Annotated in this window: 58 protein-coding genes (2 of these 58 only partly in view); 29 read left to right on the forward strand and 29 right to left on the reverse strand. The window is 61.8% G+C overall.

The annotated features are described in order from the left end of the window. Nucleotides 1-77, forward strand: partial view of a glutamine synthetase family protein gene (locus GTP23_RS01030; RefSeq protein WP_161033495.1) — the end only. Its footprint begins 1,258 nt before the window's first position; the window shows 77 of its 1,335 coding nt (coding positions 1,259-1,335); its start codon lies beyond the left edge, outside the window; its stop codon occupies nt 75-77. A 10-nt stretch (nt 78-87) separates the two neighbouring features. Beyond that, nucleotides 88-1,449, forward strand: coding sequence for an aspartate aminotransferase family protein (locus GTP23_RS01035; RefSeq protein WP_161033496.1), 1,362 nt, complete (start codon nt 88-90; stop codon nt 1,447-1,449). Nucleotides 1,450-1,531: 82 nt separating this feature from the next. Here the strand turns inward: GTP23_RS01035 and panB are convergent, their stop codons facing one another. The 6 genes from panB to GTP23_RS01065 form a co-directional block, all read right to left on the reverse strand. After that, nucleotides 1,532-2,383: a 3-methyl-2-oxobutanoate hydroxymethyltransferase gene (gene panB, locus GTP23_RS01040; protein WP_161033497.1), complete on the reverse strand. Its 852-nt coding sequence runs from the start codon at nt 2,381-2,383 to the stop codon at nt 1,532-1,534. A 100-nt stretch (nt 2,384-2,483) separates the two neighbouring features. Further along, the gene (folK, locus tag GTP23_RS01045) at nt 2,484-2,999 is read right to left on the reverse strand and encodes a 2-amino-4-hydroxy-6-hydroxymethyldihydropteridine diphosphokinase (RefSeq protein WP_161033498.1); all 516 of its coding nucleotides are present in this window, start codon (nt 2,997-2,999) and stop codon (nt 2,484-2,486) included. 14 nt (nt 3,000-3,013) lie between these two features. Further along, nucleotides 3,014-4,423, reverse strand: coding sequence for a polynucleotide adenylyltransferase PcnB (gene pcnB / locus GTP23_RS01050; RefSeq protein ID WP_161033499.1), 1,410 nt, complete (start codon nt 4,421-4,423; stop codon nt 3,014-3,016). After that, complete coding sequence (locus GTP23_RS01055; RefSeq protein WP_161034570.1) at nt 4,416-5,087, reverse strand: histidinol-phosphatase; 672 nt, start codon at nt 5,085-5,087, stop codon at nt 4,416-4,418. The genes pcnB and GTP23_RS01055 overlap by 8 nt, the downstream gene beginning before the upstream one ends. Beyond that, the gene (hda, locus tag GTP23_RS01060) at nt 5,087-5,773 is read right to left on the reverse strand and encodes a DnaA regulatory inactivator Hda (RefSeq protein ID WP_161033500.1); all 687 of its coding nucleotides are present in this window, start codon (nt 5,771-5,773) and stop codon (nt 5,087-5,089) included. Before hda ends, GTP23_RS01055 begins: the two co-directional genes overlap by 1 nt. 48 nt (nt 5,774-5,821) lie before the next feature. Further along, nucleotides 5,822-6,904 (reverse strand): AI-2E family transporter, encoded by a 1,083-nt coding sequence (locus tag GTP23_RS01065; RefSeq protein ID WP_161033501.1) that lies wholly within the window; start codon nt 6,902-6,904, stop codon nt 5,822-5,824. Between the two features lie 162 nt (nt 6,905-7,066). On the opposite strand from GTP23_RS01065, the gene purM reads away from it, so the two are divergent. Further along, on the forward strand, nt 7,067-8,110 hold the full coding sequence (gene purM, locus GTP23_RS01070) for a phosphoribosylformylglycinamidine cyclo-ligase (protein WP_161033502.1): 1,044 nt from the start codon (nt 7,067-7,069) through the stop codon (nt 8,108-8,110). A gap of 65 nt (nt 8,111-8,175) precedes the next feature. Here the strand turns inward: purM and GTP23_RS01075 are convergent, their stop codons facing one another. The 6 genes from GTP23_RS01075 to GTP23_RS01100 form a co-directional block, all read right to left on the reverse strand. After that, nucleotides 8,176-9,390 carry a 6-phosphofructokinase gene (locus GTP23_RS01075; protein WP_161033503.1) on the reverse strand — a complete coding sequence of 405 codons (1,215 nt, stop codon included), beginning with the start codon at nt 9,388-9,390 and terminating at the stop codon, nt 8,176-8,178. Nucleotides 9,391-9,443: 53 nt separating this feature from the next. Continuing rightward, on the reverse strand, nt 9,444-11,447 hold the full coding sequence (locus tag GTP23_RS01080) for an alpha/beta hydrolase family protein (RefSeq protein ID WP_161033504.1): 2,004 nt from the start codon (nt 11,445-11,447) through the stop codon (nt 9,444-9,446). 96 nt (nt 11,448-11,543) lie between these two features. After that, nucleotides 11,544-13,598, reverse strand: coding sequence for a sodium:solute symporter family protein (locus GTP23_RS01085; RefSeq protein ID WP_161033505.1), 2,055 nt, complete (start codon nt 13,596-13,598; stop codon nt 11,544-11,546). Further along, entirely contained in the window at nt 13,595-13,936 is a 342-nt protein-coding gene (locus GTP23_RS01090) for a DUF4212 domain-containing protein (protein ID WP_161033506.1), read from the reverse strand. Before GTP23_RS01090 ends, GTP23_RS01085 begins: the two co-directional genes overlap by 4 nt. Beyond that, the gene (locus GTP23_RS01095) at nt 13,929-15,455 is read right to left on the reverse strand and encodes a sensor histidine kinase (RefSeq protein ID WP_161033507.1); all 1,527 of its coding nucleotides are present in this window, start codon (nt 15,453-15,455) and stop codon (nt 13,929-13,931) included. The genes GTP23_RS01090 and GTP23_RS01095 overlap by 8 nt, the downstream gene beginning before the upstream one ends. After that, nucleotides 15,452-16,132 (reverse strand): response regulator, encoded by a 681-nt coding sequence (locus GTP23_RS01100; RefSeq protein WP_161033508.1) that lies wholly within the window; start codon nt 16,130-16,132, stop codon nt 15,452-15,454. Before GTP23_RS01100 ends, GTP23_RS01095 begins: the two co-directional genes overlap by 4 nt. A gap of 162 nt (nt 16,133-16,294) precedes the next feature. On the opposite strand from GTP23_RS01100, the gene recA reads away from it, so the two are divergent. The 6 genes from recA (at nt 16,295) to GTP23_RS01130 (ending at nt 21,598) form a co-directional block, all read left to right on the forward strand. Beyond that, on the forward strand, nt 16,295-17,389 hold the full coding sequence (gene recA, locus GTP23_RS01105; protein ID WP_155432744.1) for a recombinase RecA: 1,095 nt from the start codon (nt 16,295-16,297) through the stop codon (nt 17,387-17,389). A gap of 29 nt (nt 17,390-17,418) precedes the next feature. Continuing rightward, nucleotides 17,419-17,874 (forward strand): recombination regulator RecX, encoded by a 456-nt coding sequence (gene recX, locus GTP23_RS01110; RefSeq protein ID WP_161033509.1) that lies wholly within the window; start codon nt 17,419-17,421, stop codon nt 17,872-17,874. A gap of 254 nt (nt 17,875-18,128) precedes the next feature. Then, nucleotides 18,129-18,713 carry a DUF2889 domain-containing protein gene (locus GTP23_RS01115; RefSeq protein WP_155432746.1) on the forward strand — a complete coding sequence of 195 codons (585 nt, stop codon included), beginning with the start codon at nt 18,129-18,131 and terminating at the stop codon, nt 18,711-18,713. Nucleotides 18,714-18,801: 88 nt separating this feature from the next. Continuing rightward, a complete protein-coding gene (gene sucC, locus GTP23_RS01120) occupies nt 18,802-19,971 on the forward strand; it encodes an ADP-forming succinate--CoA ligase subunit beta (protein WP_155432747.1) in 1,170 nt (389 codons plus the stop codon). Between the two features lie 13 nt (nt 19,972-19,984). Next, nucleotides 19,985-20,866: a succinate--CoA ligase subunit alpha gene (sucD, locus tag GTP23_RS01125; RefSeq protein WP_155432748.1), complete on the forward strand. Its 882-nt coding sequence runs from the start codon at nt 19,985-19,987 to the stop codon at nt 20,864-20,866. A gap of 264 nt (nt 20,867-21,130) precedes the next feature. Then, on the forward strand, nt 21,131-21,598 hold the full coding sequence (locus GTP23_RS01130) for a pilin (RefSeq protein ID WP_161033510.1): 468 nt from the start codon (nt 21,131-21,133) through the stop codon (nt 21,596-21,598). A gap of 60 nt (nt 21,599-21,658) precedes the next feature. Here GTP23_RS01130 and GTP23_RS01135 read toward each other — a convergent pair whose 3' ends face one another. Together GTP23_RS01135 and moaC are read right to left on the reverse strand one after the other, a co-directional pair. Next, complete coding sequence (locus GTP23_RS01135; RefSeq protein WP_161033511.1) at nt 21,659-22,369, reverse strand: flagellar brake protein; 711 nt, start codon at nt 22,367-22,369, stop codon at nt 21,659-21,661. 136 nt (nt 22,370-22,505) lie between these two features. After that, on the reverse strand, nt 22,506-23,036 hold the full coding sequence (moaC, locus tag GTP23_RS01140) for a cyclic pyranopterin monophosphate synthase MoaC (protein WP_161033512.1): 531 nt from the start codon (nt 23,034-23,036) through the stop codon (nt 22,506-22,508). 96 nt (nt 23,037-23,132) lie between these two features. Here moaC and GTP23_RS01145 point away from each other — a divergent pair, with 96 nt between their 5' ends. Continuing rightward, nucleotides 23,133-24,710: a M48 family metalloprotease gene (locus GTP23_RS01145; RefSeq protein ID WP_161034571.1), complete on the forward strand. Its 1,578-nt coding sequence runs from the start codon at nt 23,133-23,135 to the stop codon at nt 24,708-24,710. Here the strand turns inward: GTP23_RS01145 and GTP23_RS01150 are convergent. Genes GTP23_RS01150 through GTP23_RS01165 form a run of 4 tightly spaced genes read right to left on the reverse strand, consistent with a single transcriptional unit; the run spans nt 24,676 to nt 26,966 of the window. Further along, nucleotides 24,676-25,269 (reverse strand): DUF2946 family protein, encoded by a 594-nt coding sequence (locus GTP23_RS01150; protein WP_161033513.1) that lies wholly within the window; start codon nt 25,267-25,269, stop codon nt 24,676-24,678. The genes GTP23_RS01145 and GTP23_RS01150 overlap by 35 nt on opposite strands. Continuing rightward, the gene (locus GTP23_RS01155; RefSeq protein ID WP_161033514.1) at nt 25,262-26,302 is read right to left on the reverse strand and encodes a YheT family hydrolase; all 1,041 of its coding nucleotides are present in this window, start codon (nt 26,300-26,302) and stop codon (nt 25,262-25,264) included. Before GTP23_RS01155 ends, GTP23_RS01150 begins: the two co-directional genes overlap by 8 nt. Before the next feature lie 12 nt (nt 26,303-26,314). Next, nucleotides 26,315-26,743, reverse strand: a complete 429-nt coding sequence (locus GTP23_RS01160; RefSeq protein WP_161033515.1) for a YybH family protein — start codon at nt 26,741-26,743, stop codon at nt 26,315-26,317. A gap of 28 nt (nt 26,744-26,771) precedes the next feature. Then, nucleotides 26,772-26,966 carry a zinc-finger domain-containing protein gene (locus GTP23_RS01165; RefSeq protein ID WP_155432753.1) on the reverse strand — a complete coding sequence of 65 codons (195 nt, stop codon included), beginning with the start codon at nt 26,964-26,966 and terminating at the stop codon, nt 26,772-26,774. 134 nt (nt 26,967-27,100) lie between these two features. Here GTP23_RS01165 and GTP23_RS01170 point away from each other — a divergent pair, with 134 nt between their 5' ends. The 12 genes from GTP23_RS01170 (at nt 27,101) to GTP23_RS01225 (ending at nt 40,216) form a co-directional block, all read left to right on the forward strand. Next, nucleotides 27,101-27,868, forward strand: coding sequence for an AzlC family ABC transporter permease (locus tag GTP23_RS01170; RefSeq protein ID WP_161033516.1), 768 nt, complete (start codon nt 27,101-27,103; stop codon nt 27,866-27,868). Further along, a complete protein-coding gene (locus tag GTP23_RS01175; protein WP_161033517.1) occupies nt 27,865-28,194 on the forward strand; it encodes an AzlD domain-containing protein in 330 nt (109 codons plus the stop codon). Before GTP23_RS01170 ends, GTP23_RS01175 begins: the two co-directional genes overlap by 4 nt. Nucleotides 28,195-28,262: 68 nt before the next feature. After that, the gene (locus GTP23_RS01180; protein ID WP_155432756.1) at nt 28,263-29,480 is read left to right on the forward strand and encodes a phosphoglycerate kinase; all 1,218 of its coding nucleotides are present in this window, start codon (nt 28,263-28,265) and stop codon (nt 29,478-29,480) included. Nucleotides 29,481-29,684: 204 nt separating this feature from the next. Then, nucleotides 29,685-31,133, forward strand: a complete 1,449-nt coding sequence (gene pyk / locus GTP23_RS01185; RefSeq protein WP_161033518.1) for a pyruvate kinase — start codon at nt 29,685-29,687, stop codon at nt 31,131-31,133. An 82-nt stretch (nt 31,134-31,215) separates the two neighbouring features. Beyond that, nucleotides 31,216-32,280 (forward strand): class II fructose-bisphosphate aldolase, encoded by a 1,065-nt coding sequence (gene fba / locus GTP23_RS01190; RefSeq protein ID WP_161033519.1) that lies wholly within the window; start codon nt 31,216-31,218, stop codon nt 32,278-32,280. Between the two features lie 117 nt (nt 32,281-32,397). Further along, nucleotides 32,398-33,294, forward strand: coding sequence for a phosphoribosylaminoimidazolesuccinocarboxamide synthase (locus tag GTP23_RS01195; RefSeq protein ID WP_161033520.1), 897 nt, complete (start codon nt 32,398-32,400; stop codon nt 33,292-33,294). A gap of 1 nt (nt 33,295) precedes the next feature. Beyond that, on the forward strand, nt 33,296-33,805 hold the full coding sequence (purE, locus tag GTP23_RS01200) for a 5-(carboxyamino)imidazole ribonucleotide mutase (RefSeq protein WP_161033521.1): 510 nt from the start codon (nt 33,296-33,298) through the stop codon (nt 33,803-33,805). Nucleotides 33,806-33,851: 46 nt separating this feature from the next. Continuing rightward, complete coding sequence (locus GTP23_RS01205) at nt 33,852-35,066, forward strand: 5-(carboxyamino)imidazole ribonucleotide synthase (RefSeq protein ID WP_161033522.1); 1,215 nt, start codon at nt 33,852-33,854, stop codon at nt 35,064-35,066. Then, a complete protein-coding gene (locus GTP23_RS01210; protein ID WP_371866777.1) occupies nt 35,063-36,163 on the forward strand; it encodes an L-threonylcarbamoyladenylate synthase in 1,101 nt (366 codons plus the stop codon). The genes GTP23_RS01205 and GTP23_RS01210 overlap by 4 nt, the downstream gene beginning before the upstream one ends. A 143-nt stretch (nt 36,164-36,306) precedes the next feature. Then, a complete protein-coding gene (locus tag GTP23_RS01215) occupies nt 36,307-37,902 on the forward strand; it encodes an alpha/beta hydrolase (RefSeq protein WP_161033523.1) in 1,596 nt (531 codons plus the stop codon). 184 nt (nt 37,903-38,086) lie between these two features. Next, complete coding sequence (locus tag GTP23_RS01220) at nt 38,087-39,463, forward strand: SGNH/GDSL hydrolase family protein (protein ID WP_161033524.1); 1,377 nt, start codon at nt 38,087-38,089, stop codon at nt 39,461-39,463. A gap of 72 nt (nt 39,464-39,535) precedes the next feature. Further along, complete coding sequence (locus GTP23_RS01225) at nt 39,536-40,216, forward strand: OmpW/AlkL family protein (protein WP_161033525.1); 681 nt, start codon at nt 39,536-39,538, stop codon at nt 40,214-40,216. A gap of 63 nt (nt 40,217-40,279) precedes the next feature. On the opposite strand, the gene GTP23_RS01230 is transcribed toward GTP23_RS01225, so the two are convergent. Together GTP23_RS01230 and GTP23_RS01235 are read right to left on the reverse strand one after the other, a co-directional pair. Continuing rightward, a complete protein-coding gene (locus GTP23_RS01230) occupies nt 40,280-41,464 on the reverse strand; it encodes an acyl-CoA dehydrogenase (RefSeq protein WP_161033526.1) in 1,185 nt (394 codons plus the stop codon). Nucleotides 41,465-41,553: 89 nt separating this feature from the next. After that, nucleotides 41,554-42,057: a flavin reductase family protein gene (locus tag GTP23_RS01235; protein WP_155432766.1), complete on the reverse strand. Its 504-nt coding sequence runs from the start codon at nt 42,055-42,057 to the stop codon at nt 41,554-41,556. Between the two features lie 153 nt (nt 42,058-42,210). On the opposite strand from GTP23_RS01235, the gene GTP23_RS01240 reads away from it, so the two are divergent. The 3 genes from GTP23_RS01240 (at nt 42,211) to msrA (ending at nt 43,634) form a co-directional block, all read left to right on the forward strand. Next, entirely contained in the window at nt 42,211-42,639 is a 429-nt protein-coding gene (locus GTP23_RS01240) for a MerR family transcriptional regulator (protein ID WP_161033527.1), read from the forward strand. Next, on the forward strand, nt 42,575-43,000 hold the full coding sequence (locus GTP23_RS01245; RefSeq protein WP_161033528.1) for a carboxymuconolactone decarboxylase family protein: 426 nt from the start codon (nt 42,575-42,577) through the stop codon (nt 42,998-43,000). The genes GTP23_RS01240 and GTP23_RS01245 overlap by 65 nt, the downstream gene beginning before the upstream one ends. 112 nt (nt 43,001-43,112) lie before the next feature. After that, entirely contained in the window at nt 43,113-43,634 is a 522-nt protein-coding gene (gene msrA, locus GTP23_RS01250) for a peptide-methionine (S)-S-oxide reductase MsrA (protein WP_161033529.1), read from the forward strand. A gap of 9 nt (nt 43,635-43,643) precedes the next feature. On the opposite strand, the gene GTP23_RS01255 is transcribed toward msrA, so the two are convergent. Both GTP23_RS01255 and pdxH read right to left on the reverse strand, forming a co-directional pair. Next, nucleotides 43,644-44,915 (reverse strand): class I SAM-dependent methyltransferase, encoded by a 1,272-nt coding sequence (locus GTP23_RS01255; RefSeq protein WP_161033530.1) that lies wholly within the window; start codon nt 44,913-44,915, stop codon nt 43,644-43,646. 65 nt (nt 44,916-44,980) lie between these two features. After that, nucleotides 44,981-46,216 (reverse strand): pyridoxamine 5'-phosphate oxidase, encoded by a 1,236-nt coding sequence (pdxH, locus tag GTP23_RS01260; protein ID WP_161033531.1) that lies wholly within the window; start codon nt 46,214-46,216, stop codon nt 44,981-44,983. A 73-nt stretch (nt 46,217-46,289) separates the two neighbouring features. Here pdxH and GTP23_RS01265 point away from each other — a divergent pair, with 73 nt between their 5' ends. From GTP23_RS01265 to cysK, 3 genes are all read left to right on the forward strand, one after another. Next, nucleotides 46,290-47,138, forward strand: coding sequence for a tRNA threonylcarbamoyladenosine dehydratase (locus GTP23_RS01265; RefSeq protein ID WP_161033532.1), 849 nt, complete (start codon nt 46,290-46,292; stop codon nt 47,136-47,138). An 89-nt stretch (nt 47,139-47,227) separates the two neighbouring features. Continuing rightward, on the forward strand, nt 47,228-47,722 hold the full coding sequence (locus tag GTP23_RS01270; RefSeq protein WP_202411865.1) for an FKBP-type peptidyl-prolyl cis-trans isomerase: 495 nt from the start codon (nt 47,228-47,230) through the stop codon (nt 47,720-47,722). A gap of 68 nt (nt 47,723-47,790) precedes the next feature. Continuing rightward, entirely contained in the window at nt 47,791-48,723 is a 933-nt protein-coding gene (gene cysK, locus GTP23_RS01275; protein ID WP_161033533.1) for a cysteine synthase A, read from the forward strand. Here the strand turns inward: cysK and GTP23_RS01280 are convergent. The 7 genes from GTP23_RS01280 to GTP23_RS01310 form a co-directional block, all read right to left on the reverse strand. Next, nucleotides 48,720-49,778 carry a cation diffusion facilitator family transporter gene (locus GTP23_RS01280; protein WP_161033534.1) on the reverse strand — a complete coding sequence of 353 codons (1,059 nt, stop codon included), beginning with the start codon at nt 49,776-49,778 and terminating at the stop codon, nt 48,720-48,722. The genes cysK and GTP23_RS01280 overlap by 4 nt on opposite strands. Beyond that, on the reverse strand, nt 49,775-50,101 hold the full coding sequence (locus tag GTP23_RS01285) for an ArsR/SmtB family transcription factor (RefSeq protein WP_161033535.1): 327 nt from the start codon (nt 50,099-50,101) through the stop codon (nt 49,775-49,777). Before GTP23_RS01285 ends, GTP23_RS01280 begins: the two co-directional genes overlap by 4 nt. Before the next feature lie 69 nt (nt 50,102-50,170). Next, entirely contained in the window at nt 50,171-50,578 is a 408-nt protein-coding gene (locus GTP23_RS01290; protein ID WP_161033536.1) for a hypothetical protein, read from the reverse strand. Between the two features lie 21 nt (nt 50,579-50,599). Beyond that, entirely contained in the window at nt 50,600-51,760 is a 1,161-nt protein-coding gene (locus GTP23_RS01295) for a porin family protein (RefSeq protein WP_161033537.1), read from the reverse strand. A gap of 265 nt (nt 51,761-52,025) precedes the next feature. Further along, nucleotides 52,026-52,646, reverse strand: coding sequence for a hypothetical protein (locus GTP23_RS01300; RefSeq protein WP_161033538.1), 621 nt, complete (start codon nt 52,644-52,646; stop codon nt 52,026-52,028). A 6-nt stretch (nt 52,647-52,652) separates the two neighbouring features. Then, entirely contained in the window at nt 52,653-53,381 is a 729-nt protein-coding gene (locus tag GTP23_RS01305) for a P-loop NTPase family protein (protein ID WP_155432780.1), read from the reverse strand. Between the two features lie 120 nt (nt 53,382-53,501). Continuing rightward, a complete protein-coding gene (locus GTP23_RS01310) occupies nt 53,502-53,996 on the reverse strand; it encodes a CinA family protein (protein ID WP_161033539.1) in 495 nt (164 codons plus the stop codon). Nucleotides 53,997-54,199: 203 nt separating this feature from the next. Between GTP23_RS01310 and GTP23_RS01315 the strand changes: the two genes are divergently transcribed. Then, nucleotides 54,200-55,334: the 5' portion of a putative bifunctional diguanylate cyclase/phosphodiesterase gene (locus GTP23_RS01315; RefSeq protein ID WP_161033540.1), read on the forward strand. Its footprint extends 1,055 nt past the window's final position; the window shows 1,135 of its 2,190 coding nt (coding positions 1-1,135); the start codon lies at nt 54,200-54,202; its stop codon lies off the right edge, out of view.

Raw genomic sequence — 55,334 nt, forward strand, 5'->3', positions numbered from 1 at the left:
TGAAAGAACTGGAGTTTGCCACCTACAGCCGCGTGATCAGTTCGTGGGAACGCGAACATCTGATGCTGCTGGTGTGAGGAGAGCACCATGCACACACCCCGCACAGGTCTGAACTGGCAGCGCGCACAGGCGCTCGCCGCTAGTGAACGTGCCAGCTATATGGCACGCAATCCCGTCTCGGCAGGGCTGGCACAGCAGGCCGGCGAGCACATGCTGTTCGGTGTGCCCATGCACTGGATGAATGACTGGTCCACACCGTTTGCGCTGACTGTGGCCGAAGCTAACGGCGCACGCTTCCGCGATGCGGACGGCCATGAATACACGGATTTCTGCCTCGGCGATACGGGCGCCATGTTTGGCCATGCGCCGCCTGCCGTAGCGCAGGCGACTGCGCGCCAGTCGGCCCGCGGCTATACGGCCATGCTGCCATCGGAAGATGCCGCACCCGTGGCGGCCGAACTGGCACGCCGCTTCGGCCTGCCGTACTGGCAGTTTGCCCTGTCCGCATCGGATGCCAACCGCTTCGTGCTGCGCTGGTTGCGTGCGGCTACGGGGCGTAGCAAGATACTGGTGTTTAACGGCTGCTACCACGGCACGGTGGATGACGTGTTTGTCGATCTGGTGGATGGTGTGGCGACCCAGCGTGACAGTCTGCTGGGGCAGGTCTACTCGCTGACCGAGCAGACGGTGGTGGTGGAGTTTAACGATCTGGCTGCGCTGGAAGCTGCGCTGGCTAAGGGCGATGTGGCCTGCGTGCTGGCGGAACCCGTGATGACGAATATCGGCATGGTGCTGCCGCAGCCCGGTTACTGGGAGGCGGCACAGGAAATCATCCGCCGCCATGGCAGCCTGCTGGTGATTGATGAAACCCATACCATCAGCAGCGGGCCCGGTGGTTATGCACGGGCACATGGCATTGCAGCCGATGCGCTGGTGGTGGGCAAGCCGGTCGGCGGTGGCATACCGTGCGCCGTGTATGGCATGACGGCGGCGCTGGCAGTACGGGTGGAGCAGGCCAAACGTACTGCACCGGCAGGGCATTCCGGCGTGGGCACGACGCTGAGCGCGAATATGTTTGCCATGGCCGCCATGCGCGCCAATCTGGAACAGGTGATGACGCCTGCGGCCTATGACTATATGTTTGCGCTGGCTGCACAGTTGGCCGATGGTCTGCGCGGCGTGATTGCGCGCCATGGTCTGCCGTGGTGCGTGACACAGGTGGGGGCGCGTACGGAGTTCCAGTTCTGTCCTGTGCCGCCAGTGAATGGTACGCAGGCGCAGGCCATACTCGATAGTGAACTGGAACACATCATTCACCTGTATCTGCTGAACCGCGGGCTGCTGATTACGCCGTTCCACAATATGCTGCTGGTGTGTCCGTCGACGACGGGCGACGATGTGCAGCGGCTGGTGGCGGCGTTCGGGGAGTGTGTGCAGGCGTTGCTGTAGCTCGCACTGCGCTTTGAAAAGTGAGTGACCAGCTAGAGCGGATTAGATGCCTCTAGCTGGCTTTAGAGTGCTTTAGAGCGACTTAGAAACAGTGTTCCAGCGCTGGGAAGCTACCGTCCTTGACGGCGCTGACATAGGCGCTGATGGCTGCATCGATGCTGGTCTGGCCGTCCATGAAGTTTTTCACGAAGCGCGCTTTGCGGCCCGGGAACACGCCCAGCAGATCGTGCATGACCAGCACCTGACCGGAACAATCCGGACCGGCACCGATGCCGATGGTAGGAATGGCCAGCAGGTCGGTGGTTTCCTTGCCCAGCGTGGAAGGAATAGCTTCCAGTACCAGCAGCGTGGCGCCAGCCGCCTGCAGCGCCAGCGCGTCGGCTTTCAGCAGATCGGCGCTTTCCAGCGTTTTGCCCTGTACCTTGTAGCCACCTAGCTGGTGCACCGATTGCGGCGTCAGGCCGAGGTGGGCGCAGACAGGAACGGAACGCTCGGTGAGGAAGCGCACCGTTTCGGCCAGCCATGCGCCGCCTTCCAGTTTGACCATGTGGGCGCCCGCGCGCATCAGTTTCACGGCATTGTCGAACGCTGCCTGCGGGGTGGCGTAGCTGCCGAAGGGCATATCGGCCAGCACCAGTGCGGACTTGCTGCCGCGTGCAACGGCGGCCGTGTGGTAGGCCACTTCTTCGACCGTGACCGGCAGGGTGGAGCTGTGGCCATTGCAGACCATGCCCAGCGAATCGCCGATCAGCAGCACTTCCACGCCGCAGCGATCCATCAGGGCAGCGAAGCTGGCGTCGTAGCAGGTCAGCATGGTGATCTTTTCGCCATTGGCACGCAGTTGGGCTAGCGTCGGACCGGTGATAGCTTTGACGGCCGCCGTTTTGGCCGGTGCAGGCGTCGCGCTGGCGGCAGGCTTCTGGCTCGCAGCCATTTCGTTTCCTTGCAGGTAAGCAGACATGGTAATCCTTTAAAGATGTGCTGACCGCGATAGTGTAGTCCTAACTGCTATCGCGCGCTGTAAAGTCAAGAGATCAGGTGATCTGGTCTATGCGCTGATCGGCCACGGCGGCAGCGTAATCCTGTGCTGCACCGAGGCCGGGAATATGGATGGCTGGCGCCAGTTCCAGCAGGGGCACCAGTACAAAGGCCCGCTCGGTAATGCGCGGGTGCGGCACGGTCAGCGTGGGTGTATCGATACGGGCATTGGCGTACAGCAGCAGATCGAGGTCCAGCGTGCGCGGCGCGTTGCGGTAGGGGCGCTCGCGGCCATGGGCCTGTTCGATGCCGTGCAGAGCTGCCAGCAGCTCGGCCGCGCCCAGCGTGGTGCTGATGCGGGCCACGGCGTTGATGTAGTCGTCGCCACCGGCGTCTATCGGTGCCGTGCGGTACAGCGAGGATGCCGCCATCAGCGTGCAGCCGGGCAGCGCTTGCAGGCGGCGCAAGGCGTCTTCCACCTGCGCACGCGCGTCGCCCAGATTGGCGCCTATGCCGATGTAGGCAATGGCGAAGGGCAGGCCGCCCTGTTCAGCCATGTTATGGATACTCATGATGCGGCAGCAGCTTAATCGTGCTCGCCGTGGCTGCCGTCGCCAACAGCATTGCTGCCGCCTTCAGCGCCTTCGCCGCCTTTGCCAGAACGGTTACGGCCGCCGCGACGGGGACCGCGCTTGCGTTTGGCGCCGCCGCTGCTAGCCGGCTGGCTGGCCGCCGTGATCAGCTGTTCGCGCTCGGCTTCGTCGCCCTCGTAGAAGGCGGTCCACCACTCGCCGATCTCGGCGTCGATTTCACCCGAAGCGCAGCGCAGCAGCAGGAAGTCGTAGCCGGCGCGGAAGCGCAGGTGTTCCAGCAGCTTGTATGGGGCTTTGCCGACGCGACGCTCGAAGCGTGGCTGCATGGCCCAGATGTCGCGCATGTCGGAACCGATCTTGCGCTGTAGTGCCAGTTTTTCCGTCTGCGATTCCAGCACATCGTCGGCCGCCAGATGCAGCGCAGGAATGGTCTGCTCGCCCGAGGCGCGGTAGGCTTCCCATTTTTCCAGTACCTGATGCCACAGCAGTGACGCAAACAGGAAGCCCGGCGATGCCGTCTTGCCGGCGTGGATGCGGGCATCGGTGGAATCCAGTGCCAGCGTGACGAACTTGGCGCCCAGCGGCTGCTCCAGCACTACGTCCAGCAGCGGCAGCAGGCCATGGTGCAGGCCCTGGGTGCGCAGTTGCTGCAGGCAGGCCAGTGCATGGCCGCTCATCAGCAGCTTGAGCATTTCGTCGAAGATGCGCGCGGCCGGCACGTTGTTGATCAGCGGTGCCATCACCTTGATCGGTGCGCCCGTATGCGGCTCGATGTCGAATTTCAGTTTGGCGGCAAAGCGCACCACGCGCAGCATGCGCACAGGGTCTTCGCGGTAGCGGGTTTCCGGCTGGCCGATGATGCGCAGCATTTTGGCGCGGATGTCGGCGATACCGCCGTGGTAATCGAGTACCTGCTGGTTGGCAGGGTTGTAGTACATGGCGTTGATAGTGAAATCGCGCCGTGCCGCATCTTCGGCCTGACTGCCGAAGGTGTTATCGCGCAGCACGCGGCCATGTTCGTCTTTCGGTGCGTTGTCCGAACTGGTGCCGCGGAAGGTAGTCACTTCCAGCAGATCCTGACCGAACATCACGTGCACGATCTGGAAGCGCTTGCCGATGATGAAGGCGCGGCGGAATAGCTTGCGCACCTGCTCCGGCGTGGCATTGGTGGCGATGTCGAAGTCTTTCGGCTTCACGCCCAGCAGCAGGTCGCGCACGGCGCCGCCCACTACGAAGGCTTCGAAGCCGGCTTCCTGCAGCGTGCTGGTGACGCGTACGGCGTTGTTCGACAGCAGACGCGGATCGATACCATGGGCGTCCGGCCCCAGCACCACAGGGGCGCTGGTATCGCGTTCGGCTTTGCTCTTGGTGCCGAGGATTTTGCGGATCAGTTTCTTAATCATTGAATAGGTCGATATGTGGCCAGCCATGTTCGGCGGCATGCTGTTTGAGTTTGGCGTTCGGATTGGTGGCGACCGGATGGCTGACGATGGACATCAGTGGCAGATCGTTATGCGAATCGCTGTAGAAGTGCACCGTGCCGAAGTCCTCCAGCTGCTTGCCCATCTTGGCCAGCCATGCTTTGGTGTGGGTGACTTTGCCCGCGCCCTGGGTGGGTGTGCCGAGCAGTTTGCCGGTCAGATTGCCTTCGGCATCGGTTTCCGGCACGGCGGCAATCAGGTGCTCCACGCCCAGCGCCTTGGCGATAGGGGTGGTGACAAACTGGTTGGTGGCCGTGACGATGGCCAGCAGATCGCCCGCTTCGCGGTGCTTCTGCAGCAGGGCCAGCGCGCTTGGGCGGATCGCCGGCAGGATCACTTCGTTCATGTACTGCTCCTGCATCGCTGCCAGCCGCTCGCGCGGGAAGCTGGCCAGCGTGCCGAGCGAGAATTCCAGATATTCGACAGGATCGAGCGTGCCGGCCTGATACTGGGCGAAGAAGGCGTCGTTACGGCGGGCGAATTCGGCCGCATCGACAGCGCCTATGCGCACGAGGAACTGGCCCCACTCGTAGTCGGAGTCGATGGGCAGCAGGGTATGGTCGAGGTCAAATAAAGCGAGATTCATCATGCTTGGGCTTCCGCCTGCAACCACTCGCGCAGCAAGGGCAGAGTGATCGGGCGTTGGGTTTGTAGGGAATACTGGTCCAGCGAATCGAGCATGGTCGAAAGTGACCGCATGTCGCGCTGGAAGTGCGACAGCAAGTAGGGTATCACGCCCGGCGACAGGGTCAAGCCACGGGCGCTGGCAGCGGCACTCAGGGCGGCGGCCTTTTCGTCGTCGGTCAGTCCGTGTACCTGATAGATCAGGCCCCAGCCCATGCGGGTGCGCAGGTCTTCACGTACGGGCAGCACGGCCGGTGCTACCGCGCCGCTGCACACCATGTAGGCCGAGTTGGCGCGGATTTCGTTGAACAGGGCGAAGGCGTCGATCTGCGCCAGCGGCGAGAGCTTTTCGCAGTCGTCCAGCAGATACAGGTCGACTTCGGGCGAGTAGACGAATTCCGATTCGATCGAGAATGGCGAGATATAGCGCGCGCGCAGCTGGTCCGCCTCGCTGCCGGCGCTGGCCAGCGCCTTGAGCAGGTGGCTTTTGCCCACGCCCTCGTTGCCCCACAGGTAGGCGAAATGCTCGCGCGCGCTGCGGTCGGCGAACTGCCCCAGCAGCGCCACGGCTTCGGCGTTCTGTCCTACCTCGAAGGAGCTGAGGCTGTGCGCCGGGTCTGCGCCTAAATCGAGCACCAGCTGCTTCATGGCACCCGCCTGAATGTGATCATTTGCATAACGTTTTTCTGTTCCACGTCACGCATTATAGAAGCTGCTGCGCAGGTAGTGGCTGCGCAGGTGTTTAAAGGCCACCATCAGGATGGCGGAAGCGGGCAATGCCAGCAGCACGCCGACGAAGCCGAACAGCTGGCCGAAGGCCATCAGGGCGAAGATCACGGCCAGCGGATTGAGGCCGATACGCTCGCCGACGAGGCGTGGCGTGAGGAAGAAACCTTCGATCACCTGACCTGCACCGTAGATGATGGCCACGGCCACCATGCCACTCAGGTCGTTAAACTGCAGCACGGCCGAAATCAGCGCCAGTATCAGCCCCAGACCAAAGCCCAGATAGGGAATGAACACCAGCAGGCCCGTAATGATCCCCACCGGCAGCGCGACTTCGAAACCGGCGATGCCCAGCGCGGCCGAGTAGTACACGGCCAGTACCAGCATCACCAGCAGCTGGCCGCGCAGATACTGCGCCAGCAGGGCGTCGACTTCTTCGGCCATGGCCACGGTCGCGCCTATCCAGCGGCGCGGCACGCAGGCGGCGATACGGGCCAGCATGGCGTGCCAGTCCAGCAGCAGGTAGAACAGCACCACCGGAATCAGCACCAGCGTGGCCAGCCAGCCCAGTACGGCCGTGCCGCCGGTGCGGGCGGAATTGAGTATGGTGGTCCAGATTTCGTCGCCGCTGGTGGCCATCTGCTGCGACACCAGCTTCTTGATGCCTATGCTGTCGAGGCGGATTTTCACGCCCATTTCCTGCAGGCGAGGACCCAGCAAGTCGTTGATCTTGGCCAGAAACGCGGGGATCTGCGCCTGCATCAGGGGGATTTCCTTTTGCAGCACGGGCACCACGATCAGCACCAGCGTGGTGATGGCGGAGAAAAACAGCAGCATCACCAGCACCACGGCCAGTGCGCGCGGCGCCTGCCAGCGGTGCAGACGGACGCGGTGCAGCGCATCGACGCCGGGATTGAGCGCATAGGCGAAAATCGCGGCGGCGAGGAAGGGCGTGAGGATGGGGCCCAGTGTCACCAGCAGGAAGAAAAATGCCGCCCAGACCGCGAGCCAGAATGCTGTTTGCTTTTGCTCTAGCGTGAGGGGAAATGGCATGGAGTGTGATTTAGATAGTTAAAAACGGCTGTGGCGCTAGGCATTTTGCTAAAATAGCGGTCTTACCGGCTTGTCGCGCTGCTTTTTTGCGCATTTTCGTGCCATTTTGCTACGAAACAGGTCGCCGCCTTCTATTTTACCGCCTCCGCTGCGAAATACACCATGAGCCAAACTTCTAATGTTTCCCTGTCTTACCGTGATGCCGGCGTCGATATCGATGCAGGTGACGCTTTAGTCGAAGCGATCAAGCCATTTGCCAAGCGCACCCTGCGCGAAGGCGTGATGGGCGGCTTGGGTGGTTTCGGCGCCATGTTCGAAATTAGCAAGAAGTTCAAGGAGCCAGTGCTGGTTTCCGGTACCGACGGCGTGGGCACCAAGCTGAAACTGGCATTCGAACTGAATCGCCACGACACCGTGGGCATCGATCTGGTGGCCATGAGCGTCAACGACATTCTGGTACAGGGCGCCGAGCCACTGTTCTTCCTCGACTATTTCGCCTGCGGCAAACTGGATGTGGCCACCGCCACCGATGTGATCAAGGGCATCGCCCAGGGTTGCGAACAGGCTGGCTGCGCGCTGATCGGCGGCGAAACGGCTGAAATGCCGTCGATGTACCCGGCCGGTGAATACGACCTGGCCGGCTTCGCCGTGGGCGCGGTAGAAAAATCGCAGATCATCGACGGCACCAAGATCGTACCGGGCGACGTGGTACTGGGCCTGGCCTCGTCGGGCGTGCACTCGAACGGTTATTCGCTGGTGCGCAAGATCATCGAAGTGGCCAAGCCTGATCTGGAAGGCGACTTCCACGGCCGCAAACTGGCTGACGTGCTGATGCAGCCTACCCGCATCTACGTGAAGCCGCTGCTGGCGCTGATGGCTTCGATGGAAGTCAAAGGCATGGTGCATATCACCGGCGGTGGTCTGGTAGAAAACATCCCGCGCGTACTGCAGGACGGTCTGGTGGCCGAACTGGATGCGAAATCGTGGACCATGCCTCCGCTGTTCACCTGGCTGCAGCAGCATGGCGGCGTAGCCGACGCAGAAATGCACCGCGTATTCAACTGCGGCATCGGCATGACCGTGATCGTTTCGCAGGAAAACGCTGCCGCTGCCAAAGCCCAGCTGGAAGCGGCTGGCGAAACCGTCTACACCATCGGCCGCATCCGCGCCCGCGTGGGCGACGAGCACCAGACCATCGTGGTGTAAGTCTTTAGCATTGAATTAAAAAGCGCAGCCCCGTTTTGGGGCTGCGCTTTTTTTACGGGCGGCGCCTATTTGTGCAGAATCTTGGCGACGGGAGCGGGGCGCAGGCGGAACGCGTCCGGCATGCCGGAACCCAGTAGCGGGCGCAGGTACAGGCGGAAGGCATCCGTCACGTCGGTGCCGCTGGCGCTGATAAACTCATCTTCCATGGTGCGCGTCTTGCCCGCTACCGCATCGAGCGGCAGCAGTTCATAATCGACCGAATAGAAGCCCGTGCGCTTGATGGCGACCGAGCCATTGCGCTGGCCCCACATGGCAAACTGCACAGCCTTTTCGCCCACTTCGCGTGCTTCGCGCTGGTCCACGTCGGATACGCAGCCGATGAAGGAGCGCTGCAGATAGCCGAAGGTGTCGCCCCGTACCCGCTTGATGCCCAGCTTGGCCTTGATCTCGTCGCACAGCAGATCGGCCAGCGCACCCGTGCCCGATAGCTGGACATTGCCATGGGCATCGTGTTCGATATCTTTTGCCAGCAGGCTGGCGATGGGCGTACCGGAGGCGTCGTGTATGCCTTCCGATACGGCGATTACGCAGCGGCCATAGCGCGCATAGCAGGCTTTGACGTCCTTCAGGAACTGCTCGAGCGAGAACACGCGCTCGGGCAGATAGATCAGGTGCGGGCCATCGTCGGCAAACTTCTTGCCCAGCGCCGAAGCGGCGGTCAGAAAACCTGCGTGGCGGCCCATCACCACGCCCACATACACACCGGGCAGCGAAGCGTTATCGAGATTGGCACCGGCGAATGCCTGCGCCACAAAGCGCGCGGCAGAAGGGAAGCCGGGCGTGTGGTCACTGCCGACCAGATCGTTGTCGATGGTTTTGGGGATGTGGATGCAGCGCAGCGGGTAGCCCGCTGCCTGCGCCTGTTCGCTGACGATGCGCACCGTGTCGGAGGAGTCATTGCCGCCGATGTAGTAGAACTGTTCGATCTGGTGCGCCTGCAGTACCTTGAAGATTTCGGCGCAGTAGGGCACGTCGGGCTTGTCGCGGGTGGAGCCCAGCGCTGACGAGGGCGTGGCCGCCACCAGTTCCAGATTGTGGCTGGTTTCGCGCGTCAGATCGACCAGATCTTCGTTGATGATGCCGCGCACGCCATGCAGCGCGCCATACACCAGACTGACATCGCGGAAGCGGCGCGCTTCCAGCACCACGCCGGCCAGTGACTGATTGATCACGGCGGTAGGCCCGCCTCCCTGTGCGACCAGAATTTTGCCTGAAGACATGCCTGCTCCTCCGTATCCGTTGAACCAGCTGTCCTCAGACTATAGCGCGAACTTCAGTGCTTGCCGATATGTTTATCGAGGAATTTTTCGACCCGGCTCCAGAAATCGTAGCGCGTGGCCGGCAGTGCCCAGCCGTGGCCTTCGTCCGGATACTCCACCCATTCGACGTCGGGATTGGTCTGCTTGACGGCATCGTAGAAGCGCGTGCCATGCACCAGCGGTACGCGCAGATCGGAGCCGCCGTGGGCCAGCAGCAGCGGGCGCGTGATGCGCGCTGCCTGCAGCAGAGGCGAAGTGGCTTTGAGCTGCTCGGCATCCTTTTCCGGGTCTCCCACCAGCTGCGGAATGCCATACTGTTTCCAGCTCTCTGACATGTCCGAAACATAGGCCCAGTGACCGGTGCGCAGCAGGTTGATGTCGGTGACGCCAGCCCATTCGATACCGCAGCGGTAGAGATCGGGATCTCTGACCAGCCCCATCAGGGTGGCGTAACCGCCATAGCTGGCACCTGCAATGCAGATGCGCTGGGCATCGGCGGTGCCGCGCGCGATGGCCCAGCGCGTACCGTCGGCGATATCGTCCTGCATCTTCAGGCCCCATTGCTTCCAGCCAGCCTGGAAGTGCTGCTTGCCGAAGCCGGTGCTGCCACGGAATTCCGGCTGCAGCACGGCATAACCGCGCGAGGCGAGGAACTGTACCTGCGGATCCCAGTGCCAGCTATTGCCACGCGTGAATGGGCCGCCATGTACCAGCACCACCATGGGCAGGTTCTTGCCTTCACCCTGAGGTACGGTAAGCCATGCGGGAATGTCGAGACCATCGCGGGCCTTGTAGTGCACCAGCATGGTTCTGGCCATCTGCTCCGGATGTATCGTGGGGTAGGCTTCGCCGAGGCTGGAGAGCTTCTGCGTTTCGCGGTTGTACAGCATGGTACGGTTAGGCCAGACATCGGCGTAGGCGTTCACCAGTATCCACGGGCTCTCGTTACGGCGCGCTACCGTCAGCAGATTGATGGTGTTAGGCAGCATGCTATCGACCTTGGCCTGCATGGCCTTGAGATCGTCATCCAGCCATTCCGTGGCATAGGCATCGCTCAGGAAGCGCACGCCCAGCAGTTTTTGCTGGTTGAGTATCAGGTGGCCGCTGAAATCATAGCCATCGAGCCGCACCACTGGCTTGTCGGACAAGGTCAGCTGGTTGAGGTCGAAGGTGTAGACGGCGGAGGTATTCTGGCCATTGCTGGCGATGACGTAGAGCGTGCCATCCGGACCAAACGAGAGCGGGGTGAAACTCCCCTTGCTATTGCCGTAGGCGTGGAACTCGGCCAGTTTGCGCCAGCTTTGCGTGGCGGGGTCGCGATACAGGATGGTGCTGACACCTTTATCCAGCGTCTGTACCAGCCGCGGCTCGCCCTGGAAATCGAGCAGCCAGTGCATGGCATGGTCGGGCGTTTCAATGCGCTCGGCGGCCAACCGGCCGGTGACGGTATTCACTTTTAGCAGGCTGACGTAGTCGATCTGGGCGCGGCCACTGTAGTGGCGCTCCTGCACATACAGGTAGTCGCTATTCTGCGCCCCTGCCTGACCCAGCAGGAAAGTGTGGTTGGACAGCAGGTCGCGGCTCAAGCGGGTGGCCGAAGCATCCGTGACGAAGGGGATGCTGGAGCGCATAGCCAGCTGGCGGAAACCGCTGCCATCGCGGTTGACCGCATACAGGCCGGGCCAGTAGCGCTGATTTCCCTGTGCTGCTTCGCGGTCGGCCGCCGTGAAAGCCAGGCGCTGGTCATTCACCCATTGAAAATCGCCCACGTCAGCATCGCTGAAATTACCTACAACAGTGATCTTCTGGGTTTCCAGTTCGAGCACGGCCAGCCGTTCGCGCTTGCCGCTGGCGCCGATCTTGACGGCCAGGTATTTGCCGTTGGGGGAGAGTACGGTGGCGCTCAGTTGCGGATTCGCGAAGAAGTCGCTGAGTGTGGGCTGCTCTGCAGCCTGCACCGGAGCACACAGCGATTGCACCAGCAACAGCGCAGACAGGAAGTAAGGGCGTAGGAACATAGAATGCTTTCTTGAATCGGATTTGGGCCATGGGCAACTGGCCGTTCCGGTCACGATAGCATCTAGTTGTTAAAAACGCCATATTGCGTTTGTATATTATTGTTCCGGCGCCCGGATGTAGTCGATCAGCGCCAGGGTGGCGGCGGCAGGCCGGGGGGTGCACAGGCTGACCACGATCATGCTCAGTATGCCGGCCGGAACACCGAAGATGCCGGCCGAGATAGGTGCAATGTGGAACCACTGGGCGGCGCTGCTGCCACCCAGAACAGGATTGGTGTGCAGCATGTAGTAGGCGCACACGCCGAAGCCCGTCAGCATGCCGGCCACGGCGCCTTGCGTGGTGCAGCGTTTCCAGAACACGCCCAGTACCAGCGCCGGGAACAGGGTGGAAGCGGCCAGCGAGAAGGCGGCACCCACCAGCGACAGGATGTCGCCCGGTTTCTGCGAAGCCGTGTAGGCCGCCACGAACGCCACGCCCAGCAGCAGCAGCTTGGAAATGGTCACGCGCTTCTGGGTCGAGGCGCTGCGGTCTACCGTTTTGTAGTACACGTCGTGCGACAGGGCGTTGGAGATGGCCAGCAGCAGGCCGTCGGCCGTGGACAGGGCAGCAGCCAGACCGCCGGCTGCTACCAGCCCGGAAATCACATAGGGCAGGCCGGCGATTTCCGGCGTAGCCAGTACCAGCACGTCGGCATCGATGGTGATTTCGGCCAGCTGGACGATGCCGTCGTGGTTGATATCGCTGATGCTGAACAGGGGATTGAGCTTGTCCACATTGGCCCAGTAGGACACCCAGTTGGGCAGGTGGTGGTAATCGATGCCCACCAGCGCGCTGTAGATATCGTATTTGACCAGTACCGCCAGCGCGGGGATGGTCAGGTAGATCAGCAGGATGAAGAACAGGGTCCAGAATACCGAGGTGCGCGCTTCGTGCACGTTCGGCGTGGTGTAGGAGCGCATCAGGATGTGCGGCAGGGCGGCCGTGCCCAGCATCAGGCAGAACACCAGCGCCAGGAAGTTGTTGCGCTTGATGTCGGAGCTGGCCGGATCGCCCGGATAGGGCGTGGCATGCGGGGTAATCGGCTCGGAGCGCGCCAGTGCCTGGGTGCGTGCTTCGCTCCAGACACGCTCGGCCTCTTCGGCCGATTTCGGATAGGCGATCAGGGCCCGCTCGGCGCTGCGGATTTCCAGCAGCGAGGCGTTGCGGTGTTTGACCTTGTCCAGCTTGTGCTGGACTTCCAGGCGTCCCGCTTCCCATGAGGCTGGCAGACCGCGCAGGCGCTGCTCGTAGTCGTCGGCGCGCTGGCGGAAGATGGCGCGCACTTCCGCTTCGCGCGGGTCGGCCTGCAGCACGGCTTCGCGTGCGCTCAGTTTGGGCAGCAGCTTGCCGTAAGCCAGTTGCGGGATGGGATTGTCGCTATGCTTGGCCGACAGCCAGACGGCCGGAATCAGGAAGGCCACCACGATGATGATGTACTGCGCCACCTGGGTCCAGGTAATGCCGCGCATGCCACCGAGGAAGGAGCACACCAGAATACTGGCCAGACCGAGGAAGATCCCGACCGAGAAATCCACTCCTGTGAAGCGCGAGGCGATCAGGCCCACGGCATAGATCTGCGCGACCACATAGGTGAAGGAAACGATGATGGTAGCTGCCACGGCCAGCAGCCGTACGACATTGCCACCACCTTCAGGGTTGGCGGCGCCGCCATAGCGTTCGGCCAGAAAATCGGGAATGGTGTACTGGCTGAACTTGCGCAGATAGGGCGCGATCAGCAGCGCCACCAGACAGTAGCCGCCGGTCCAGCCCATGATGTAGGCCAGCCCGTCGAAGCCGCGCAGATACAGGCCGCCGGCCAGACTGATAAAGCTGGCCGCCGAGATCCAGTCGGCCGCCGTGGCCATGCCGTTGAAGACGGCAGGCACGCGCCGCCCGGCCACGTAGTATTCCAGCACGTTGGAGGTGCGGCTGATCACGCCGATGGTGGCGTACAGCACGATGGTGGAAAACATGAACAGATAGCCTATCCAGATGCGCGACATGCCTTCCTGTTCCAGCACGGCCAGCGAGACCAGAAAACCGGCAAAGCCGGCCGTGAACATCAGATAGTAGCTGCGCAGGCGCTGGCGGAATGTGCGGGCGGCCTTCATGGGCGTGGCTCCGGCGTGCTGCCGGGCGTAGCGGCAGGGCTGGCAGGATAGGCCGTAGCGCTAGCAGCAGAGGCGGCAGAGCGGGGCGCGCGGGCCGCCTTGTCGAGACGCCGCATGCGCCAGGCGTAATAGGCCAGTATGCCCAGATACACCAGCGACGAGCCTTGCGCGGCCAGATAGAACGACAGTGGCCAGCCGAACAGATTGAGGGTGGCCAGTTCGCGTGCGAAGAAGGCGGCACCGAAGCCCGTCACCATCCACAGCAGCAGTAGCTGCATGGACAGGCGGCGCGTGCGCTGCCAGTGCTCGGCACGGGTGATGGGCGTGGGCTTATCCATAATACGGTGCTTCGCTTTCTTCTATGGGCGGCTCGGGCGGCAGCGGGAAGGCCAGCCGGAACAGGGCGCCCGGCAGCTTGGGCTGGGTGGCGCGGGGATTGTTATAGATTTCCACTTCGACGCCGTGCTGGTGGGCGATCTCGCGCACGATGGCCAGCCCCAGACCGCTGCCTTCAGCCTTGTTACCGAGGATGCGGTAGAAGCGCTCGAACACGCGCTGGCGCTCGGCCGGTGCGATGCCGGGTCCGGTGTCTTCCACTTCGAGGATGGCGTGCTGCTCGTCGCTGCGCACCCGTACGGTAACGCTGGCGCCAGCCGGGATATAGCGCAGCGCATTGTCGATCAGATTCGACAGCATTTCGCGCAGCATGGTGGGGTTGCCTTCGATTTCCAGCGGCTCGTCCGGGCCTTCGTAGCCGAGGTCTATGCGCGCCGCAAACGAGGCCGAAACCCAGTCCTGCACGGTGCTGCGCGCCAGATCGGACAGGCTGAGTAACTGCATGCTGGTGCCGGCCTGCGGCTGGTTTTCGGCGCGCGCCAGTGCCAGCAGCTGGTTGACCAGGCGGGTGGCCGCTTCCGAACTTTTGGCCAGCTGTTCCAGCGAACGGTGGATTTCCGCGCTATCGGTCTGGCGCAGCGCCAGCTCGGACTGCATGCGCATGCCGGCCAGCGGGGTTTTCATCTGGTGCGCCGCATCGGCGATGAAGCGCTTCTGCATTTCGATGGAAGAGGAGAGCCGCGCCAGCATGTCGTTGAGCGAATTGACCAGCGGCGAAATCTCTTCCGGCACCTGATTCGGCGCGATCGGACTGAGGTCGTCGGAGCCGCGTGCGCGTATGCGCTCCTGCAGCTGGGCCAGCGGTGACAGGCCGCGGGCCAGCGCAAACCACACCAGTGCCAGCACGATGGGCAGGATGATGAACTGGGGCAGTATCACGCCCTTGATGATTTCATTGGCCAGCTGGGCGCGTTTTTCCAGCGTCTCGGCCACCTGCACGAGGGCTAGTGGTGCTTCGGCGCCGGGCTTGTGTTCCAGCCGCACGTAGGCGTAGGCGATGCGCACCGGCGTACCGTGCATGCTGTCGTTGCGGAAGTGGACGTTGGCGCTGGTGGGCAGCTCTTCCTCGTCCAGCACCGGTGGCGGCAAATCGCGGTCGCCGTCGATATGCTCGCCGTGCGGTCCCTGAATCTGGAAATAGACATTATCGATATCGTCGGCACGCAGGATGTCGCGCGCCGAACCGGGCAAACCCTTGATCACTTTGCCATCGACGGCACGCACTTGCTGGGCCAGCACGGTGACGCTGTCTTCCAGCGCATGGTCGAAGGGCTGGTTGGCGATGGATTTGGCCACCAGATAGGTGATGGCGATACTCATGGGCCAGAGCAGCAGCAGGGGCGCCAGCATCCAGTCCAGAATTTCGCCGAACAGCGAATGCTGTATGCCTTCATCCGCCTCCGCCGCGGGCGGCTGGTAGTCCAGCGCAGCGTCCTGCTGCACGGCGGAGTTCTTTGTCACTTGGCCGGTTCCGCGAATTTCTCGAGGCAGTAGCCGAGACCGCGCACGGTGGCGATGCGGATGCCGCCCGTTTCGATTTTCTTGCGCAGCCGGTGCACATACACTTCGATGGCGTTATTGCTGACTTCCTCGCCCCATTCGCACAGGTGGTCGACCAGCTGTTCCTTGGAGACGAGGCGGCCGCTGCGCGCCAGCAGGATTTCCAGCAGCCCCAGTTCGCGCGCCGACAGGTCCAGCATCTGCTCGTTGATGTAGGCGCTGCGGCCCACCTGATCGTAGCTGAGCGGGCCATGCTTGACGATGGTGCCGCCACCGCCGGCGCCACGCCGCGTCAGCGCCCGCACCCGGGCTTCCAGTTCGGACAGGGCAAACGGCTTGGCCATGTAGTCGTCGGCGCCCAGATCAAGGCCGTTGACGCGCTGTTCGATCGAATCGGCCGCCGTCAGGATCAGCACGGGCAGGCGCGATTCGCGCGCACGCAGGCGGCGCAGCACTTCCAGACCGGATAGTTTGGGCAGGCCCAGATCCAGTATCAGCAGATCGAATTCCTGGGTGGCGAGGGCGGTGTCGGCTTCCTGGCCATTGCCTACGCAATCGATGGCATAGCCCGACTGGCGCAGTGAGCGGGTCAGGCCGTCGGCCAGAACGCTGTCGTCCTCGGCAAGTAAAATACGCATAAAACACTCCGGCTGTACGAGCCCGTATTGTGTTGCATTTCGCGGCAAGTAGCGAGTTTTTGTGATTACTCAAAAATTGTTTAAAAATCCTGCTTGCATTAAGCACTGTTTTTTTATACAGTACCGACTGTACCAACTACCCACCCCCGCTGAGAGAACATTATGGACGACAAAAAAGCTGTAGTACCTGCCTCTGAGAAGGCGAAGGCGCTGGCCGCCGCGCTGGCTCAGATCGAAAAGCAATTCGGCAAGGGCTCCGTCATGCGTATGGACTCCAGCATGCCGATCGAAGAAGTGCAGGTTGTCTCCACCGGTTCGCTGGGGCTGGACATTGCGCTGGGTGTGGGCGGTTTGCCACGCGGCCGTGTGGTGGAGATCTACGGTCCTGAATCCTCGGGTAAAACCACGCTGACCCTGCAAACCATTGCAGAAATGCAGAAACTGGGCGGTACCTGCGCGTTTATCGATGCGGAACACGCGCTGGACGTGGTGTACGCCCAGAAACTCGGTGTGAACCTCAGCGAACTGCTGATTTCGCAGCCGGATACGGGCGAACAGGCACTGGAAATCTGCGATGCGCTGGTACGTTCCGGCTCCGTCGACATGGTGGTGGTGGACTCCGTGGCCGCACTGACGCCACGCGCCGAGATCGAAGGCGATATGGGCGATGCCCTGCCGGGTCTGCAGGCCCGTTTGATGTCGCAGGCACTGCGCAAGCTGACCGGTTCGATCAACCGCACCAACACGCTGGTGATCTTCATCAACCAGATCCGTATGAAGATCGGTGTGATGTTCGGCAGCCCTGAAACTACCACGGGCGGTAATGCGCTGAAGTTCTACGCGTCCGTGCGTCTGGATATCCGCCGTACCGGCTCGATCAAATCGGGCGACGAAGTGATTGGTAACGAAACCAAGGTTAAAGTGGTCAAGAACAAGATTGCGCCACCGTTCAAGGAAGCTCACTTCGACATTCTGTACGGCGCCGGTACTTCGCGCGAAGGCGAAATTCTTGATCTGGGTGTGGAAGCCAAGATCGTCGAGAAATCGGGTTCCTGGTATAGCTACAACGGCGAGCGCGTCGGGCAGGGCAAGGACAATGCCCGTATCTTCCTGCAGGAACGTCCGGAACTGGCATGGGAAATCGAGAACAAGGTGCGCGAATCGCTGGGCGTGCGGGTACTGCCACCACTGGCCAGCGACAAGGGCGACACCGTGGTCAAGCTGAAATCCGTCGATAAAGGCGCTGACGCTGCCTAATCCGTCGCGTCTACGGTAGCGAGCCCGTCATGGCAACGGTCGAACTCAGTCTCAAAGCCCGCGCGCTGCGGCTGCTGTCGCAGCGCGAGCACAGCCGGCTGGAGCTGGGGCGCAAGCTGGCCCGCTATGCACAGGAAGGCGACGATGTGGAAGCCCTGCTCGACTTGCTCGAGCAGAACCGCTGGCTGTCGCAGGAGCGCTTTTCCGAAGCGCTGATCCACCGCCGTTCGGCCCGTTACGGCAATGGGCGGATTGTTGCAGAATTGCAAAGCCACGGCATCCGTGGCGAAGAACTGGACCGGCTCAAGCAGGGGCTGGCCAGCGATGAAACGGCGCGCTGCGTGGAAGTATGGCAGCGCAAGTTCGGTAGCGTGGCCGAAGATGCCCAGCAGCGCAACAAACAGATGCGCTTTCTGCTGCAGCGGGGCTTTTCCCAGCGGGCCGTGCAGACGGCACTCAAGGGCAGCGAACAGTTCGACGAGTAAAGCTTTGCCGCATTGCGTCATGCAATGTTTCTATGGCAGAAATACATTTTGTGAATCTCTTGTCAAAATAGCCTCAGATAGCAGATTTTGCGCGGAAAAACTTATGTTTGCGCGCAACAAACCGCCTCTATGTGCTACACTTTTAGGGTTTTTGCAGCGCCGCAGGTGCGGTAAGTGTCCGTAGAAGCTGCGGATACGTGCTTAACAGCACATGGCTGCTTACTAAATTTCTGTCGCGAAAGCGGCATCGGTCTATGTCCCTGTCAACCCCAGTTAACCGACGTGCGCTACGGCACACGCGCGCAATTGTCGTCCAAGCGTATGCACGCGAGGATGGTCTATGGGATCTTGACGCGCACATCTCCGATATCAAACAAATCGACACCGTGCTGGCCTCGGGCCCACGCGCTGCCGGTACTCCCCTGCATGACCTCCATTTACGCCTGACCGTAGACCGCCAGCTCAACATCGTCGATGCCGAAGCCGCGTCCGATGCTGTGCCATATCCCGGTCATTGCGATACCATCGCGCCCGCCTACAAGGAACAACTGGTGGGGCTGAATCTGATGCAGGGCTTCCGGCACGAACTGAAACAGCGTCTGGCCGGCGTCTCCGGCTGCACTCACCTGACGGAACTGGCGCAGATACTGCCGACCGCGGCCGTGCAGGCCTTTGCCAACGACGTCTGGGCGACCAATGATGCGGCCACGGAAGACCATGGCACGCCTCGTCAGCAACCGTTTCAACTAGATAAATGCCACGCGCTGCGCACCGACGGTGCGGCGGTGGCGCAGTTTTACCCGCGCTGGGTGGCCAAAGCAGCACCGAGCAGCGCGTAGCAATCTCTGCTTATAGAAATACCTTATTTCGCAGTATTTTCGTAATATCAACCGATTTTTACACATCAGCATCAGAAGGGAAGCCAGCATGAAAATCCATGAGTATCAAGGCAAAGAAATCCTCCGAAAATTCGGAGTGACGGTTCCACGTGGTATCCCGTGCATGACCGTTGAAGAAGCAGTCAAAGCTGCTGAAACCTTGGGCGGCCCAGTCTGGGTTGTGAAGGCACAGATCCACGCCGGTGGCCGTGGTAAAGGCGGCGGCGTTAAAGTTGCCAAGTCGCTGGAACAGGTTAAAGAATACGCTGACCAGATCATGGGCATGCAGCTGGTAACTCACCAGACCGGCCCGGAGGGCCAGAAAGTACGTCGTCTGCTGATCGAAGAAGGCGCCGACATCAAGAAAGAACTGTACGTTTCGATGGTAACCGACCGCGTTTCGCAACGCGTAGTGCTGATGGCTTCGTCCGAAGGCGGTATGGACATCGAAGAAGTGGCCGAGAGCCACCCAGAACTGATCCACTCGATCGCTATCGACCCATCGGTAGGGCTGACCGACGCAGAAGCTGCCAGCATCGCCGCTAAAATCGGCGTGCCAGAAGGCTCGATCGCTGATGCCGTGACCAACCTGCAAGGCCTGTACAAAGCCTACTGGGAAACCGACGCATCGCTGGCCGAAATCAATCCGCTGATCCTGACCGGTTCGGGCAAAGTCATCGCGCTGGACGCCAAGTTCAACTTCGACGCCAACTCGCTGTTCCGTCAGCCAGAAATCCTGGCTTACCGCGATCTGGACGAAGAAGATCCAGCGGAAGTAGAAGCTTCGAAATTCGATCTGGCTTACATCTCGCTCGACGGTAACATCGGCTGCCTGGTGAACGGCGCCGGTCTGGCCATGGCAACCATGGACACCATCAAGCTGTTCGGCGGCGAACCAGCCAACTTCCTGGACGTAGGCGGTGGCGCTACGGCTGAGAAAGTAACCGAAGCCTTCAAGATCATGCTGAAAAACCCAGGCCTGAAAGCTATTCTGGTGAATATCTTCGGCGGCATTATGCGTTGCGACGTGATCGCCGAAGGCGTGATCACCGCTTCCAAAGCAGTTTCGCTGCAAGTACCGCTGGTGGTGCGCATGAAGGGCACCAACGAAGATCTGGGCAAGAAGATGCTGGCCGATTCCGGTCTGCCTATCATCGCAGCCGACACCATGGAAGATGCAGCTAAGAGCGTTGTCGCCGCCGCTGCCGGTCAAGCTTAATTAAGGAATCAACATGTCCATTCTGATCAATAAAGACACCAAAGTTGTTACCCAAGGGATCACCGGTAAAACCGGCCAATTCCACACCCGCGGCTGCCGCGACTACGCGAACGGCAAAAACTGCTTCGTCGCAGGCGTGAACCCTAAGAAAGCCGGCGAAGACTTCGAAGGCATTCCAATTTTTGCTAACGTCACCGAAGCGAAAAAAGAAACCGGCGCCAACGTGTCGGTCATCTACGTACCACCAGCAGGCGCCGCTGCCGCTATCTGGGAAGCCGTAGAAGCTGAAATGGATCTGGCCATCTGCATTACCGAAGGCATTCCAGTCCGTGACATGATGGCTCTGAAAGACCGCATGGTCAAAGCCGGTTCGAAAACCCTGCTGCTGGGCCCTAACTGCCCAGGTCTGATCACTCCAGACGAAATCAAGATCGGCATTATGCCTGGCCATATCCACAAGAAAGGTCGTATCGGCGTGGTTTCGCGCTCGGGTACCCTGACTTATGAAGCAGTGGGTCAGCTGACCGCACTGGGTCTGGGCCAGTCGTCGGCAGTTGGTATCGGCGGTGACCCGATCAACGGCCTGAAGCACATCGACGTGATGAAGATGTTCAACGACGATCCAGATACCGACGCCGTGATCATGATTGGTGAAATCGGTGGTCCAGACGAAGCCAATGCGGCTCACTGGATCAAAGACAACATGAAAAAACCAGTGGTCGGCTTCATCGCTGGCGTTACCGCTCCTCCGGGCAAGCGCATGGGCCACGCCGGCGCGCTGATCTCGGGCGGCGCTGACACCGCACAAGCTAAACTGGAAATCATGGAAGCTTGCGGCATCAAAGTCACCAAGAACCCATCGGAAATGGCCCGTCTGCTGAAAGCCATGCTGTAATCACAGCTTTCCGTTAATGGAATGAAGGGGAGGGAGCGTAAGTTCCTTCCCTTTTTTTATTTCCGAATGACAAAATTTGTCAGTGCCAAAAAATGGCGCTCACTTTTTATGCTGGACTGACAAAAATGGGCAGTCGCGGAGCGAAAAAGTGACAGAATTCGTCAGAATATGGCCAAAATACATGGCAAAACAGGCTGGCACGGTGCTTGCTCAATGGAAAGTGTAGACAACAAATTTTGTTCAACACACCCCCAGGAGTCAAAAATGAAAACCATGCACATGATGAAAAAACAAGCACAAGCCGGCTTCACCCTGATCGAACTGATGATCGTGGTTGCCATTATCGGTATCCTGGCAGCAGTCGCAATTCCTGCTTACAGCGACTACACCATCAAAGCCAAGATGGCGAATGCACAAGGCGCGATCGATTCGATCAAATCGGCTGTGGCACTGTGCGCTCAAGAAGCGGGCGGCGACCTGAAAGGATGCGATGCTGGTCAGAAAGGCGTGCCAACCTTCACCGAAACCAAAGAAGTGAAATCCGTTACTGTGAAAGATGGCGTGATCGAAGAAACCTTCTCGACCGGCGTGGGTAAAGACATCGACGGCCTGACCGCCACCTTCGCCCCAACCATTGCTGCTGGCGCTGCTAACGTTACCTGGAATGTGACCACCACCGTCACCAACGAAACAGCCAAAGCCGCACTGACCAAAAACAACGTGACGCCTTAATCTCACGATGGCATAAAAAAACCGGCTACGGCCGGTTTTTTTTCGTCTGCAGCAAAGCGCTTAAACGATTTTCTGGCGGTCGGCGATCAGGGCTTCGTAGGTCAGGTTCTGCAGCATGGTGTGGTGCATAGGGTCGAGGTCGACGAATTGCACGCCATAGGTGAACACTTCTTCCTGCTCGGCATTGGACGGCTTGACCACATTGATATTGCGGATGGTGGCGTTAGGATTGATGCGTACCTGACGGTTGCCGGGCTGGGCGATCAGGTAGAACGACAGCCCGACTTCGCCGCCATCGTCGGTCAGTGGTTTCGGCGACTCGATCAGTGCGCCGGAAACGCTGAGGTTGACGAGGAATACCGAGGTGGTGCCGGCCGAGGACGTCACCTGGGCCGGAATGTCGACTTTGACGCGCATGGCCGTGCGCAGACTGGTGCCCTGTATCGACACGGGGAAGGACAGGTGTACATAGAACATCGGGCGCGGGAACACGCGCAGCACGACGCAGGAAAACGAGCACACATTGACGCCGGAAAACACGCGTATCGTCAGCTTGTCGCCATCGTTGACGGCAATCGGCGCACCGCTCTCGAAGGGGACTTTGACGATCATATATTCGTCTTTGACCCAGCCGATGAGGGTGGAAAAGTGCTGGACGGGTTTGATCGTACGATGCGTAATGAACTGGATGCGGCTGCCTACCTGCAAGTTCATCTGCTCGAACTCATACTCCTGGGTTTTGCTTTCGTTCGATGGAGGGTTGCTGCTCATGCAAATTCTTTCACGTATGCGCCTGACGGCAGCGGCCAGCCTGCGGAAAAATTACCTCTGTGGAATGGATTATATACGTGTGTTTGAAAGGTAACAATCAGACAATATATCAATCTGCAACTGATTGATCGCGAATTTAGCTGGTGGCGCTCCAGTCGCCCGATTTGCCGCCGTGCTTCTCCATCACGCGAATTTCGCTCATCACCATGCCGCGGTCGACCGCCTTGCACATATCGTAGATGGTCAGCAGGCCGATCTGCACGGCCGTCAGCGCTTCCATTTCCACCCCCGTCTGGCCGTGGGTTTCGACCTGGGCCGTGCAATGCACGCTGGCATTGGCTTCGTCGGTGACGAAATCGACGGCGACCCGGGTCAGGGCTAGCGGGTGGCACAGGGGGATCAGGTCGCTGGTGCGCTTGGAGGCCATGATGGCGGCGATGCGGGCAATGCCCAGCACATCGCCTTTCTTGGCCGTGCCGCTGGTGACGATGGCTAGGGTTTCCGGCTTCATGCGGATGCTGCCGCGCGCGACGGCGATGCGGTGAGTGGTGGTCTTGGCGCCTACGTCCACCATATGGGCCTGGCCGCTGGCGTCGAAGTGGGTCAGGTGCTCGCCGGTGGCGGCGGTTTCAGTAGGGTTCACGTTGTTGCTCACGTTGTTGCTCATTCTAGTACTCGGCAGATTTCGTCATGGGTGGGGCAGCGGGCCCGCCCCGGTTGCGGGTATCATATCACCGTGAATGCAAAACCCCGTTCTATGCGCATGCGCCTGACCGCTGCCCTGCTGTTGCTGACCATGCCTCTGGCTATGGCACAGGACGTGCTGGCGCCTGCCAAAATCCCCAACCTGCCCGCGCTCGGCGACACCGAGCGGCAGGATCTGTCGCCCTTGATGGAGCGCCGGCTGGGGGAGGAAATCATGCGCGATATTCGCCGCAATAACGATTTTCTCGATGATGCGCCCATCCTCGAATACCTGAACAACTTCGGCAATGCGCTGGTGGCGGCCCGCCCCGGTGCCCGTGGCGAGGCGAATTTCGATTACTACTTCTTCGCCGTGCGCGATCCCCAGCTGAATGCCTTTGCACTGCCCGGCGGCTTTATTGCCGTGCATTCGGCGCTGCTGCTGGCGGCGCAGACAGAATCGGAGCTGGCTTCCGTGCTGGGCCACGAAATCGGCCACGTGGCCCAGCGCCACATCGCCCGTTCGATCGGCCAGCAGAAGCAGGATGCGCTGATCCCGCTGGCGGCCATGATACTGGCGGTGCTGGCATCCAAGGCGGGCGGCGATGCGGCGATAGGGGTGTTTTCGGCCGGACAGGGGCTAGCCATCCAGCGTCAGCTCAATTTCGGCCGCGATGCCGAGCGCGAGGCGGACCGCATCGGTTTTCAGATCATGGGCGCGGCAGGCTACGATACCTCGGGCATGGTGGCCTTCTTCCAGCGCATGCAGATTGCGACGCGCAATTATAGCGACCGTGTGCCGGCCTATCTGCAAAGCCATCCGCTGACCACGGAGCGGATTGCCGACATTCAGGCGCGTATCCGCGAGCAGCCCTACAAACAACGGTTGGACAGTCTGGATTTCCATCTGGTCCGGGCCAGAGCGCGGGTGCTGCAGGATCTCAGTTCGCAAGGGCTGGCCGAAACCCAGACTTTCTTCGAGCTGCAGCTGCAGCAGCCGGGGCGCCAGCAAGTGGCCGCTGCCCAGTACGGGCTGGCTATGGTGGCGCTCAAGCGCGAGAACTATGCGCTGGCCCAGCAATGGCTGGATAAATCGCACGCCACCATGCGCAAGCTGCCACCTCCGGGTACGCTGGGCGTGGCGCCGGCACCGGAAGGCGAAATCATTTATGTGAGCACGGCGCTGGAAATCAAACTGGCCCAGCCGGACAAAGCGGCCCTGCAGCAGCAGGCGCTGGCCGATGCCGAGGCGGCGCATCTGACTTATCCGCTGTCGCGTGGCATCGCCCACCAGTATGGCGAAGCGATGATCGCTGCCGGCCAGCTGGAGCGGGGAGCCGCCTATCTGCGCGATCAGGTGCAGCTCTACCGCGATGATCCGAATGCCTACGACCTGCTGGCGCAAGCCTATGCCAAGCAGGGCAAGCAGGCCTTGCAGCATATCGCGCTGGCCGAATCATATGTGCTGCAGGGCGGCGTGCTGTCGGCGCTGGACCAGCTCTCGTATGCGCGCAAGGCGCCCGATGCCACTTTCTACGATCAGGCCGTGATCGATGCGCGCGAGCGCGAACTGCAGGCGCGCCGGCGCGAAGAAATGGGCGACAAGTTCAAGAAGGATCTGTTCAAGCCGGAGTCGGCGCCGGCGCTGGTACGCTGACATAGCCAAAGCGGGCGGGCAGCGTCGCCGCTTCTACCCGCTGCACGGCATGGCCCTGCAGCGTCAGGCTGGCGTTGCTGGTGCCTTCCAGCCATGCCATCAAAGTGTCGTCCGCGACGGGGCTGCCGCCACTTTGCAGTTCGGCCAGCACGCTGGCCACATCGCGGTCATCAAGCTGGGCCAGCACGTCGGCACTGCGCAGCAGCAGCGCGCCTTGCTCGGTCAGCAGCACTTCATCAATGGCGCCCAGCGCCACGCCCGTGTGCAGCAGCCAGCCCTGTACGGGGTCGGTGCGCACGATGTAGGGCGTAGCCTGCAGCTGCACATACACGCGCTGCGGACCGTTCTGGAAATACCAGCAGCCGCGCGCATCGGCCGCATAGTTGCGGGCGATGAAGCTGCACAGGGCCGCGTGCTGCAGCCTGTCGCCGGGCAGGTTCAGGTGCTGGGCCCGTTCGTCGCGCATGCGCCAGTGGCCGCGCGCATCGAGTAACAGCCAGCCGTAGCAGTGCGGCACATTGGGCCATTTGGCCAGTGCCTGTTTGACGATGTCATCCATGATGGGAAATTCCGTTAAAAGGTGCGGCGCCCTGCGTCATGAAGTGCAGCAGGCGTTGCGGTAGCCAGTGCAGGCTGCCGGGCAGGCCGCCCGTGGCGAAGCCGACATGGCCGCCATGGGCCGGGTAATCGAGCTGCACGCAGGCTGCCGCCTGCTGCGGCAGGTGCCGGCCGGGCAGGAAGGGATCGTTGCGGGCGTTCAGCACCAGCGTCGGCACGCGGATCTCGCCCAGCACATGCTTGGCGCTGGCGCGGTGCCAGTAGTCTTCCGTGTTGCGGTAGCCATGCAGCGGGGCCGTGACCACGTTGTCGAAATCATACAGATCGCGCGCGGCGTGCAGGGCCTGCAGGTCGAATAGATCAGGGTACTGCTGTAGTTTGGCTACGCATTTGGGTTTCAGGGTTTGCAGGAACATGCGCGTGTACAGCATGTTGAAACCGCTGGACAGGGCAGCGCCGCCCTGTGCCAGATCGAGCGGGGCAGATACGGCGCAGGCGGCATCGACGAAACCGGCCTGCTGGCCCGATTCGCCCAGCCAGCGCAGCAGTGCGTTGCCGCCCAGCGAAACGCCGGCTGCATAGAACGGTGCAGCGGTCGCCGTAGCGTCTGGTCTGGCTGCTGTTGCCGTTGCGGCAGCGCTGGCGGGCCGCAGTGGGGCGGTATGGCGCGCGTGCAGGCGGCGGATGATCCAGTTGATTTCCGTGGCGTCGCCCGAATGGTAGAAGCGCGGCGCGCGGTTAGGCTCGCCCGAGCAGCCGCGGAAATGCGGTACGGCCCCGGACCAGCCCCGCTCTGCCACGGCCGCCATCAGGGCGCGCGCGTAATGGCTGTCGGAGCTGCCTTCGAGGCCGTGGAATAGCACCACCATGGGCTGGCCCGGCTGGCCATCGACAAAATCCACATCGATGAAATCGCCGTCGGGGCAGTCCCAGCGTTCGCGCCGGTAGCGCACGGGCGGCTTGCGCAGGCACAGGGCCGGATAAATGGTTTGCAGGTGGCCGCTAGGTAGCCATGCGGGCGCGGGATACTTCACGGCACAGTCCTGTCAGTGCAGCACCTGGCTGCGCGCTTCGGTCGGCACGGGGCCGGGGGCGATGGAGACGTGGTGCAGCACGATGCGCCAGCCGCGCGGGGTTTTGACATACACATTGCTGGCCAGCAGATGGATATCGTCCTGCTGGGCCGCACTGCTGATTTCCACCACCGTGTGCACGGAGCTCATCAGATTGTGGGTTTCATGCAACTGGATGGGCACGATGTGCAGGCCGCCGTGTTCGAGGATGGCGGCCCACGACGCGCGGATGGCGGCATGGCCGATCAGGCGCGGGCCGCCCGGGTGGATGCAGACGATTTCATCGTCTTCGGCCCAGAGTGCCATCAGCGCGTCGAGATCGGCGCGGTTGAGGGCATCGTAGAACGCCACCTCGGTTTCGGCGGCACTACCATTGAGTTGCTTGACACGTTTGGTGGGCATGCTCGCTCCGCGCGGCGTTACGGTGGATTTAGTGGTGACCGACGACGGTGCCCGGCTTCAGGCGATACGCCGTGCCGCAGTATGGGCACTTGGCCTCGCCATGCTGGAAGTCGAGGAAAACGCGCGGATGGGACGACCACAGCGGCATGGCCGGATTAGGGCAGTGGGCTGGCAAGTCCTTGCCTTCGAGTTCGACGGCGTTGGTGGTGGTGGCAGTGCTCATTTCGTATGCTCCGAGGACTAAGGAAAACCACGATTTTAACGGATTCGCGCATAGAGCAAAAATCATCGGTAAAATAGCGCCTCTACCGTCCCGCTGCGCCGCGCGCTGTGGCAGGAATGCTACATGATCTAGCCATGACCGAAACCAGCAGCGCCCACCTCCCCAACGCCCCGACCTGCAATGTCGCCGCCCACCACGAAGCTTCGTGGCGCGAGGGCTTGAAGGTCGGCACGCCGACTTTGTTCGGCATCGGTGCGTGGGGGCTGGTGGTCGGTATCGCCATGGTGAAAAGCGGCCTGACGGTGGCACAGGCTCTCGGTATGACCTTGCTGGTGTTCGCCGGTTCGGCCCAGCTTGCTGCCTTGCCCCTGATTGCCAGCCATGCGCCCGTGTGGGTGATCTTCTTCACGGCGCTGGTGGTGAATCTGCGCTTCGTGATCTTTTCCGCTCTGCTGGCGCCCCATTTTTCCCAGCTGCCGTGGCGCAAGCGCTTTGCGCTCGGCTATGTGGCCGGCGATATGACGGTGGCCCTGTTCCTGCATAAATATCCTGATCCGGCACCGCAGCCGGGCAAGCTGTCCTACCTCAAGGGCCTGCTGTATCCCAACTGGGCAGCGTGGCAAATCGGTTCCATCGCCGGGATTTTTGCCGGCAGCGCCGTGCCGGCCGAATGGGGGCTGGGTTTTGCCGGTACGCTGGCCATCATCTGCGTGATGGTGCCCCTGATAGCCGGCCGTCCCGCCCTGTGCGGCGTGCTGGTGGCCGGTGCCGTGGCCGTGCTGGCCGTGGGCCTGCCGTACAAGCTGGGTCTGCTGCTGGCCGTGCTGCTGGGCATGCTGACGGCCATGGCGGTGGAAGAGGGCGCCGAGAAATGGCGCCAGACCTATGGAGGACAGCGATGAGTGACTGGGAAATCTGGCTCACCATCGGCGTGCTTGCCGTCGCCACGGCGGCCACGCGCAGCTCGTTCTGGCTGGTGGGGCATCACATCAATATCCCGAAACGGGTGCAGGAAATGCTGCGCTACGCACCGGCCTGCGCGCTGGCGGCCATCGTGGCGCCTGACCTGATGCTGGTGAACGGAGCGCCGGTGTTGGACTTGAGCAACATCAAACTGCTGGCCGGCATCGTCGCCACCATCTTTTATTTGCTGCGGCGCAATATGTTGCAAACTATCCTATTCGGCATGGGCTTTTACACGGCTTTACGCCTGATCCATGTATTTTAATAACAGGAATTTAAGCCTCTGCTTGCGGTAAAATAGCGTACCTTTTTCAACTCGACCTTTGGGTAACCATGTCCGCTGTTTTGAACTTCATCCGTCTGCAAGATCTCATCGCCCAGAATGCGCTGCAAGGCAAGCGCGTTTTCATCCGCGCCGACCTGAACGTGCCGCAAGATGACGCCGGCAACATTACTGAAGACACCCGTATCCGCGCGTCCGTGCCGGCCATCCGCGCCGCCGCTGCCGCTGGCGCCAAAGTCATGGTGACCTCCCATCTGGGCCGTCCGACCGAAGGCGAGTTCAAGGCAGAAGACAGTCTGGCTCCTGTGGCTGCCCGTCTGGCCGAACTGCTGGGCCAGCCCGTCGAACTGAAACAGAACTGGGTCGATGGCGCCGGTCTGGAAGGCTTGCAGGCCGGTCAGGTAGTGCTGCTGGAAAACGTCCGCGTGAACCGCGGCGAAAAGAAAAACAGCGACGAACTGGCACAGAAAATGGCTGCATTGTGCGACATCTACGTCAATGACGCTTTCGGTACGGCCCACCGCGCTGAAGCTTCCACCCACGGCATCGCCAAATTCGCGCCTATCGCTTGCGCCGGCCCCCTGCTGGCTGCCGAGCTGGACGCTCTGGGCAAGGCGCTGGGCGCCCCGGCCCGTCCGCTGCTGGCCATCGTGGCCGGTTCCAAAGTGTCGTCCAAGCTGTCCATCCTGAAGGCGCTGGCCGACAAAGTGGATAACCTGATCGTCGGCGGTGGTATCGCCAACACCTTCATGAAGGCATCGGGCCTGAACATCGGCAAATCGCTGGTGGAAAATGATCTGGTGGACGAAGCCCGCGCCATCATCGATCTGATGGCCAAGCGCGGCGCGCAGGTACCGATTCCGGTCGACGTGGTGTGCGCCAAGGAATTCTCGCCGACTGCCGTGGCGACCGTGAAAGCCGTGGCCGATGTGGCCGACGACGACATGATTCTGGATATCGGCCCGCAAACGGCGGCCACGCTGGCAGCCCAGATCGCCAAAGCCGGCACCGTGGTGTGGAACGGCCCGGTCGGCGTGTTCGAGTTCGACCAGTTCGGCGAAGGCACCAAAACCCTGGCGCTGGCAATTGCCCAGTCGCCGGCCTTCTCGATCGCCGGTGGCGGCGATACGCTGGCCGCGATTGCCAAATACGATATCAGCGCGCAAGTCGGCTACATCTCGACGGGCGGCGGCGCCTTCCTCGAATTCCTCGAAGGTAAAACCCTGCCGGCCGTAGAGATTCTGACCCAGCGTGCCGCAGCGCAGTAAGCGTAGTTTGCAGGTATAAATCAGCCAACAAGGCGAGGGGAGCAAAAAGCACGGTCGTGCGATGTAGCAAATTGACAGTAAAATTCAATTTATGCTTGATAATGACCAGAATTTCGTAGCTTTGCTACATTTTTGGTTAGACACACCACCGTTCCGCTCCCCGCTTCCGGGAGCGTTTGCTAGCCCTAACGCCCAAGGATGACTATGTCCCGTAGTACTAAAATTGTCGCAACGATAGGCCCAGCCTCCACTGATTTCAACGTCCTGGTTCAGATGATACGGGCCGGTGTGGATGTGGTTCGTCTGAACTTCTCGCACGGTAAGGCGCAGGATCATATCGACCGTGCCCGTCTGGTACGCGAAGCGGCGGCCGAAGTGGGCCGCGAAGTGGCCATCATGGCCGACATGCAGGGACCGAAAATCCGCGTTGGCAAGTTTGAAAATGGTAAGATTGACCTGGCGAACGGGGATAAATTCATCCTCGACGCCAAGTGGGGCGAAAACGGCGAGCTCGGTAATCAGGAGCGCGTCGGCCTCGATTACAAGGCACTGCCGCAGGACTTGCGTGCGGGCGACAAGCTGTTGCTCAACGATGGACTGATCGTGCTGACGGTCGACAAAGTGGTCGCCCATGAAATTTTTACCACCGTGAAAATCGGCGGCGAGCTGTCCAATAACAAGGGCATCAATCGCCAGGGTGGCGGCCTGACGGCCCCGGCCCTGACCGCCAAGGACATGGAAGATATCAAGACGGCGATGAGTTTCCAGTGCGACTATCTGGCGATCTCGTTCCCGAAAAGCGCCACCGATATGGAAATGGCGCGCCAGCTGGCGAATATCGCCGGCGAACCGTTTGGCCACAAGCCGCAGATGATCGCCAAGATCGAGCGCGCTGAAGCCATACCGGTGCTGCAGGAAATTCTCGACGCCTCCGACGGCATCATGGTGGCGCGCGGTGACCTGGCAGTGGAAGTAGGCAATGCCGCGGTTCCGGCATTGCAGAAGCGCATGATCCGTATGGCGCGCGAGTCGAACAAGCTGGCGATCACGGCGACCCAGATGATGGAGTCGATGATCTTCAATGCCGTGCCGACCCGTGCCGAAGTATCGGACGTGGCCAACGCCGTGCTCGATGGCACGGATGCCGTAATGACCTCGGCGGAAACCGCTTCCGGTCGTTACCCAGTTGAAACTGTAGAAATGATGGCCGCGATCTGCGTAGAGGCCGAGCACTCCGAGTACAACAAGCTCGATGCCGACTTCCTCAACGCGACCTTCACCCGGATCGACCAGTCGATCGCCTATGCAGCGCTGTTCACCTCGCACCATCTGGCGGTGAAAGCGATTGTGGCGCTGACGGAATCCGGTTCGACGGCACTGTGGATGAGCCGTCACAATATTGATACGCCGATTTACGCGTTGACGCCGAGTATAGGTACCCTGCGCAAGATTGCGCTGTACCGCAACGTCAAGGCCTACAATCTGGTGCAGACGGCGGAAAGCGCCGTGGTGCTGAAGCAAGCGGAAGATCTGCTGGTCGAACGCGGCATCGTCAAGAAAGGTGACATGATCGTCGTCACCTGGGGCGAGCCGATGGGGCAAGTGGGCGGCACCAACGCCATGAAGATCGTTAAGGTCGGCGAGTTTCACTAAGTAAGTCCGGTAGCAGCGCTCTCGCGGAACGAGGGCGGGTAGGCTCCGGCAACCAGGTTTTTTTATTGTTTGGAGTATTACCATGTCCCTCGTATCCATGCGTCAACTGCTGGACCATGCTGCTGAAAACGGCTATGGCATCCCTGCTTTCAACGTCAACAATCTGGAACAAGTGCAGGCCATCATGGCTGCGGCCGATGCGCTGAACGCGCCGGTGATCATGCAGGCTTCGGCTGGCGCCCGTAAATACGCCGGCGAAGCTTTCCTGCGCCACCTGATCGACGCTGCGGTCGAAGCCTATCCGCACATCCCTGTGGTCATGCACCAGGATCACGGCCAGTCGCCCGCCGTGTGCCAGGCGGCGATCCGCTCCGGCTTCACTTCGGTGATGATGGACGGCTCGCTGGAAGCCGACGGCAAATCGGTGGCGTCCTACGAATACAACGTGGAAGTATCGAAAGAAGTAGTGAAGTTCTCGCACGCTATCGGCGTGACGGTGGAAGCCGAACTGGGCGTGCTCGGTTCGCTGGAAACCATGAAGGGCGACAAGGAAGACGGTCACGGCGCCGACGGCACCATGACGCGCGAACAGCTGCTGACCGACGTGGCACAAGCTGCCGACTTCGTGCAGCGTACCCAGTGCGACGCGCTGGCGATCGCTATCGGTACCTCGCACGGCGCCTACAAGTTCACCCGCAAGCCTACCGGTGACATTCTGGCCATCGACCGTATCAAGGAAATCCACGCGCGCATTCCTAACACCCACCTGGTAATGCACGGCTCCTCGTCGGTGCCACAGGAACTGCTGGCCATCATCCGCGAATTCGGCGGTGACATGAAGGAAACCTATGGTGTGCCTGTGGAAGAAATCCAGGAAGGCATCCGTCACGGCGTCCGCAAGATCAACATCGATACCGACATCCGTCTGGCCATGACTGCGGCGATCCGCCAGTTCCTGTTCCAGAACCCGTCGAAATTCGACCCGCGCGACTACCTCAAGCCAGCCCGTGCTGCTGCTGAGCAAATCGTACGTGCCCGTTTCCAGGCCTTCGGTTGCGAAGGTCAGGCCGGCAAAATCAAGCCAGTTGCACTGGAAAAAATGGCACAACGCTACACGGCCGGCGAGCTGGCCCAGATTGTGAAGTAAAATTCTGTTTGGAACGGGTTTATTCCGCCAGGAATGAACCCGACACTGGACCGGCGGCCTCGTTTTCACCCCGCCGGTTTTCGCTTTTCTATACCGCTAGTCTATTCACCCTCCGCTATGAACAGCCTCTATCAGACCTCCATCAAGTCCCTGCCCCTGCTCGGCCACGGCAAAGTCCGCGACAACTACGCTGTCGGCGATGACAAAATCCTCATCGTTACCACTGACCGCCTGTCGGCTTTCGACGTCGTCATGAACGAGCCTATCCCCGGCAAGGGCATGGTGCTGAACCAGATGAGCGATTTCTGGTTCGAAAAACTCGGCCACATCGTGCCTAACCACCTGACCGGCGTTGCCCCGGAATCCGTGGTGGCTGCCGACGAAGTCGAGCAGGTCAAAGGCCGCGCCGTGGTGGCCAAGCGTCTGAAACCCATCATGGTGGAAGCGGTGGTACGTGGCTACATCATCGGCTCCGGCTGGAAAGACTATCAGGCCACCGGCAGCATCTGCGGCATTCAACTGCCAGCCGGCCTGCGTCAGGCCGAGAAACTGCCCGAGCCACTGTTCACCCCTGCGGCCAAAGCCGATCTGGGCGAGCACGACGAGAACATCAGCTTCGCTGACATGGAAAGCCGCATCGGCGCCGAACTGGCAGCCAAGATGCGCGACGTGAGTATCGCCCTGTACAAGGCCGCTGCCGACTACGCAGCCACGCGCGGCATCATCATCGCCGACACCAAGTTCGAATTCGGTCTCGATGAAAACGGCGTGATGCACCTGATGGACGAAGTGCTGACGGCCGATTCGTCGCGCTTCTGGCCTGCCGATTCCTACGCACCGGACATGTCGCCACCGTCGTTCGACAAGCAGTTCGTGCGCGACTATCTGGAAACCCTGACCGACTGGGGCAAGACGGCTCCGGCGCCAGCGCTGCCAGCAGAAGTCATCGAAAAAACCCAGGCCAAGTATTTCGAAGCCATCGAACGCCTGACCGGCGAGAAGCTGAAGGTCTGAGATGAGCGCCAACGCTAGCACAAGCAGCACGCCGCTGGTCGGCGTGATCATGGGTTCCAACTCGGACTGGGAAGTGATGCAGCACGCGGTCGCCATTCTGAAGCAGTTCGGCGTTCCGTTCGAAGCGCAGGTGATCTCGGCCCACCGTATGCCGGACCAGATGTTCACCTACGCGGAAAACGCCCGTAGCCGCGGCCTGCGCGCCATCATCGCCGGCGCCGGCGGTGCGGCCCACCTGCCGGGCATGGTGGCGGCCAAGACCATCGTGCCGGTGCTGGGCGTGCCCGTGCCGTCCAAATACCTGCGTGGCGAGGATTCGCTGCTGTCCATCGTGCAGATGCCGAAAGGCGTGCCGGTATCGACCTTCGCCATCGGCGAAGCCGGTGCTGCCAATGCTGCACTGACGGCGGTAGCGCTGCTGGCCGCAACGGATGAAGCACTGGCGCAGCAGCTGCTGGCCTTCCGTGCTACCCAGACGGCAGCGGCCGAGGCCATGACTTTGCCCCTGTAATTCAGCGCCAGCAAGCGCTAGTCAACGCAATAACGATATAAACGGTATGAGTAATTCGACGTCTTCCCCGCAACAATCCCGCACTCCGGTGCTGCCTGCCGCTAACCCGCCTGCATGGCTGGGCGTGATGGGCGGCGGCCAGCTGGGCCGCATGTTCGCTCAGGCAGCCCAGAGCATGGGCTATCAGGTGGCCGTGCTGGAACCGGCGGCAGCCTGTCCGGCGGGGCAGGTAGCGCAACGTCTGATCGAGGCCGGCTACAGCGATGCAGCCGGTCTGGATGCGCTGGCAGCGCAGTGCGCTGCCGTCACCACCGAGTTTGAAAATGTGCCGGCCGATTCTCTGTCGCGGCTGGCGCAGCAAGTGTTTGTGGCACCGGATGCCCATGGCGTCTCGGTGGCACAGGACCGCATCGCCGAAAAACGCTTCTTCGTCGAATGCGCCGAGAAGTCCGGCGTGCTGCCGGCGCCGCACAAGACCATCGCCAGCGAAGCCGATATCGACGCCATCAGCGACGATCTGCTGCCCGGCATTCTGAAAACAGTGCGCATGGGTTACGACGGCAAAGGGCAGGTGCGGGTGCGCTCGCGCGAAGACGTGCGTGCGGCCTACGCCAGCATGAACGGCGTCACCTGTCTGCTGGAGAAAATGCTGCCGCTGGCCTATGAAGTGTCGGTGCTGACGGCACGTGGCGCCGATGGCGAATCGGTGGTTTATCCGATTGCCGAAAACGTCCATCGCGACGGCATCCTGTTCACCACCACCGTGCCCGGCCCGAACGTATCAGCCGAGAGTGCACTGAAGGCCCAGCGCGCGGCCCAGGCCATCGTGGCCGAACTCGGTTACGTGGGTGTGCTGTGCATCGAATTCTTCGTGCTGACGGACGGCACGCTGGTGGTCAATGAAATGGCGCCGCGTCCGCACAACAGCGGCCACTACACCATGGACGCCTGCGTCACCAGCCAGTTCGCCCAGCAGGTACGCGCCATGGCTGGTCTGCCGCTCGGTGATGTGCGCCAGCACTCGCCGGCCGTGATGCTCAACATCCTCGGCGATGTGTGGTTTGAAGGTGATAGCCAGAGCGCGCGCGAACCGGCCTGGGATCAGGTGCTGGCGCTGCCCGGCGCCTGTTTGCACCTGTACGGCAAGGATGATCCGCGCCGCGCCCGCAAGATGGGCCACCTGACCTTCATCGCGCCGACTCTGGCTCAGGCGCAGCAGCAGTTGCTGGCCGCCTGCGCCATACTGGGTATTGCGGCGTGAAGTCTGGTCTGACACAGGCGGCAGCGCAATCTGCCGCTGCTGCCGACGCTGCAGCCATCGCCACCGCAGCCGCCGTGCTGGAGCAGGGCGGGCTGGTGGCTTTCCCTACCGAGACCGTGTACGGCCTCGGTGCCGATGCAGAAAATCCGGCGGCGGTGGCGCGCATCTATCAGGCCAAAGGCCGGCCTAACGACCATCCTGTGATCGTGCACGTGGCGCCCGGCGCCGATCTCGATTACTGGTGCAGCGATATTCCCGACGCAGCGCGCCAGCTGGTGCAGGCTTTCTGGCCCGGCCCGCTGACGCTGATCATGCGGCGTGCCAGCCACATCCCCGATGCCGTCTCCGGCGGTCAGGATACGGTGGGCATACGCTGCCCCTCCCATCCCGTAGCCATCGCTCTCCTGAGCGCCTTCAAGGGCGGCAAGGGCGGCGTGGCGGCGCCGTCGGCCAACAAGTTCGGCAGCGTCAGCCCCACCACGGCCCAGCACGTGCGCGACGAGTTCGGTCTCGATAGCCACGACGAAGGCCCGATGGGCGGCGCCGCCGATGGCGAGAGCTGTGACGGTGCGCTGCTCAGCGTGGTGCTGGAAGGCGGCTCGAGTGCCGTCGGCATCGAATCGACCATCGTCGACCTGTCGCGCCTGACCACACACGGCCCCGTGCTGCTGCGTCCCGGCCATATCACGGCCCAGCAGATAGCTGACGTGATCGGCATGCTGCCGGCTGCGCCCGATCAGGCTGCGCCACGCGCGTCCGGTACGCTGGAATCGCACTATGCGCCCCGCACGCCCGTCACCATGCTCGATACGGCCGCACTGCCCGCCACGCTGGCCCAGTTGCAGGCGCGTGGCGTGCAGGTGGCCGTGATCAGCCATACGCTGCCCGCCTGCGGCCATGCCCAGCGCCACATGCCGGCTACGGCGGCTGCCTATGCCTATGGCCTGTATGCCGCCCTGCGCGACATGGACCAGACTGCCTGCGATCTGATACTGGTGGAAACCCCGCCGCAGGACGACCAGTGGCTGGGCGTGAACGACCGTCTGCGCCGTGCTGTGCATGGTTCGGCGGGCGTCATTGCAGGTCTGCTGGCCTGAACCCGCTGTCCTGAGTCCGGCGGCCGGATGGTCCGCTGGGCTTGCTTTCCTGCTAAGATTGGATTGCTGCCGGTCACACAAACTGCCCGGCTATCTGACACTCTGGCGGGGGTACTGCTCCTGCCTCTTGCGAGGACTAGCTTATGGATACGCGCCGTTGTTTCTATCCCCTGTTTTACCGTACTGCACACCGGTCTTGCGCCCGTCCCACGGCAGCACTGGCGCTGGCCGCCGGTGTGGCGGCCGCACTGAGCGGCTGCGGCGGCGGTAGCGCGGCCAGCCAGACGGGCGGCCCCGTGGTGGTGCCCCCGCCTGCGACCCAATTGCGCGGCCAGCCCATAGGCAGCGCCAGTCTGGTACCGGCGGCCGTGGGCGGTTTTAGCGTCAGCACGGTGCAGCCGGCCCAGATGAAGGCGCTGGTGGAAACCAGCGTCAGCTTCGGCGCTGCCGTGACGGGCACGCCCACCTGTGCCGTCACCACTTACACACTGCGCTACCACACGCTGGATGGCAAGGCGGCCGATACGCAGGCCAGCACGGCCATCATGGTGCCGTCCGGTACCGATCCGGCCTGTCAGGGCGGCCGTCCTGTGCTGCTGTATGCACACGGCACGACTGTCCTGAAGAGCAGCGACATGGCCGACCTGACGGCAACGGAAACCCGTACCGTGGCCGCCATGTTTGCCGCTCAGGGCTATATCGTGGTGGCACCCAACTACGCCGGTTACGCCGGCTCCACGCTGGACTACCATCCCTACCTCGACGCCAGCCAGCAGTCCAGCGACATGATCGATGCGCTGCGTGCTGCACGCAGCGTGTTTGCCAGCATAGGCGCGACGCCATCGAGCCGCTTAATGGTGAGCGGTTATTCGCAGGGCGGCTTCGTGGCCATGGCCACCCAGCGCGCCATGCAGCGCGATTACGCGGGTGAATTCAAGGTCACCGCCGCAGCACCGCTGTCCGGCCCGTATGCACTGCTGCAGTTCGGCGACACCATCTTCAACGGCGCGCCCAGCGTGGGTTCCAGCGGCTTCATGCCCATGCTGCTCACGGCGGGCCAGCGCGCCGGCGCGGGGCTGTATAGCAGCCTGACGGATATCTACGAAGCCAAGTACGCGGCCGGCATCGATACCCTGCTGCCGGGCAGCATGAGTCTGGGCGCGCTGGTCACGGCCGGCAAACTGCCGAACGACGTGCTGTTCGATGCGAACTCGCTGCCGCAGGCAAATGGCTACAGCCGCTTCTTCGGCGCCGATCATCTGCTGCGCACGGCTTTCCGCGACAGCTACTTGAGCGATCTCAAAGCTCAGCCGTGTAACGCCAGCAATAATGCACCGCTGAACTGTGCCCCCGCGCATGCTTTGCGCAAGTGGCTGCTGTGGAATGATTTGCGCACCTACACTCCCACCGTACCGTTGTTCCTGTGTGGCGGTAATCAGGATCCGGTGGTGCCGTTCGCAAATACCGATGCAGCAGTGGCGTATTTCCGTGCGCAGGGCATAGGTGCCGGCCTGCTCAGTGTGCTCGATCTCGACGACTCCTCGCTGCTGGCCGATAACCGCGCCGTCCGCACGGAATTCGCGCTGGCCAAGCAGTTGCTGAAGCTGTCGGTAACGGATGGTGGGGGTACCAATGCGCAAGCTAATCAGGTGGTGCTGGACAGCTATCACGCGGGTCTGGTGGCGCCGTTCTGCCTACGCGAAGCACGCAAATTCTTCGACGCTGCACCAGCACGGTGAATGGTGCTTAGCAGCATAAGCTCGCTGTAAAAAAAGCGGCGAGCAAGCGTTCTTTTTTGGGTACAAACGGCGCGTTTTTACCGTGCATCTCTATACAACGACTGATAAGGCTGGCATATTATTCAAGTTGCGAATAGCACAACCGTTCGTATCACACCATAAAAGAATTTTTCTAGGAGACAACATGCGTCATACCAAATTAGCATTGGCGGCAGCAGCCCTGGCCATACTGGCAGGTTGCGGCGGCACCGACCCTACGCCCGGCGCGCAAATTCTGAAGAAACAGTACAGCGCGCAGGTTTCGTTTGGTGACAGCTTGTCCGACGTTGGCTCCTACGCAGTAGGCACCGTCGCAGCATTGAAAGGTGGTAAGTTCACCATCAATGGCGACAACACCGCCATCAACCCTGCCCTGACCGGTAAAAACTGGACCGAGCTGATGGCCGCCCAGCTGGGCCTGCCAGCACCATGCCCGGCCGTGACGGGTCTGGATGGCGATGCCAGCAAAGGCTTCTCCGTACCGCAAGTGGCCCACGCTGGCTGCTACGGTTATGCCACCGGCGGTTCGCGCGTGACCAACCCGGTTGGTCCCGGCAACAAGCTGGCGGGTAGCGCACTGGGTGCCCTGACGATACCTGTGGCGACCCAGATTGCCAACCACCTGAAAATCGCTGGCGGTAAGTTCAAAGGTGACGAAATGGTGTTCGTCATGGCCGGTGGTAATGACGTACTGTTCAATCTGTCGGCACTCAATGCCGCCGCGACGGCCGCCGGTACGGCCGCCGGCGGTACCGCCTATGTGACCAGCCTGGTAGGCCAGCTGGCCGCCGGCGCTACCAGCCCGCAGGCGGCGGCTGCCGCCATCGGTCTGGCCGCCCAGACGGAAGCTGCCCGCAGTGGCAGCACCCAGACCAGCATCACCCAGGTGGCCATAGGCGCTGCCGCTGTGCAGCCCGGCAATTCGGCCGTGGCCTCGCCAGCCGTGTATGGCCCGATGGTGACCAAGGCGACGGCTGACGCCACCGCTGCCGGCGCCAAAGCCGGTGCCGACTACGCCGCTGCGCACGGCCAGGATCTGGTCGCTGCCATGGCGCAGGCTGGCAATGAGCTGGTGGCACTGGTGAAGAACCAGCTGATCGCCAACGGTGCCAACTACGTCACCGTGAACAACCTGCCTGACGTGGCCACCACGCCAGCCGGCCTGTCCAAAGATGCGTCCACCCGCGCCCTGATCAACGCCATGGTGGCGGCCTTCAATGGCGCGCTGAACACGGGCCTGGCCTCGGAAGCGAAAGTTCTGATCGTTGATGTATTTGCTGTGAGCCATGACCAGGCCACCAACCCTGGCCCGTATGGCCTGACGGTGGTGAATGATTTTGCCTGCGACCTGAGCGCCGCCAAGAACCCGCTGGGTACGGCGCTGGCCTGCAACGGCGGCAACCTGAAAGCGGGCGATGTCAGCCACTACTCGTTCGCCGATGACGTGCACCCGACCCCGTTCAACAACCTGCTGCTGGCCCGCTACGTGGCCGAGAAAATGGTTGTTAAGGGCTGGCTGTAATTCAGTCGTCGCCGGCCGCTGCCCGGTAGAGGTGGCGGCCCGACTTACATCACAAAAAATTCTGGAGACGATATGAAGAACACCTTGAAACTGCTGGCGCTGGCCGGCGCGATGTCGCTGGCGACGGCTGCCTCGGCACAACAGACTGCCGGTACCTGGCTGGGTACGCTGGGCATCAACAAGATCACCCCGAAAGTCGATTCGGGCGATGTGTCGGCCCCGGCGCTGCCGGGCACCAAGGCCGATGTGGGCACGGATAGCAAACCGCGCTTCGCCATCGCCTACATGCTGACGGATAATGTCTCGGCCGAACTCGATCTGGGTCTGCCCTACAAGCACGATCTGATCGGTGCTGGTGCGATCGAAGGCACGGGCAAGCTGGGTACGGCACAGGTGCTGCCGCCTACGGCCTTCGTGCAATACCGCTTCCTGCCGGCGAATGCCGTGTTCCGTCCTTATGTGGGTGTGGGTCTGACCTATGCCGTGTTCCAGAAGGAAACCGGTTCAGCCCAGATGACGGCGCTGCTCAACACGGGCGGCCCCGGCACGACCTACAAGCTGGACGACAAGCTGGCGCTGAGCTACCAGATCGGCGGCACGGTACGCATCAATGACAAATGGTTTATCGATGCCACCGTCATCAAGACCAAGCTGAAAACCAAGGTCAGCTTCTCCACCGGCCAGACCCAGGATGTCCGTCTCGATCCGCTGGCCGTCAGTGTCAGCATAGGCTATAACTTCAAAGGCTTCTAAGCCGGCCAGGCGGGGATAAAAAAACGGGGCTGATCCAGCCCCGTTTTTTATTGCTGCCAGCTGTTACTGGAAGGCTTGAATGCCGGTCTGGGCGCGGCCCAGTATCAGGGCGTGGATGTCGTGCGTCCCTTCGTAGGTATTCACCACTTCCAGGTTCACCATGTGACGGATGATGCCGAACTCGTCGGAAATGCCGTTACCGCCCAGCATATCGCGCGCTACGCGGGCGATATCCAGCGATTTACCGCAGGAGTTACGCTTCATCATCGAGGTGATTTCCACCGCCGCCGTGCCGGCATCTTTCATGCGGCCCAGTTGCAGGCAGCCTTGCAGGCCCAGCGTGATTTCCGTCTGCATATCGGCCAGCTTCTTCTGGATCAGCTGGTTGGCGGCCAGCGGACGGCCGAACTGGTGACGGTCCAGCACATACTGACGGGCCGTATGCCAGCAGCTCTCGGCCGCACCCAGTGCGCCCCAGGCGATGCCGTAGCGGGCCGAGTTGAGGCAGGTGAACGGGCCTTTCAGACCGCGCACATCAGGGAAGGCGTTTTCTTCCGGTACGAACACATTGTCCATCACGATTTCACCGGTGATGGAAGCGCGCAGGCCGAACTTGCCGTGGATGGCAGGCGCGCTCAGGCCGGCCATGCCTTTTTCCAGCACGAAGCCGCGGATTGCGCCTTCATCGTCCTTGGCCCAGACCACGAACACGTCGGCCACCGGCGAATTGGTGATCCACATCTTGGCGCCCGTCAACGCATAGCCGCCCGGCACTTTGCGCGCGCGCGTGACCATGGAGCCGGGGTCGGAACCGTGGTTAGGTTCGGTCAGGCCGAAGCAGCCTATCCATTCGCCCGTGGCCAGTTTGGGCAGGTATTTCTGTTTCTGGGCTTCCGTGCCGAACTCGTAGATAGGCACCATCACCAGCGAGGACTGTACGCTCATCATCGAGCGGTAGCCGGAATCGACGCGCTCGACTTCGCGCGCGATCAGGCCATAGGCCACGTAGTTGAGGCCGGGGCCGCCGTACTGTTCCGGAATGGTGGGGCCGAGCAGGCCCAGTTCGCCCATTTCGCGGAAGATGGAAGTGTCCATCTGTTCGTGGCGGAATGCTTCGAGGATGCGTGGCGCCAGCTTGTCCTGACAGTAGGCAGCGGCGGCATCGCGCACCATGCGTTCTTCTTCGGTCAGTTGCTGGTCCAGCAGCAGGGGATCATCCCAGTGGAACTGGGCACGGGCTTGGCTCATGTGTGGTCTCTCATTATGGTGAATGCTACAAGCATTCTATGCCGCCCATGACGCGCCGGCTTTCCAAATGGCGACACCAATTTCCGTTTTTACCCCAGATTGCCGAACTGCCCGCCATGGAAGATCAGCGGCGGGCTGGGCGAGAACTCGCAGAGTTCCACTTCGCCCACGAAAATCACGTGGTCGCCTTCCGGATAGCGGCTGCGGTTATGGCACTCGAACCAGGCGGACGCGCCTTTCAATATCGGGTGTCCCGTGCGCGACAGTTCATATTCCACCCCGTCCCAAGGGTTGATACCGCGGGTGGCAAAACGGGTGGCCAGATGGGCCTGATCGGCCGCCAGCACATTGATGACGTAGTGCGAATTGCCCGTAAAGATGGGCATGCTGTTGGCAGTATTGGCCAGACTCCACAGCACCAGCGGCGGTTCCAGCGAAACGGAATTGAAGGAACTGGCCGTCAGCCCGCGGAAAGTGCCGTCGGCCAGACGCGTGGTAATCACGGTCACGCCGGTGGCAAACTGGCCCAGCGCCTGACGGAAATGGCGCGTATCGAAGCTGGGAGCGGGGGAACGTGGGGAAACTGTATTCATGGAAAGCCTGTATTTTTCCCACATTATGCCAAAAATTAAGGCAGCCCACTGGAAGTCGCGATTTTCTGGCCGCCGGAAAACGGCTGCTTGCGCACGCTTGACTTAGAGTGCACTCTAAGCTGCAGTATGGTGTTTATCCTGTACGGAGGCGGAATGAAGATAGGCGAACTGGCGCAGCGCAGCGGTCTTACGGCCCATACGCTGCGCTATTACGAAAAGATAGGCCTGCTGTCCTATGCCAGCCGCGATGCGGGCGGCCAGCGCCGCTACGACGATAGCGTGCTGCTGTGGCTGGGGTTTATCGGCCGGCTGAAAGCGTCCGGCATGCCGCTGCAGACCATTTTGCAGTATGCCGCCCTGCGTGAAGCGGGGCCGGCCACGGAAGCCCGGCGGCTGCAATTGCTGAGCGAGCACCGCCTTCAGGTACAGGCCAGACTGGCCCAGTTGCAGGACTGTTTGCAGATGCTGGACCAGAAAATTCTCGGCTACACCAACTCTAAGCAAAGGATGCCACTCTATGACCAAGCCCTGCCTCCCCGCCAGCAACGACCGCCGCCTAAGAGGCCAGCAAAAGCTGGCTGAAATCGATGGTGCTGCCGGCCAGAAGGTAATCGATGCGCTGGCCGATATCGCGCCCGATTTTGCCGACTACCTGTTCGAGTTCCCGTTTGGCGATATTTACTCGCGCCCAGGTCTCGATCTGCGCGCGCGCGAAATTGCCACCATCGCGGCTCTGACGGCCATGGGCAACGCCACGCCGCAACTGAAAGTGCATATCGAAGCCGGTCTGAATGTGGGCTTGCAGCGCGAGGAGATTGTGGAAATCCTGATGCAGATGGCGGTCTACGCCGGCTTCCCCGCTGCCCTGAACGGCCTGTTTGCGGCCAAAGAAGTGTTCGCCCACTATCAGCCCGCGCCAGCAGCGAGCGGGACGCCGGCCTAGCGACAGTAGGCTGTACGGTGATTTCTGCTATATTTCCCTGATAGACGCCGGAAGGTTCTGCGCACCGGCGTGTACAAGGAGAAAAGTCGTGGAAAATCAACAGCATAGTGAAATGGAAACCGCCGTTCTGGGCGGCGGTTGTTTCTGGTGTCTGGAAGCCGTCTTCGAGCGTCTGCGCGGGGTGGCCGAAGTGGAATCGGGTTACACGGGCGGGCCGCTGCCCGACCCCAGCTACGAGCAGGTCTGCACGGGCGAGACGGGCCATGCGGAAGTGGTGCGCCTGCGTTTCGATCCGGCCGTGATCAGCTACCGCGATCTGCTGGAAATCTTCTTCACCCTGCATGATCCCACCACGCTGAACCGGCAAGGCAATGACGTGGGCACCCAGTACCGCTCGGTGATCTATTACCAGACGCCTGAACAGGAAGCCACGGCGCGCGAAGTGATCGCCCAGATGGCCGGTGTGTGGGATGCGCCCATCGTCACGGAACTGGCGGCGCCGCAGCCGTATTTCCGTGCCGAGGATTATCACCAGCACTATTTCGAGCAGCACCCGTTGCAGAGTTACTGCGCTTTCGTGGTGGCGCCCAAAGTGGCCAAGCTGCGCAGCCTGTACGCAGCGCGCCTCAAGTAAGGGCAGGCCTCAGGCCGGACCGGGCGCGGCCGCCGTGTACATATAGCGGCGTGACCACGGCAGCGTGCTGGCCGGCTGGCCAGCCTTGCGCGCCACGATCTGGTACAGGCTGATCCAGTCCTGCTCGAAAGCATAGCTGGAACCGGCCAGATACACCTGCCAGATGCGGAAGCGCTTTTCTCCGGCCAGCGCTTTGAGCCGGCCGGCTGCCGCTTCGAAGTTATCGCTCCAGAGTGCGCAGGTGCGGGCGTAATGGCGGCGCAGATTCTCCACGTCGAACACTTCCAGCTGGCCTTGCTGCATGCTTTTCAGCACGTGGCCGATATGGGCCAGTTCGCCCTGCGGGAAGACATACTGTTCGATGAAATCGCCACCGCCATACGGCGACTGGCCATTGGCCGGATCGCTGCTGGTGATGCCATGGTTCATGACGATGCCGTCCTCGGCCAGCAGCCGCGCCAATGTGGCGAAGTAGTCGGGCAGGTGGCGCACGCCCACGTGTTCGAACATGCCCACGCTGGTGATGCGGTCGAACTGGCCCTGCACGTCGCGGTAATCCTGCAGCCGTATCTCCACCAGATGCTCGAGCCCGGCCGCCCGCACGCGCTGGCGCGCCAGCGCATACTGCTGTTCCGACAGTGTCACGCCCACGCAGCGGGCCTGAAAACGCTGGGCCGCACGGATCACCAGCGCGCCCCAGCCGCAGCCGATATCGAGCAGGCGCTGGTGCGGCTGCAGGGCGATCTTGCGCAGGATGTGGTCTATCTTCTGCTGCTGGGCCGTGGCCAGATCTTCATGGCCCTGTTCGAAATAGGCGCAGGAATACACCAGCTGCGGATCGAGGAATGCGGCATAGAACTCGTTCGACACATCGTAGTGGTAGTGGATGGCGTCCGCATCGCCGCGCTTGCTGTGGCGCCAGTTGCGCACCACCCGCGCATAGCGGCCTTCGGCCTTGAGGGTATTGCGCGCCAGTGCCGTGACGATGTCTATCATGTCGCGCGCCGCGCCTTGTACTTCGATGCGGCCCTCGACGTAGGCGCTGCCCAGGCTGGCCAGCGAAGGGCGCAGCAGATAGCTGGCTGCCGCCACGCTGGGCACGCGGATGGTCACGCGCGGCGGCAGGGCCGAGAAATCGATGCGCTGGCCATCCCAGAGTTCGATGCGCAGCGGCAGGGCCAGCTGCTGGCGCAGCGCGCTGCTCCACGCAGCCAGGCGGGCCGCGAGGCGGGCGGCCAGACTGAAATGCAGGCCCAGATATGGCGTGTGTAGCTTCCCCATGCAGTACCTCCGTGCAAAAAAAGACCACCGCAAGCGATGGTCTTGGCCGGGGCGGGGCGCTGCGCTCAGGGCTGCAGACGTTCCCGGGTCCAGCTGCCATCAGCCTGCTTGCAGTACACGATACGGTCGTGGAAGCGCGAACGGCGGCCCTGCCAGAACTCGATGCGGACGGGGTCGAGACGGTAACCGCCCCAGTGTTCCGGTCGCACGGGCTGTTCGCCGCTGGCTGCTGCCACGGCATCGTAATTCGCTTCCAGCTGTGCGCGATTGGCGATCGGCTCGCTCTGTCTGGAAGCGATGGCGCCGATCTGGCTTTTCACAGGACGGCTGTAGAAATACTTGTCGCTTTCTTCGCGCGACGTTTTCGTCACCGTGCCTTCGATACGGACTTGCCGTTCCAGTTCGCTCCAGAAGAATAGCAGCGCGGCGTGCGGGGTGTCGCGCAGTTGCTGGCCCTTCTGGCTGTCGTAGTTGGTGTACCAGGTAAAGCCGCGCTGGTCGTACTGCTTGATCAGCACGATGCGCGAGCTGGGCCGGCCATCCGTATCCACCGTCGCCAGACTCATGGCATTCGGTTCATTGACCTTGGCGTGCATGGCTTCCTCGAACCATTTGCCGAACTGGGCAATCGGATCGGCCAGCACATCGTCTTCCGTCAGGCTGGCGCGGCCATAATCGAGGCGGATATCGGCCAGCACCACGCCATTCGCTACCGTGTTACTGACCGGTACCTGATGCTGTTCCGGCACCTGGCTTTGCGGCAGCGCCGGCTTGATGCCGCGCCGCGCCTGCATGGCGCTGCCCAGCTGCTCCATCTGCTCGTGGCTGAACAGCCGCTTGGCCATGGGTGCGATATTGGTTTCTTCCACCGCCATGTGGCTGGTGTAGCGGTCGATGAAGCGCTGCACGGCGGCACCATCGAGGCTGGACGAGAGGCCCTGGGCGATCTGCTCGAGCTGGCCATTCATCTGCTGCCATTCCAGTTCCATCTGCTGGTGGTCGGCCAGTATGCCGGGGATGATCTGTTCCAGTTGCACGGCGTCGGCGTCGCGCGCCGTGGCCTGCAGCATGGGCATCAGGTTCTCTTCTTCATCTTCGTGGTGCAGGGCGGCAGCGTGGTTGAAATACTTCTGCACGGCTTGCGCGGCCTTGCGCGCATCGGCATCGGCGCCATGCTTGGGCAGGTGGTCCTGCAGCTTCTGCAGGGTTTCCAGCTGCTTGCGGATGCGGTCGTGGCAGTGCTTGAGCACGGCGATAGGCTGGTTGAAATCGGGGGCGGTATCGAACAGATGGTGGCTCATGGCTGGCGGCTCGGACTAGGTGAGAAAATCATTCTAGAATATTTTTTAAGGCGGCGTCCGTTAAAATGGCGGGATGAATGCTGATAACCCTACCTCTTTCGAGGAAATAGATTTCGAACGCCGCTTCGGCGGCATCGCCCGTCTCTATGGCGCGGCGGCACTGGCCCGCTTCCGTAGCGCCCATGTCTGCGTGGTCGGCACGGGCGGGGTGGGCTCGTGGGCGGTGGAGGCGCTGGCGCGCAGCGCCATCGGCCAGCTGACGCTAATTGATCTGGATAATGTTGCCGAATCTAACATCAATCGCCAGATTCAGGCGCTCAGCAGCACGGTGGGCAAGGCCAAGGTTACGGCGCTGGCCGAGCGCATCGCCGAGATCAATCCCTATTGCGTGGTGCACCAGATCGAAGAATTCGTCACGGTGGAAAATGTGCCCGAGATGCTGGGGCAGGGCCGTTACGATTACGTGATCGATGCCACCGACAGCGTCAAGGACAAGGCTGCCATGATAGCCTGGTGCCGCCAGCAGCAGATCCCCATGGTGATCATCGGCAGCGCCGGCGGCAAGACCGACCCGACCGAGATCGCCATCCGCGATCTGGCGCGCACGGAGCAGGAGCCGCTGCTGAAAATGGTGCGCAAGACTCTGCGCAACAAATATGGCTACCCGCGCGGCGAGAAGCATAAATTCCATGTCGATGCAGTATTTTCCATGGAACGCATCAGTATGCCCGAGCAGGCCGAATGTGCCATCGACGACGGCACCAGCGGCGGCGTGACGGGCTTGAACTGCGCCGGCTTCGGCTCGGCCATGGTGGTGACGGCCACCTTCGGCATGGTGGCGGCCAGCCACGCCTTGCGCCATCTGGCGCAGCAGGTACAGTGCAACGAAGCCGAGACGGCAAGCAGCGCACTGTCTGCCTGAAAAGTGTGCCCGGGCTGGCAGTTTTGCTATCATGTGCGCGCTGGCAGGGGGAGACCTGCTAACACTTGATTTGAGAGAGAGACGAAACCATGCAGCGTAGTTCAATTTTTGCGGCCGTGCTGTGCGCACTGGCCACCAGCGTCGCCCAGGCGCAAACGCCTAGTACGCCTGTCACGCCGGCCGAAGTGCCGGCACCGCCAGCGATGGTGGTGGGCTCGGCTACGCCCGGCCCGGCAGCCGAACAGCTGATCGTGACCGACACCAAGATTGGCACGGGGCGCGAAGCCACCACTGGCAGCACCGTGTATATGCACTACTCGGGCTGGCTGTACCGTCCGCTGGCCAAGAATATGCACGGCAAACTGTTCGATTCTTCGGTGGGCCGCGAACCGCTCGATTTCACTCTGGGCGCCGGCCGCGTCATCAAGGGCTGGGATCAGGGCATCCAGGGTATGCGGGTAGGCGGCAAGCGTACGCTGATCATTCCATCGGATCTGGCCTATGGCTCGCGTGCTGCGCCGGGCGGCAATATTCCGCCGAATTCGGCCCTGATCTTCGACGTCGAACTGGTCGACGTCAAGTAATCTGGACGCTACCGGAGCGGGGATAGTCGGTGTAGACTGGCTGACATCCCCTCACACCGGAGCTGTCCATGAAAATTGCCAATAACGTTACCGAACTCATAGGCCGTACCCCGCTGGTACGCCTGAACCGCCTCAACGTCGGTAGCACCGCCCAGATACTGGCCAAGCTGGAATTCTTCAATCCTGCCCACAGCGTTAAAGACCGCATCGGTCTGGCCATGATAGAAGCGGCCGAAGCGGCAGGACTGATCCGTCCCGATACCATCATCCTTGAGCCCACCAGCGGCAACACGGGGATCGCGCTGGCCATGGTGTGCGCCGCGCGCGGCTACCGCTGCACGCTGGTGATGCCGGAAACCATGAGCCGCGAACGTCGCATGCTGCTGCGTGCCTATGGCGCCGAACTGGTGCTCACGCCCGGCAGCGAAGGCATGCTGGGTGCGATCGCCAAGGCCGAACAGCTGGCCGCCGGCGATAGCCGCTACCTGATCCCGCAGCAGTTCAACAATCCCGCCAATCCCGAAGTGCACCGCCGTACCACGGCGGAAGAAATCTGGGCCGATACCGATGGCCGCGTCGACATTCTGGTGGCTGGCGTGGGTACGGGCGGCACCATTACCGGCGTGGGCGAAGTGCTGAAACAGCGCAAGCCCGGCTTCCGCTGCGTGGCGGTGGAGCCGGCCGCATCGCCCATGCTGTCGCAGGGCACCAAGGGGCCGCACCCGATACAGGGCATAGGCGCAGGCTTTGTGCCGGCCGTGCTGAATACGGAAGTGTATGACGAAGTGGTGACGGTCCGTAACGAGGATGCCTTCGAGACGGCCCAGCAGGCCGCCCGTCAGGAAGGCTTGCTGGTAGGCATATCGGCCGGTGCCGCGCTGTGGGCGGCCGTGCAGGTGGCGCACCGTCCCGAGAATGCGGACAAGATTATCGTCACCGTGATTCCGTCGTTCGGCGAACGTTATCTGAGCACGCCGCTGTACGCGGGCCTGGCCGACTAGACGGCGTTCTTGCCCGTCTGCAGGCTGCAGCTGGCGCTGCTATCGCCCAGCCGTACCTGCAGCGTGGCGTGGTGGATGGAATACTCTTCGCGCAGCTGGCGGCTGATGTCATCGAGGGCCGCGTCGCCGGGGTGACCCTGCGGCGTCACCAGCTGCACCGTCAGCGCCGTTTCCGTGGTGCTCATGGCCCAGATGTGCAGATCCTGCACGGCGCTCACGCCCGGCTGGGCACTGAGGAAGGCGGCGATCTCTTCTCCTTCGATGTGGTCCGGCACGGCCGCCATAACCATGCGCAGCGACTGTTTCAGCAGCGCCCAGGTGCTGTACACGATGAAGCCCACGATCAGCATACTGACCAGCGGGTCCAGCCAGTTCCAGCCCGTGTACATGACGATCACGCCGGCCACCAGCACGCCCAGCGAAATGGCGGCATCGGCTGCCATGTGCAGGTAGGCGCCGCGGATATTCACATCGTCCTTGCTGCCGGCCATGAACAGCCAGGCCGAGAAACCATTGATCAATATGCCCACACCGGCCACGACGGAAACAGTCAGGCCGCCCACCGGATCGGGGTGGATCAGCTGCTGCACGGCTTCCCATGCAATGCCGCCGCAGGCGACCATCAGCAGCATGGCATTGAACAGGGCGGCCAGCATGGAACTGCTGCGCAGGCCGTAGGTATAGCGGCCGTTGGGCAGGCGTTTGGCCAGTATGGCGGCGCCCCATGCCAGCATCAGGCCCAGCACATCGGACAGATTGTGGCCGGCATCGGCCATCAGCGCCGTGGAGTTGGCCAGAAAACCGTAGCCGAATTCGATGGCGACAAATACCGAGTTGAGCAGGATGGCGATGGCAAACGCCCGCCCCATGGTGTTGGGATCGCCGTGATGATGGTGGTGGCCGTGATCATGACCGTGGCCGTGGCTATGGCCGTGGCTGCAGCCGCTGCCGCCGTGCGTGTGGGGCGCTTTGCCGCCCTGAGCTGCCGGCGCGCTGCCGTGCTGGTGCCCGTGCTCATGGGCGTGATCATGCTCGTGGTCGTGGTGGTGGCTCATGCCTCGCTCCCGTTCGCTGGTTCGGCGATATGTTCCAGCATATCGTTGAGGACGCCGCTGATGTGGGCATCGGCGGCAGAATAGAACACCTGCTTGCCCTGGCGCTCGGATTTGACGATGCGGGCAGCGCGCAGCAGGCGCAAATGGTGGCTGACCAGCGAACTGCTCAGCTCTAGCGCACTGGCGATACCGCTGACGGCAATGGGCGCTTCCAGACAGGCCAGCACGATGCGCAGGCGGGTCGGATCACCGAGTAAATGGAAGAGGTCGGCCAGCTGGGCGATGGCGGGATCACAGCTGGCATAGTCGTGTTGGCAGCTCATAAAACTAACAAATGAATAGATGTTCACATGTTAGCAGAAAAAAGATGCAGCCGCGAGGGCTGCATCGTTTTACGGCAGGGTCAGCAGAACTTTGACCGTGTCATCCACCGAGGCCTTGTTGATATAGCCGATGGCGCTCGGGTCGGATGCCACGGCTTTTTTCACGGCCGTATCGGAAGCGTAGGCCTTGGGCGCCGTACCCTTGCCAGCGAATTCGATCTTGGCCCACATGGCCTCCACTTGCGAGACGGATTTGTTGGACAGCTTCTGGTAGAACTCCTTGCGGATAGGCGATTCCTTGCCCTGTTCGATAGGCGTGAACTGGTTGGACTGGCCCAGGAAGAACTGGGCCGCCTGTTCGGAAAACATGCGCGAGGCCTGATTGGCCGTGCTGGTGATAACGACGATTTCGGCACTGGCCGGCAGGGCCAGCGAGATGGCACCACTCAGGGCCAGCAGGGTGTACAGCTTTTTCATGATGAGCTCCTAGGCGTGGGGTCAGAACAACTGGTCGTAGGACAGGCGCATGACGGTGACGTCGCCGCCAAAGTTGCGTGTCACGTCCTTGTTGCGGTCGACCTGTGCCTTGAGCGCGCTGCGGATGCCGAGGTCATAGCGCAGCGTGAGCGACCAGCGCTTGTAGCTCTGCGGTGCATACATCTGGCTGTTGCTGGTCTTTTCCTTGTAGCTGGCGTAGTTGAGGAAGGGCGTCCAGTCGCCATAGTGGTAGCCGGCACCGACGGTATAGGCCGGGGCTGTGATCTTGTAGCCGCTATCGAAGTCGCGCGTCAACTGGGTGACTTCAGTCAGCACGAACCAGTTGTCCAGATCGGCGTTGGTGGCCAGACCATAGGCGCGCAGCCTGGCCTTGTCGTTCAGGCCGACTAGCGCATTGGTGCTGCGTACATCGGTCTGCATGTAGACAGCGCGGGCGGTTACGCCACCTTGGCTAGCTTCCAGATCGGCGCCCACCAGATTGTTCCATTCCACCCGGGTCTTGCTGTTGTAGAACAGGCGGTCGTACAGGGCATCTTTGACGGTTTCCTTGCCGCCGAACAGACCTATGGCCAGATTGGTGTCGCCCACCATCGTGCGGTAGCGTGCGCTGGCACCGTTGTAGTTGGTGGCTTCCCAGCCATACAGCTCGGGCGGTACGCCTACCCATGGATAGGACATGCCGATGTCCTGAAAATCGGAATAGAAGTACAGCGGGATGCGCTTGCGGCCCAGCTGGAATTCCCAGTTTCTGGATGGGGTATAGCTGGCATAGGCCCATTGCAGATTGGGGCTGGTGTCGCTGCCCCGCACCACTACCTGGCCGACCAGATTGAACTGCGGCGTGAGCACATATTTGAGCTGGATGCCGGCGCGCGATTCGGGCCGCAGCGACAGGCTGTCAGTGTACACGCCGGCATTGCCCCAGTCGGCCGTGTAGCATGGGCAGGCGTGGCCATCGATGCTGGTCGGGCCTGCATAGTCGGGTGGCAGGCTGGTGCTGCTGGTGCGGCCAGCGACCAGCGACATGAAGCCGCTGATTTTCAGATTCGATTCGCTCTCGTCGGCGCGTGCCTGCGGCGCGCTGATTAATCCCATGCCGGTAGTGAGCACGGCCAGCAGGGCGGTGATGCGACGCGGGTGGCAGGATGCTTTTTTTATCATATTAATCTCCCTGTATCGGTTGAAGAACCGGCTCCACGCGTAGATCGATCACGCTCAGCCGTTCTGTCTACAACATAGGCGAGTTTTCCTACGGCAGACTTACTTGCTGCAATTCAGTGGCTGGAATTGTTGTCCTGGTGCAACACTGGCGTGCGAGCTCAGAGCGAAGGGCGGGCGCTGCCGGGGCAGCAGGGGCGAGTGGGAATTTGATGTCGCTGCCAGCACGCAGTGGCGGCGTGCTGGCAGCGCTGATGCTCGGGCCGGATTACTTCGGCAGGTCGGCCTGAAGCTGGGCGCGGGTTTTCGGATCCAGCTTGAGGATGGCTTTTTCCAGTTTCTCGGCGCGGTCCAGCGCCAGAATCTGTGCCGGTGTCAGCTCTTTGGCTTGCTGCACGATGGGGGCGGGCATGGCCGCCGGTTTGAAGAACAGTGCCTGTCCGGTCAGTACCAGCACAGCGCTGAGCAAGGCCAGTCCGGTGGCGGCCATCAGCAGGCGCTTTTCACGTCCATCCAGGCTGGCGCTGGCGGGCGCGGCGGCGACACTGGCAGGGCTGCCCGCTGCGTCGCCGCTAGCTGTACCAACTGCCGGCTGGCCGGTAGGGGCAGCGGCGCCATGGGTTGCCGTTTCCGTTTCCGGCGCTTCGTTGGTGGCATCGAGCACCGTGCCCTTGCGCCGCGCCGCTGGCGACTCGGCCGCCAGCCCGCCCGCTGCACGGGCATGCCGCACCAGTTCGCGCGACGTGCTATCCATCAGCGCCACATGGCGCTGCACGGCATCTTCCAGTACGGCTTCGTTGAGGGCTACCAGGGCGAAGACAGGATCATCGATATCGATCTTGACGCCGGTCTTTTCGAACACCAGAGTACGCAGCTTGTGCTGATCCATGGTGGCTTACCACTCCACTTTGTCGAGTTGTTCGAACAGGTCGCGGAACACCACTTTGATGCGCTGCTTTTCCATCAGGTTGAACTTGTCGCTTTCTTTGACTTCGGCTGCCGTCAGGCGTGCCGTATTCATTTTCTTGATGTCGGCACCAAAGGTATCGGCATTGCGCGCCGACAGCACCACCCGGCCTTTGACGCGCGAAGAATTGTCGGCATAGGTCTGCGATTCGGTGAACTGCTTGCCGGCCGCCGATTGCAGCAGGCCGAAGTGTTCGTTTTCCCACAGCACCAGCGGCACCTTGGTCGACTTGGCGGTGGAAACAAAGCCCATGGCGGTGTCGTGCAGGGTATCGCCGCCGCCCACGATGGTGTGGATATACACTTTGCGGCCCGATTCTTCCAGCAGCGAGAAGCAGTCGTTTTCGATCAGGTAGCCCATCAGGGGCGAGAAGGTGTTGGCGCCGTTGTCGATCACGCAGTTGCCTTCTTCTTCGAGGATGTCGATCATCAGCGCATCGAAGCGTTTCGGATCGATGGTGCGGCTGTCCGTCATCACCGGCACATGCTTGACGTTCATCGCTTTGTAGCGCGAGAAGGTGGCGTTTTCCTGGTCCGTGTCATAGCAGCGTAAAGGCGTTTCATCTTTGCTGGCAACCCATTGCGCGAGGATGGTGGAGACCAGCGTCTTGCCGATACCGCCTTTGCCCTGAAGGATGAAATGTACCGTGTTTTGCATCGAAATTACTCCTGATTCATTTGGAAACCCGCGCACCGACGCGCCCGAATGCAACGAGAGTAGTGGTTTTGGCGCGCGCTGGCAACCGCCAGCGCGCGTCCTATGCTCTGCCTTTGTTATTTAGGCAATGAAGCGCAGCAAACCCTGTAGCGCGTGGATCACGGTCTGGGTGCGCACGGACTGGCGGTCACCCGTGAAGACTAGCCGCTCCGTATGGATCTGGTCGCCGCGCGCCCAGCCGAAGCAGATGGTGCCGACCGGTTTGCCCGGCACGGCGCCGGTAGGGCCGGCAATGCCGGTGGTGGACAGGGCCACATGGGCATTGCTATTGCCCAGTGCGCCCGTGGCCATGGCGGCCGCCACTTCTTCCGAGACGCTACCCAGCTGGGCGATCAGGGCCGCCGAAACGTCCAGCATTTCCGTCTTCGAGGCGTTGGAGTAGGTGATGAAACCGCAGTCGAACCAGGCGGTGGAACCGGCGATTTCCGTGATGGCCTGGGCCACACCGCCGCCGGTACAGGATTCTGCCGTGGCCAGTAACAGACCACGGGCTTGCAGGGCTTGCCCCACCTGGGTGGCAAGGTCGAGGATGAGTTCGCAATTATTCGGGTGCATGGCTGTCTCCTTCGTGATCGACGAGCCACTGTAACATGGCCTTCGCGCGCCTTGCCAGCGACGCCGTTCTGCTTTGCCTGAATCGCAACATTTATTTTTAACATCTGCGACTGGCGTGCGCCATAGATTGAGCAAGGTGATAATATTGCTAATTAACTTCGTAATGACGCAGCGGTGAGCCGGTACGCCCCTAAGGAGGTGTCATGATCAGCCAGAACGACATCTATCACGCCCGCATCCTGATCGTCGACGATCAGCCGGTGAACGTGGAATTGCTGCAATATCTGCTGCAGTCTAGCGGTTATCAGGCCGTCAGTGCCACCACGGATCCGCGCGTGGTCGCGGGCTGGCATGCGGCCCAGCGTTACGACCTGATCATTCTCGACCTGCAGATGCCGGACATGAGCGGCTTCGATGTGATGGCGGCCCTGAAGCCGCTGGAAGCCGATGCCTGGCTGCCGGTGCTGGTGGTAACCGCCCAGCCCGACCACAAGATCCGGGCGCTGGAAATGGGCGCGCGCGATTTTCTCAGCAAGCCTTTCGATCCGCTGGAAGTCCTGACCCGCATCCGCAACCTGCTGGAGGTGCGGCTGCTGCACCGCGAAGTGAAGCGCTATAACGCCGGGCTGGAGCAGACGGTGCGCGAGCGCACGGCGGAATTGCAGCGCTTCCGCAGTGCCATGGATGCCACCGCCGACGCCATCTTCCTGCTCGACGCCGCCAGTGCCGAACTGGTCGATGTGAACGAAGGTGCTTGCCGCATGCTGGCCTACCGGCGCGATGAACTGCTGGGCCAGTCCGCCAGCCGGCTGGGGCTGGGTTCGCCCGTCGCGCTGCGGGCCTTGACGGGGCAGCTGGCCATAGACGGCGCGCCATCCATGCTGCAGGAACTGGAACTGATGCGCAGCGACCTGGTGGCCGTGCCGGTGGAACTGGGCTGGCAGCTGATGCAGCGGCCCGAGCAGCCCGACGTACTGCTGGGCGTGGCGCGCGATATCAGCGAACGGCGGCTGGCGGCCGAGCAACTGGATCGCATGGCCCATTACGACAGCCTGACGGGCCTGCCCAACCGCACGCTATTTTTCCGCACGCTGGAAAACGCCGTGCTGCTGGCGCCCGAACAGGACCAGTGCATCGTCGTGATGTTCATTGCGCTGGATCGCTTCAAGAGCGTCAACGATACGCTGGGTTCGCTGCACGGTGATGAGTTGCTGCGCCAGTTTGCCAACCGCCTGATGCAGTGCGTGCGTCTGCGCGACACGGTGGGGCGCATGGGCGGCGACGAATTCGCCCTGATCCTGAGCGCCCCGCGCGAGCAGCTCGACCCCGTGCAGACGG

Source organism: Duganella fentianensis (genome assembly GCF_009857835.1).
GTDB lineage: Bacteria > Pseudomonadota > Gammaproteobacteria > Burkholderiales > Burkholderiaceae_D > Rugamonas > Rugamonas fentianensis.

Excerpts from the sequence above, each read along its gene's own strand:
- GTP23_RS01035 (WP_161033496.1), top strand. The coding sequence starts at position 88 with ATGCACACACCCCGCACAGGTCTGAACTGGCAGCGCGCACAGGCGCTC.
- panB (WP_161033497.1), bottom strand. The coding sequence starts at position 2,383 with ATGGCTGCGAGCCAGAAGCCTGCCGCCAGCGCGACGCCTGCACCGGCC.
- folK (WP_161033498.1), bottom strand. The coding sequence starts at position 2,999 with ATGAGTATCCATAACATGGCTGAACAGGGCGGCCTGCCCTTCGCCATT.
- pcnB (WP_161033499.1), bottom strand. The coding sequence starts at position 4,423 with ATGATTAAGAAACTGATCCGCAAAATCCTCGGCACCAAGAGCAAAGCC.
- GTP23_RS01055 (WP_161034570.1), bottom strand. The coding sequence starts at position 5,087 with ATGAATCTCGCTTTATTTGACCTCGACCATACCCTGCTGCCCATCGAC.
- hda (WP_161033500.1), bottom strand. The coding sequence starts at position 5,773 with ATGAAGCAGCTGGTGCTCGATTTAGGCGCAGACCCGGCGCACAGCCTC.
- GTP23_RS01065 (WP_161033501.1), bottom strand. The coding sequence starts at position 6,904 with ATGCCATTTCCCCTCACGCTAGAGCAAAAGCAAACAGCATTCTGGCTC.
- purM (WP_161033502.1), top strand. The coding sequence starts at position 7,067 with ATGAGCCAAACTTCTAATGTTTCCCTGTCTTACCGTGATGCCGGCGTC.
- GTP23_RS01075 (WP_161033503.1), bottom strand. The coding sequence starts at position 9,390 with ATGTCTTCAGGCAAAATTCTGGTCGCACAGGGAGGCGGGCCTACCGCC.
- GTP23_RS01080 (WP_161033504.1), bottom strand. The coding sequence starts at position 11,447 with ATGTTCCTACGCCCTTACTTCCTGTCTGCGCTGTTGCTGGTGCAATCG.
- GTP23_RS01085 (WP_161033505.1), bottom strand. The coding sequence starts at position 13,598 with ATGAAGGCCGCCCGCACATTCCGCCAGCGCCTGCGCAGCTACTATCTG.
- GTP23_RS01090 (WP_161033506.1), bottom strand. The coding sequence starts at position 13,936 with ATGGATAAGCCCACGCCCATCACCCGTGCCGAGCACTGGCAGCGCACG.
- GTP23_RS01100 (WP_161033508.1), bottom strand. The coding sequence starts at position 16,132 with ATGCGTATTTTACTTGCCGAGGACGACAGCGTTCTGGCCGACGGCCTG.
- recA (WP_155432744.1), top strand. The coding sequence starts at position 16,295 with ATGGACGACAAAAAAGCTGTAGTACCTGCCTCTGAGAAGGCGAAGGCG.
- recX (WP_161033509.1), top strand. The coding sequence starts at position 17,419 with ATGGCAACGGTCGAACTCAGTCTCAAAGCCCGCGCGCTGCGGCTGCTG.
- GTP23_RS01115 (WP_155432746.1), top strand. The coding sequence starts at position 18,129 with ATGTCCCTGTCAACCCCAGTTAACCGACGTGCGCTACGGCACACGCGC.
- sucC (WP_155432747.1), top strand. The coding sequence starts at position 18,802 with ATGAAAATCCATGAGTATCAAGGCAAAGAAATCCTCCGAAAATTCGGA.
- sucD (WP_155432748.1), top strand. The coding sequence starts at position 19,985 with ATGTCCATTCTGATCAATAAAGACACCAAAGTTGTTACCCAAGGGATC.
- GTP23_RS01130 (WP_161033510.1), top strand. The coding sequence starts at position 21,131 with ATGAAAACCATGCACATGATGAAAAAACAAGCACAAGCCGGCTTCACC.
- GTP23_RS01135 (WP_161033511.1), bottom strand. The coding sequence starts at position 22,369 with ATGAGCAGCAACCCTCCATCGAACGAAAGCAAAACCCAGGAGTATGAG.
- moaC (WP_161033512.1), bottom strand. The coding sequence starts at position 23,036 with ATGAGCAACAACGTGAGCAACAACGTGAACCCTACTGAAACCGCCGCC.
- GTP23_RS01145 (WP_161034571.1), top strand. The coding sequence starts at position 23,133 with ATGCGCCTGACCGCTGCCCTGCTGTTGCTGACCATGCCTCTGGCTATG.
- GTP23_RS01150 (WP_161033513.1), bottom strand. The coding sequence starts at position 25,269 with ATGGATGACATCGTCAAACAGGCACTGGCCAAATGGCCCAATGTGCCG.
- GTP23_RS01160 (WP_161033515.1), bottom strand. The coding sequence starts at position 26,743 with ATGCCCACCAAACGTGTCAAGCAACTCAATGGTAGTGCCGCCGAAACC.
- GTP23_RS01165 (WP_155432753.1), bottom strand. The coding sequence starts at position 26,966 with ATGAGCACTGCCACCACCACCAACGCCGTCGAACTCGAAGGCAAGGAC.
- GTP23_RS01170 (WP_161033516.1), top strand. The coding sequence starts at position 27,101 with ATGACCGAAACCAGCAGCGCCCACCTCCCCAACGCCCCGACCTGCAAT.
- GTP23_RS01175 (WP_161033517.1), top strand. The coding sequence starts at position 27,865 with ATGAGTGACTGGGAAATCTGGCTCACCATCGGCGTGCTTGCCGTCGCC.
- GTP23_RS01180 (WP_155432756.1), top strand. The coding sequence starts at position 28,263 with ATGTCCGCTGTTTTGAACTTCATCCGTCTGCAAGATCTCATCGCCCAG.
- pyk (WP_161033518.1), top strand. The coding sequence starts at position 29,685 with ATGTCCCGTAGTACTAAAATTGTCGCAACGATAGGCCCAGCCTCCACT.
- fba (WP_161033519.1), top strand. The coding sequence starts at position 31,216 with ATGTCCCTCGTATCCATGCGTCAACTGCTGGACCATGCTGCTGAAAAC.
- GTP23_RS01195 (WP_161033520.1), top strand. The coding sequence starts at position 32,398 with ATGAACAGCCTCTATCAGACCTCCATCAAGTCCCTGCCCCTGCTCGGC.
- purE (WP_161033521.1), top strand. The coding sequence starts at position 33,296 with ATGAGCGCCAACGCTAGCACAAGCAGCACGCCGCTGGTCGGCGTGATC.
- GTP23_RS01205 (WP_161033522.1), top strand. The coding sequence starts at position 33,852 with ATGAGTAATTCGACGTCTTCCCCGCAACAATCCCGCACTCCGGTGCTG.
- GTP23_RS01215 (WP_161033523.1), top strand. The coding sequence starts at position 36,307 with ATGGATACGCGCCGTTGTTTCTATCCCCTGTTTTACCGTACTGCACAC.
- GTP23_RS01220 (WP_161033524.1), top strand. The coding sequence starts at position 38,087 with ATGCGTCATACCAAATTAGCATTGGCGGCAGCAGCCCTGGCCATACTG.
- GTP23_RS01225 (WP_161033525.1), top strand. The coding sequence starts at position 39,536 with ATGAAGAACACCTTGAAACTGCTGGCGCTGGCCGGCGCGATGTCGCTG.
- GTP23_RS01230 (WP_161033526.1), bottom strand. The coding sequence starts at position 41,464 with ATGAGCCAAGCCCGTGCCCAGTTCCACTGGGATGATCCCCTGCTGCTG.
- GTP23_RS01235 (WP_155432766.1), bottom strand. The coding sequence starts at position 42,057 with ATGAATACAGTTTCCCCACGTTCCCCCGCTCCCAGCTTCGATACGCGC.
- GTP23_RS01240 (WP_161033527.1), top strand. The coding sequence starts at position 42,211 with ATGAAGATAGGCGAACTGGCGCAGCGCAGCGGTCTTACGGCCCATACG.
- GTP23_RS01245 (WP_161033528.1), top strand. The coding sequence starts at position 42,575 with ATGACCAAGCCCTGCCTCCCCGCCAGCAACGACCGCCGCCTAAGAGGC.
- msrA (WP_161033529.1), top strand. The coding sequence starts at position 43,113 with ATGGAAACCGCCGTTCTGGGCGGCGGTTGTTTCTGGTGTCTGGAAGCC.
- GTP23_RS01255 (WP_161033530.1), bottom strand. The coding sequence starts at position 44,915 with ATGGGGAAGCTACACACGCCATATCTGGGCCTGCATTTCAGTCTGGCC.
- pdxH (WP_161033531.1), bottom strand. The coding sequence starts at position 46,216 with ATGAGCCACCATCTGTTCGATACCGCCCCCGATTTCAACCAGCCTATC.
- GTP23_RS01265 (WP_161033532.1), top strand. The coding sequence starts at position 46,290 with ATGAATGCTGATAACCCTACCTCTTTCGAGGAAATAGATTTCGAACGC.
- GTP23_RS01270 (WP_202411865.1), top strand. The coding sequence starts at position 47,228 with ATGCAGCGTAGTTCAATTTTTGCGGCCGTGCTGTGCGCACTGGCCACC.
- cysK (WP_161033533.1), top strand. The coding sequence starts at position 47,791 with ATGAAAATTGCCAATAACGTTACCGAACTCATAGGCCGTACCCCGCTG.
- GTP23_RS01280 (WP_161033534.1), bottom strand. The coding sequence starts at position 49,778 with ATGAGCCACCACCACGACCACGAGCATGATCACGCCCATGAGCACGGG.
- GTP23_RS01285 (WP_161033535.1), bottom strand. The coding sequence starts at position 50,101 with ATGAGCTGCCAACACGACTATGCCAGCTGTGATCCCGCCATCGCCCAG.
- GTP23_RS01290 (WP_161033536.1), bottom strand. The coding sequence starts at position 50,578 with ATGAAAAAGCTGTACACCCTGCTGGCCCTGAGTGGTGCCATCTCGCTG.
- GTP23_RS01295 (WP_161033537.1), bottom strand. The coding sequence starts at position 51,760 with ATGATAAAAAAAGCATCCTGCCACCCGCGTCGCATCACCGCCCTGCTG.
- GTP23_RS01300 (WP_161033538.1), bottom strand. The coding sequence starts at position 52,646 with ATGGATCAGCACAAGCTGCGTACTCTGGTGTTCGAAAAGACCGGCGTC.
- GTP23_RS01305 (WP_155432780.1), bottom strand. The coding sequence starts at position 53,381 with ATGCAAAACACGGTACATTTCATCCTTCAGGGCAAAGGCGGTATCGGC.
- GTP23_RS01310 (WP_161033539.1), bottom strand. The coding sequence starts at position 53,996 with ATGCACCCGAATAATTGCGAACTCATCCTCGACCTTGCCACCCAGGTG.